General features: G+C 63.1%; 36 protein-coding genes (1 of these 36 cut by a window edge). 17 read left to right on the forward strand and 19 right to left on the reverse strand.

Annotated features, from left to right (window positions below; translation table 11 throughout):
• On the forward strand, window positions 1-541 hold the 3' portion of the coding sequence (locus GBB18_RS07785) for an RDD family protein (protein ID WP_151641294.1). The gene continues 365 nt to the left of window position 1, outside the view; 541 of the gene's 906 nt are visible here — the last part of the coding sequence; its start codon lies beyond the left edge, outside the window; its stop codon occupies window positions 539-541.
• Here GBB18_RS07785 and GBB18_RS07790 read toward each other — a convergent pair.
• Window positions 538-1848: a serine hydrolase gene (locus tag GBB18_RS07790; protein ID WP_151641295.1), complete on the reverse strand. Its 1311-nt coding sequence runs from the start codon at window positions 1846-1848 to the stop codon at window positions 538-540. The two genes, GBB18_RS07785 and GBB18_RS07790, sit on opposite strands and share 4 nt — an antisense overlap.
• A 78-nt stretch (window positions 1849-1926) precedes the next feature.
• Between GBB18_RS07790 and GBB18_RS07795 the strand changes: the two genes are divergently transcribed.
• Window positions 1927-3717, forward strand: coding sequence for an adenosine deaminase (locus tag GBB18_RS07795; RefSeq protein WP_151641296.1), 1791 nt, complete (start codon window positions 1927-1929; stop codon window positions 3715-3717).
• 33 nt (window positions 3718-3750) lie between these two features.
• Here GBB18_RS07795 and GBB18_RS07800 read toward each other — a convergent pair whose 3' ends face one another.
• Genes GBB18_RS07800 through GBB18_RS07810 form a run of 3 tightly spaced genes read right to left on the reverse strand, consistent with a single transcriptional unit; the run spans window position 3751 to window position 6146 of the window.
• Window positions 3751-4992, reverse strand: a complete 1242-nt coding sequence (locus tag GBB18_RS07800) for a hypothetical protein (protein WP_151641297.1) — start codon at window positions 4990-4992, stop codon at window positions 3751-3753.
• Window positions 4993-5013: 21 nt separating this feature from the next.
• Window positions 5014-5859, reverse strand: coding sequence for a C40 family peptidase (locus tag GBB18_RS07805; RefSeq protein WP_151641298.1), 846 nt, complete (start codon window positions 5857-5859; stop codon window positions 5014-5016).
• 5 nt (window positions 5860-5864) lie between these two features.
• Window positions 5865-6146 carry a hypothetical protein gene (locus GBB18_RS07810; RefSeq protein ID WP_151641299.1) on the reverse strand — a complete coding sequence of 94 codons (282 nt, stop codon included), beginning with the start codon at window positions 6144-6146 and terminating at the stop codon, window positions 5865-5867.
• Window positions 6147-6222: 76 nt separating this feature from the next.
• On the opposite strand from GBB18_RS07810, the gene upp reads away from it, so the two are divergent.
• Window positions 6223-6858, forward strand: coding sequence for a uracil phosphoribosyltransferase (gene upp / locus GBB18_RS07815; RefSeq protein WP_151641300.1), 636 nt, complete (start codon window positions 6223-6225; stop codon window positions 6856-6858).
• Between the two features lie 96 nt (window positions 6859-6954).
• On the forward strand, window positions 6955-7512 hold the full coding sequence (locus GBB18_RS07820) for a helix-turn-helix domain-containing protein (RefSeq protein ID WP_151641301.1): 558 nt from the start codon (window positions 6955-6957) through the stop codon (window positions 7510-7512).
• Here the strand turns inward: GBB18_RS07820 and GBB18_RS07825 are convergent.
• On the reverse strand, window positions 7495-9030 hold the full coding sequence (locus GBB18_RS07825) for a phospho-sugar mutase (protein ID WP_151641325.1): 1536 nt from the start codon (window positions 9028-9030) through the stop codon (window positions 7495-7497). The genes GBB18_RS07820 and GBB18_RS07825 overlap by 18 nt on opposite strands.
• A gap of 239 nt (window positions 9031-9269) precedes the next feature.
• Here GBB18_RS07825 and GBB18_RS07830 point away from each other — a divergent pair, with 239 nt between their 5' ends.
• Both GBB18_RS07830 and GBB18_RS07835 read left to right on the forward strand, forming a co-directional pair.
• The gene (locus GBB18_RS07830) at window positions 9270-10466 is read left to right on the forward strand and encodes an amidohydrolase (protein WP_151641302.1); all 1197 of its coding nucleotides are present in this window, start codon (window positions 9270-9272) and stop codon (window positions 10464-10466) included.
• Window positions 10467-10521: 55 nt separating this feature from the next.
• Window positions 10522-11928, forward strand: a complete 1407-nt coding sequence (locus GBB18_RS07835; RefSeq protein ID WP_151641303.1) for an NAD(P)H-quinone dehydrogenase — start codon at window positions 10522-10524, stop codon at window positions 11926-11928.
• An 80-nt stretch (window positions 11929-12008) separates the two neighbouring features.
• Here GBB18_RS07835 and GBB18_RS07840 read toward each other — a convergent pair whose 3' ends face one another.
• Window positions 12009-13331 (reverse strand): short-chain fatty acyl-CoA regulator family protein, encoded by a 1323-nt coding sequence (locus GBB18_RS07840; RefSeq protein ID WP_151641304.1) that lies wholly within the window; start codon window positions 13329-13331, stop codon window positions 12009-12011.
• A gap of 167 nt (window positions 13332-13498) precedes the next feature.
• On the opposite strand from GBB18_RS07840, the gene prpD reads away from it, so the two are divergent.
• From prpD to GBB18_RS07860, 4 genes are all read left to right on the forward strand, one after another.
• Window positions 13499-15004 carry a 2-methylcitrate dehydratase PrpD gene (gene prpD, locus GBB18_RS07845; protein WP_151641305.1) on the forward strand — a complete coding sequence of 502 codons (1506 nt, stop codon included), beginning with the start codon at window positions 13499-13501 and terminating at the stop codon, window positions 15002-15004.
• The gene (gene prpB / locus GBB18_RS07850; protein WP_151641306.1) at window positions 15005-15931 is read left to right on the forward strand and encodes a methylisocitrate lyase; all 927 of its coding nucleotides are present in this window, start codon (window positions 15005-15007) and stop codon (window positions 15929-15931) included.
• Window positions 15928-17073 (forward strand): bifunctional 2-methylcitrate synthase/citrate synthase, encoded by a 1146-nt coding sequence (locus GBB18_RS07855; protein ID WP_151641307.1) that lies wholly within the window; start codon window positions 15928-15930, stop codon window positions 17071-17073. The genes prpB and GBB18_RS07855 overlap by 4 nt, the downstream gene beginning before the upstream one ends.
• Window positions 17074-17531: 458 nt before the next feature.
• Window positions 17532-20942 (forward strand): pyruvate carboxylase, encoded by a 3411-nt coding sequence (locus GBB18_RS07860; protein WP_151641308.1) that lies wholly within the window; start codon window positions 17532-17534, stop codon window positions 20940-20942.
• Window positions 20943-21140: 198 nt separating this feature from the next.
• On the opposite strand, the gene GBB18_RS07865 is transcribed toward GBB18_RS07860, so the two are convergent.
• Complete coding sequence (locus GBB18_RS07865) at window positions 21141-22919, reverse strand: acetyl/propionyl/methylcrotonyl-CoA carboxylase subunit alpha (protein WP_151641309.1); 1779 nt, start codon at window positions 22917-22919, stop codon at window positions 21141-21143.
• A gap of 463 nt (window positions 22920-23382) precedes the next feature.
• Window positions 23383-24270, reverse strand: a complete 888-nt coding sequence (locus GBB18_RS07870) for a sulfurtransferase (RefSeq protein ID WP_151641310.1) — start codon at window positions 24268-24270, stop codon at window positions 23383-23385.
• Between the two features lie 558 nt (window positions 24271-24828).
• Here GBB18_RS07870 and GBB18_RS07875 point away from each other — a divergent pair.
• Together GBB18_RS07875 and GBB18_RS07880 are read left to right on the forward strand one after the other, a co-directional pair.
• On the forward strand, window positions 24829-25890 hold the full coding sequence (locus tag GBB18_RS07875; RefSeq protein ID WP_151641311.1) for a Cj0069 family protein: 1062 nt from the start codon (window positions 24829-24831) through the stop codon (window positions 25888-25890).
• 151 nt (window positions 25891-26041) lie between these two features.
• Window positions 26042-26458, forward strand: a complete 417-nt coding sequence (locus GBB18_RS07880) for a hypothetical protein (protein ID WP_151641312.1) — start codon at window positions 26042-26044, stop codon at window positions 26456-26458.
• On the opposite strand, the gene GBB18_RS07885 is transcribed toward GBB18_RS07880, so the two are convergent.
• The 6 genes from GBB18_RS07885 to GBB18_RS07910 all read right to left on the reverse strand — a co-directional run bounded on the left by GBB18_RS07885 (window position 26455) and on the right by GBB18_RS07910 (window position 33541).
• Window positions 26455-26868: a DUF3151 domain-containing protein gene (locus tag GBB18_RS07885; protein ID WP_151641313.1), complete on the reverse strand. Its 414-nt coding sequence runs from the start codon at window positions 26866-26868 to the stop codon at window positions 26455-26457. The two genes, GBB18_RS07880 and GBB18_RS07885, sit on opposite strands and share 4 nt — an antisense overlap.
• Before the next feature lie 29 nt (window positions 26869-26897).
• A complete protein-coding gene (locus tag GBB18_RS07890; RefSeq protein ID WP_151641314.1) occupies window positions 26898-27488 on the reverse strand; it encodes a nucleoside triphosphate pyrophosphatase in 591 nt (196 codons plus the stop codon).
• 11 nt (window positions 27489-27499) lie between these two features.
• On the reverse strand, window positions 27500-29479 hold the full coding sequence (locus tag GBB18_RS07895) for an OPT family oligopeptide transporter (RefSeq protein WP_151641315.1): 1980 nt from the start codon (window positions 29477-29479) through the stop codon (window positions 27500-27502).
• Window positions 29480-29772: 293 nt separating this feature from the next.
• Entirely contained in the window at window positions 29773-30042 is a 270-nt protein-coding gene (locus GBB18_RS07900; RefSeq protein ID WP_151529523.1) for an acyl-CoA carboxylase subunit epsilon, read from the reverse strand.
• 45 nt (window positions 30043-30087) lie between these two features.
• On the reverse strand, window positions 30088-31713 hold the full coding sequence (locus GBB18_RS07905; RefSeq protein ID WP_151529521.1) for an acyl-CoA carboxylase subunit beta: 1626 nt from the start codon (window positions 31711-31713) through the stop codon (window positions 30088-30090).
• 202 nt (window positions 31714-31915) lie between these two features.
• Window positions 31916-33541 carry an acyl-CoA carboxylase subunit beta gene (locus tag GBB18_RS07910; protein ID WP_151641316.1) on the reverse strand — a complete coding sequence of 542 codons (1626 nt, stop codon included), beginning with the start codon at window positions 33539-33541 and terminating at the stop codon, window positions 31916-31918.
• A 159-nt stretch (window positions 33542-33700) separates the two neighbouring features.
• Here GBB18_RS07910 and GBB18_RS07915 point away from each other — a divergent pair, with 159 nt between their 5' ends.
• The 5 genes from GBB18_RS07915 to GBB18_RS07935 all read left to right on the forward strand — a co-directional run bounded on the left by GBB18_RS07915 (window position 33701) and on the right by GBB18_RS07935 (window position 37337).
• Entirely contained in the window at window positions 33701-34495 is a 795-nt protein-coding gene (locus GBB18_RS07915; RefSeq protein ID WP_151641317.1) for a biotin--[acetyl-CoA-carboxylase] ligase, read from the forward strand.
• Between the two features lie 14 nt (window positions 34496-34509).
• On the forward strand, window positions 34510-34989 hold the full coding sequence (locus GBB18_RS07920; RefSeq protein ID WP_151641318.1) for a hypothetical protein: 480 nt from the start codon (window positions 34510-34512) through the stop codon (window positions 34987-34989).
• A 95-nt stretch (window positions 34990-35084) separates the two neighbouring features.
• Entirely contained in the window at window positions 35085-36269 is a 1185-nt protein-coding gene (locus tag GBB18_RS07925; RefSeq protein ID WP_151641326.1) for a 5-(carboxyamino)imidazole ribonucleotide synthase, read from the forward strand.
• Between the two features lie 34 nt (window positions 36270-36303).
• Complete coding sequence (gene purE / locus GBB18_RS07930; protein ID WP_151550079.1) at window positions 36304-36801, forward strand: 5-(carboxyamino)imidazole ribonucleotide mutase; 498 nt, start codon at window positions 36304-36306, stop codon at window positions 36799-36801.
• Window positions 36798-37337 (forward strand): YdcF family protein, encoded by a 540-nt coding sequence (locus tag GBB18_RS07935; protein WP_151641319.1) that lies wholly within the window; start codon window positions 36798-36800, stop codon window positions 37335-37337. The genes purE and GBB18_RS07935 overlap by 4 nt, the downstream gene beginning before the upstream one ends.
• Here the strand turns inward: GBB18_RS07935 and GBB18_RS10780 are convergent.
• The 5 genes from GBB18_RS10780 to GBB18_RS07960 all read right to left on the reverse strand — a co-directional run bounded on the left by GBB18_RS10780 (window position 37245) and on the right by GBB18_RS07960 (window position 41974).
• Window positions 37245-37457: a hypothetical protein gene (locus tag GBB18_RS10780; RefSeq protein ID WP_151641327.1), complete on the reverse strand. Its 213-nt coding sequence runs from the start codon at window positions 37455-37457 to the stop codon at window positions 37245-37247. The genes GBB18_RS07935 and GBB18_RS10780 overlap by 93 nt on opposite strands.
• A gap of 84 nt (window positions 37458-37541) precedes the next feature.
• Window positions 37542-38363, reverse strand: a complete 822-nt coding sequence (locus GBB18_RS07945) for a carbohydrate ABC transporter permease (protein WP_151641320.1) — start codon at window positions 38361-38363, stop codon at window positions 37542-37544.
• The gene (locus GBB18_RS07950) at window positions 38360-39394 is read right to left on the reverse strand and encodes a carbohydrate ABC transporter permease (RefSeq protein WP_151641321.1); all 1035 of its coding nucleotides are present in this window, start codon (window positions 39392-39394) and stop codon (window positions 38360-38362) included. The genes GBB18_RS07945 and GBB18_RS07950 overlap by 4 nt, the downstream gene beginning before the upstream one ends.
• A 200-nt stretch (window positions 39395-39594) precedes the next feature.
• Window positions 39595-40845 (reverse strand): ABC transporter substrate-binding protein, encoded by a 1251-nt coding sequence (locus GBB18_RS07955; RefSeq protein WP_151641322.1) that lies wholly within the window; start codon window positions 40843-40845, stop codon window positions 39595-39597.
• Between the two features lie 97 nt (window positions 40846-40942).
• Window positions 40943-41974: an ABC transporter ATP-binding protein gene (locus GBB18_RS07960; RefSeq protein WP_151641323.1), complete on the reverse strand. Its 1032-nt coding sequence runs from the start codon at window positions 41972-41974 to the stop codon at window positions 40943-40945.
• Between the last annotated feature and the right edge of the window lie 62 nt (window positions 41975-42036).

Below are 42036 nucleotides of genomic sequence, written 5' to 3' on the forward strand. Positions count from 1 at the left end.
TTGGGTGCCGGGAATGCCGGATATGTCTTCCCCCACCTATGGGGTCGCGCCACAGAACCTGCAGCAGCCTGTCGCCGCGCAGGGATATAGCACCGGCGCCCCCAGTGAGCGCCGGCCAGGAGAGGGAACACGCTTTATCTTAGGCGTCGGCGACTGGTTTGTAGCCCAGTTGTGTGCGCAGGCGATACAAGGAGTCTTTGGCTATTCCGACTCGGAAGTCCTGGTGAGTGTCCTCGTTGCCCTCGTGGTCATGCTGGTCTATGTGTGCGGCTCTGAAACTCTCTTCGGAGGTACCCCGATGAAACTCGCCGCCGGATACCGCACGAAGGATGTGCGCACCGGCGAGAACCTCTCGCTTGAGCAGTCGTTGAAGCGCTCCTGGTGGAAGTTCTTCGCCGCCGCCCCAGGCGGCGAGGTGGTATCGATCGTCGCTGGCGCCTACTACAAACACACCATCTCCGAGCAGCGGGGATATGTGGGTAAGCACGACGAGCTCGTTCACGGCGAGGTCGTGCGCAAGCGCTTTGTCGAGGAAAATTAGCGCCGCTGGCGCAGGCGCACACGCCCGCGGCGCCGCCGAGAACGCACCCCAGCCACGCCGACGACCCCGGCGAGAACCAAGCCGAGGATAAACGCCGCCACCAAGGCCACATCCGCACCCCGCGATGGGGAAGCAGGTTCCGGCTCCACCGCGGTGACGTCTTCGCTAGCAGCGCGGGTGGCTGAGGGGGTGTTTGCCTCTGCCGAGCTCACCTCGGCCAGCGCGGCCACCGTACCGGCCGCTTCCGCAGAGGGTGGGGTAGCGGCGGCGGCGTCGATGAGATCATCCGCCATTTGCCAAGCGCGCTTTGTCGGGGTGGTGGTGGCATCCAAGATCACCGCGGCGATGCGGCGTCCATTGACCTCGCGCGCGCCCACGAAGGTGTGGTTGGCATCATCGGTATAGCCGGTCTTGCCGCCGAGGGAGTCCTCATGCTTGGACAGCAGCTGATTATCGTTCCACACCTCGAATCCTTCGTAGTCGCCCCAGCCGGGAAAGCCTATAGAGCGAGTGCGCACGATCTCCGCGAATACTGGATTGGCCCACGCCTGCTTATAAATGAGCGCCAAATCAAAGGCGGTGGTGGACATGCCTGGGCCATCCAGACCGCTGTAGGTGGCGACGCGCGTATTGCGTGCCCCCAACTGCTGGGCGAGGGCATTGACCTTCTCGAGTGCCACGCGATCGCCGCCGAGCTCCTGGGCAAGGGCGTGGGCGGCATCGTTGCCGCTGGCCATGAGGAGGCCGCTGATGAGCTGCCGGTTGGTGTACACCCCATCGGGGCCGATACCCACCGCCGAGCCCTCGATACCGGCCGATTCCGCCGAGACGGTCACCGTCTTATCCAGATCGAGATTCGTGATGCTCACCAGCGCCAGCAAGGCTTTAATCACCGAGGCCGGGCGGTAGCGTCCGTGCGGGTCCTTCGCGGCACTCACCTCGCCGGAATCAAGATCGAACACGATCCAGCTCGAGGCGGTATTGCCCTGGGGCACGGTGAAGCCCTCGGCGGTGATGACACCGCACTCGTTGAGCTTCGGCCCGCCGGCATTGATGGCGGGCACCGGCAGCGGCGCTGGGGAGCCCTGCCCCGGTTTCGGTTCCTCCGAGGTATCCACCGGGGGCGGTGGGGTAGTGGCGTGCGGGCAATGATCCGTATTCGGCGAGGTGGTCCGCTGCATCGTCTCTGAAGTGGAGGGGGTGGTTTCCTCCTGTGCCCAGGACACGGGCACGCCGGTGGTGCATAAAGAGAGCGCTAGAAGACAGGCGGGGAGGCGTCGATAAGCGCGGGAAAAATGTTCAGCCATGATAGGCCGATAGTCTATTGCACTAGGCCACCCACGAGGTAGGAGGCGGCGACGCTGGTGTCACTTTAGAATGTGACCATGATCAACCCCACGTCCTCTCCTCTTCCTCCGCCGCCGCGCGAGATCGTGCAGCAGCTGCCGAAAGTATCCCTTCACGATCACCTCGATGGCGGTTTAAGCCCCGACCTCATGGTGAGTCTCGCTGCAGAGCAGGGCTATGATCTGCCGGAACCCACACCGGAGGCGCTCGCGCAATGGTTTGAACAGAAGGCCAATGCGGGCAGTCTCGCGGGCTATCTCGAGTGTTTTGAACACACCGTGGCCCTGATGCAAGACGCTTCCTCCATCACCGCTGTGGCCAAGGACGCCGTGTTTCAGCTGGCCGCAGACAATTGCGTGTACGCGGAGCTGCGCTTCGCGCCTGAGCTGCACACACATAGGGGCCTGAGTATGCAGGAGGTGGTGGACGCCGCCATCACCGGAATCAAGACGGCCACCGTCATGCTCGATGAATGCGGAGTGAGCATTGTGGTGCGGCTGATCCTCTGCGGTATGCGCCAGCAAAACAACGTGCTGGAGGTGGCGCAGCTGGCCGTGGATAACTACCGTCCGGGCTCGGTCGAAGGCATGGTGGTGGGCTTCGATCTTGCCGGCCCAGAGGAGGGTTTTCCGGCGTCGCGCTTCCGCGAGGCCTTCAAGCTGCTGCGTCGTCACTTTGTGCCTGTGACCATTCACGCCGGCGAGGCCGCGGGGGTGGATTCCATCCGCGAGGCCTTGGAGCTCGGAGCGCGTCGTATCGGCCACGGAGTGCGGCTGATGGATGTGCTGCCGGGGGATGAGGAACTCACCACCGATCCCGTCGCGCGCTATATCTACGACAACGAGATTTGCCTAGAGCTATGCCCCCACTCGAACTACCAGACGGGCGCGGTCGCCCACGGCCACGTGCATCCCTTCGCCGAACTATTCAGCCGAGGCTTCGCCTGCGCCATCAATACCGATAACCGGCTGGTCTCGGGTGTCACCCAGACCGATGAGATGATGTATCTGGTCGAGGAGTGTGGTCTGAGCTTCGAGGATTTGCGCGATATCACCCTTATCTCCATGGAGGCGGCCTTCATACAGCGGGAGGTACGCGATGTGATCCTCGCGGACTATATCGATCCGCGCATGAACGAGGCGCGGGAGGCCTATGCCGCATTTCTCGCCACCGCTGGCGCCTCAGTTGATGCGGAGCTGTCCAGTGCTGCGGATCTATTGGACTACGACACCGCCCGCGTTGTGCATGGCGAGGCCGGCGAGTCAAGCGAGGAGGGCGTCTTGCCCGTGGCCACGGTGGATCCTGAGGAGGGGCGCTGCTACGGCGAGGGCGAGACCATGCCGCTGTTGGTGGTGGAACAGCTCAGGGTCACTCCCTTCTGGGGTGATATGAATCAGGAGCTGGACGGGCTATCCCCAGAACGGGTCGAGGATATTGAGAAACGCGTCGATATGCTGGCGCGCACCTATCTTGTGACGCACCACGTGGCGCTGGACGGGGCGCACCGCGCGCGGCTGTGGCTGCTGCTACGCGATAGCCTCACCATGCTCGATGAGCTCTCCCACGTGGCGGGCCGCCCCATCAAAGCCGTGCACGATATCCTGCCGATCTTTCGCCCCGAGGCCGAGGATGAGCGCAGCCGCTATGGCGGCTACCAGGTGGATGCCAGCGAACTCGCCGCGCTCATCGGGGAGGACGAGGAAGGCGGAGCCGCCGCCAGCGATGAAGCGGACATGGATGAGCCCACCGTGTCGGAGCCGCCGCAAGGTGTGCATTCCTGGGCGAGTCATGTCGATCACGATGGGCAGATTGGGTGGCGCCGCGTCTAGGGCACGAGGGACGCGAGCGCTGGTGTCACGGGGCTAGAACTTGCTGAAGCGCTGGGTGAGGGTCTCGGTGAGGGCCTTCCAGCCTTCGGCTTCCTTGCTAAAGGGCGCATCCGGCACATAGTTCGAGGCGCCGCCGAGCATATAGGAGATGTAGTCCTGCAGGCTGGGACGGGCCAGCAGGATGGAGTTGAGCGAGTCATCGGCGGCCCAGTCGGCGGCATCCGCCAGCAGCTCGTAGGCGCGGCGCATCTGCTCGGTATCCACTTCCTTGGGGCCCTTACGGATATCATCCTCAAGCCCGGTGAAGGAATAGGAGTTGTCCTCGTGCACGGTGACATCGAGGGTGCCGCCATTGACCTCCGTCATCACGGTCTCCCAAGTGGAGAGCTTGGCAAGGTCGTGATCGCCGTGTTCAGCCAGCCAGCGGGGCATGGTTTTGCGGTTATTGAAGGTGAAGATCTCGCCGTACTTACCCAAGAACACGGGCCGGCCTTCCACATAGGTGCGCAACGTATACAGGGTGCGGCCTTCAATGCTGATCTTCACCGGATCGATACCGGCGGCAGCCCACACGGTGCTGTCATAGGGATCAGCGGCCTCGGCCTCTTCCTTGCGCTTGGCCTCAGCGGCGGCCTTTTCTTCCGCAATGCGCTCCTGGGAGGCGGCGATGGCGGTCTCAGCCTCGGACACGGCGGCGTCATCGACCTCGGGGGTGAACACGTGGCCGTCGAGGGCGTCCACCACATCATTCCAGCTGTTGAGCACCACGCGGCCCACGCCGGTCCATTCCTCTGCGCCCTGTTCGCCGATGTAATGATCCGAGCCGCGCTCCAGATTGTCCAGCACAGAATGGCCGGAGAAGAAGGACGTCACCGTCACATCGGCGAGGACCTCGCCCAGCGAGCGCGCCACCCGCAGGGCGCGGGCAGTGCCCGATACGGCGTTGTGGCTGGGGCGCTCGGCGAGTAGCGCGGGCACACCCACCACATCGGCGTAGCCGGAATCCTCCGGCACCACGCGGGCCTCCGGCTTGGATTGGAAATTCGACCAGCGCGGGTGATTCGACAGATCGTGGTGGGGATGGGCCGAGATATAGGCGAGGAGCTCGGCGGGGGAGTGGAAGAAGAAGACATTGTCATCATCACCCAAAAACGCCTGCCAGACGCTGCCGTGTTCGCGGTAAGCCGGCGCCCACAGGGTGTAGAAGTCCCCTTCTGTGAGCGCAATCTTTATAGGAATAATCGTCTGTTGTGCCTCGGAGGAGGAAGAAGTCATGCGCTAAAGCCTAGTCGAGCCTTAGGAGGTGGGGCGATAGAACCCTAGAAACCCCATCCCCATGTTGGTGGTGCGCACCGGATTCTTCTGCACCGGGTCGCCGGCCTCGATCATCATGCCCTCACCGGCATACATGGCCACATGCCCATCCCACACCACGAGATCGCCCGGCTGCAGCTCATCGGCTCCCACCTGTCGGCCTACCGCCTGCTCGTGTGCCATCCGCGGCAGCTCCACGCCGGCCTGGGCATAGGACCACTGCACCAGCCCGGAGCAGTCAAAACCATTCGGGGTGGTGCCGCCCCACACGTAGGGTGTGCCCAGCTGGGATTCGGCGGCCGCCACAGCACGCGCTCCCGCGGTGCTTGTCGACGCCGTCCTGCTGCCCGCACCACCCGCCGCAGAGTCGGGCGCTTGGTCCAGATTGAGCGGGCCGCGCTGCCCGATGTGATCCAGCTGGGCGGTGGGTTCCTCCAGTTCGGCTTCGAGCTGCTGCGTGCGCTGCCCCGCCGCCGCGAGGGTGGCCGGTGAGAGAGCGGCGAGGGCCTGAACGGCAGCGAATTGCTGTGCCGGGTGGGGGCTGAGCGTCTGGGGTGCAAGCCGTGTGATTTCTGAGAGATAGTGCTGGGCTAGCTGCACGAGATCGGTGCTGGCGCGGGCAATGATCGGCCGCGCGATAGCCATGATCTGCTGCAGCTCCCCTTTTTCCGCCTCTAGGGCGCTGGCGGCGTGAGTGAGGCGGTGGGCCTCGGCGCCGAACATGGGAGCAAGACGCTGGGCGGCGGAGACGTCCGTCACCCCGCCGAACTCGCGGGGCAGAGCAGGACTGGGCAGTAGAGCGGCGAGCTGATTGAGTACCTGAAACATCAGCCTTAGACCTGCCTGTTCAGTGTTGCGGCGAGCTCGGCGTCGACAAGCTCAATAGACCGAAGATGGCCGGCTGTGTCCTGGGCGCGCTGTTCGCAGCAGCGGGCGAGCTGCTGGCTGCGCTGCCCAGTGGCGGCCGTGGCGCGGGCGAGGGCGGCGGCGAAGCGCTCCATCCCGGGTGTCGGGGCCAGCGCCGGTGGTGCTGCTGGGGTGGTGGTGGCTGCCGCGGCGAGGAGATCGCGCAGCAATGAGCGGGCATAGCTGGGGATGCACATGAGGTCAGTCATGCTCATCTAGACGTTGCGTGCACCCGTGATGGTTCCCCTCGTCGGAGACAAGGGGCACTGTTCTATTCTGGAACGTATGGAGACCAAGGTTATTGACCACCCGCTCGTCGCAGCCCGACTGACCATCATGCGGGATAAGCGCAGCAACAACGCCACCTTCCGCGCCGCGCTCCGCGATCTCGGAGCAATGCTCATCTACGAAGCCTGCCGCGACGTGCCGGTAGAAACCTTCGACTGCCACACCCCGGTGGCCGTGGCCGAGGGGGTGCGCCTAGAAAACCCGCCGATCATCGTGCCCGTCATCCGCGCCGGGCTGGGCATGATTGACCCCGCCCTGTCCATGATCCCCGACGCCCAGGTGGGCTTCATCGGCTTGGCCCGCGATGAACAGACCCACGAGCCGGTGCCCTATCTGGAGGCGCTGCCCGAGGATCTCACCGACCAGCCGGTGTTCGTGGTGGATCCCATGCTCGCCACCGGTGGTTCGCTGCTGCACGCCATCCGGCTGCTGCACGCCCGCGGCGCCACCGACATCACCGCCGTGTGCATGGTATCGGCGCAGCCTGGGGTGCAGGCGCTCGCTGATTCTGGCCTGCCCGTGCGGCTCGTCACTGCCACCATCGATCCCGAGCTGAACGAGGACGCCTATATCGTGCCTGGTTTGGGTGATGCCGGCGATCGCCTCTACGGTCCGCGCAATATCGACCTGTAAATACCCGCCCACCCCATGGTGGTGCTCCTCACTCTCGAGGGGTTTGCACACCATGGTGTGCAGACTCTGCCCGCTTGCGTAGGCAGAGTCTTTTTGATGGCTGATGACGATAACGTGATTTACTGGCCGAGCTATGCTGTGGCGCTCGGCCAGCGGGTGCGCACGTTGCGCGCCATGCGCGATATCAGCCAAGAACGCCTCGCCGAGCTCGCCGGGGTGCACCGCAACGCGGTGGTCGGGCTCGAACGTGGAGTCTCCTCCCGAAATAGCAGCGCCAATCCGCAGCTCGCCACCGTTTATCGCATCGCGCGTGCCCTCCACGTGCCTATCGCGGTGCTGCTTCCCGACGCCACCACTCCGCCCCGCCGGCTCTGCCGAGCCGCGGAGGCCCTACCCAGCGAGGTGGATGTGGTGTGGCCTCGCGAACCCGAGGACGTGCTGCCTTTCGATGGCTCGCACGTGATCATTGACGGCGATGATCCCCGCTTCGTCGATGAATTCCATCCGCTTTATGTCCTTCGGCAGCAGGCGCGGCGAAAGATCAAGACGCGAGAGGATGCCGAGCAGGCGCAGTCAGCGGCGCTGGGCGTGGGAGAGACCGCCGCAGAGACTGCGGATACCGCGGATACCGTCGAGCTAGAGACGTCCGAGTAACTCCCGCAGCTCGCCGACGATGCGGGTGAGCAGCGCCTCCGAGTGCTCCGCCGAGTCGGTCCCAGAGACGTGGATATAGATCTTGGCTTTGCTCTCCGTTCCGGAGGTACGAGCCAGAATGCGCACACGCCCGGCCTCGCCGCTACCGCTCCAGCCAATGATTTGATCGTCGAGTAGCGGCAGTGGGCCAAGGGGAATGCCGGCCAGTTCCTGCGGCGGCGCGGCGGCGGCCTCCTCCAGCAGGGTCTGCGGATCGGAGGTGCGGATGATTACTTTGCGGCTGGCATAGTAGCCATGGCGCTTGTGCAGCGTCATCAGCTCCTGCTCGAGGGAGGAGCCGTGCATGTTCAGCTCGGCCGCCCAGGCGCAGGTAATCAGCGCCGTGGCCAGTCCATCCTTGTCCGGCACGCGCGCCGGATCGACACAAAAACCTTGGGCTTCCTCATAGGCAAAGGCGAGCTGGCCGGGGCGATCATCCGCGGTTTGGGTCATGTTCTTAAAACCGGTTGCGGATTCCTGATAGTCCCAGCCCCGCGCGGCCGCTAGGGACTTCAAGAGGTGCGAGGACACTCTGGTGGTGGCCACGACTGGGGCCGGCGCATCCGCATGCGCGTCGGAGACCAACCGGGTAGCCAGCAGCGGCCCCAGCTCGTCCGCGCTGAGCATGCGGTGGGTGCCGGCGGCGGTTTTGATACCGATGCCGCAGCGATCCCCGTCCGGGTCGAGGGCAATGATGAGGTCGGCGTTGTGGTGGGCAGCGAGCTCCAGCACCTGCTCGACCGCGCTGGGTTCCTCCGGATCGGGGAAGGCGAGGGTGGGGAAGGTGGGATCTGGATGCTGCTGGCTCAGCACCGGATAGCACAGTGCGAACCCTGCGGCTTGCAGGCATTGGTGTAGAACGCGGCCGGTCACCCCATGCATCGCGGTGTAGACCACCGTCAGCCCGGCGCGCTCGGTGGCCACACGCAGCCGATCATCCGCGCCGGGATCCACCAGATCTACCACATAGTCCACATAGCGGCGCAGTTGATCGTGGGTGGGGCGCACATGTACCCGCGGGATCTCGGGTGCTGGCGGCATATCCTCCATCAGGGCGGTGATCTCTGCCGCCCTATCGGTGGAGAGTAGCCTCCCGTCGCGGGTGTAGAGCTTGCAGCCATTGTCCACCGCCGGATTGTGGGAGGCGGTGATCTGGATGCCGCCATCGAAGCAACGAGTGTGTATTAAGAACGGGATCAGCGGCGTGGGGGTGGGCTGGGGTAGCAGTGTCACTTCGAAGCCGGCCCCAGCGCATACTTCGGCGGCGGCCTGGGCGAAGGCGGATGAGCCATAGCGGGTGTCCCAGCCGACCACCACGCGAATGGGAGCGTCGGTGGCGTGGAGCAGCCGGCCGATCCCGGGTTCTTCGGAGGGGGAGTCGCCCGCGAAACGGCTGGGCGGGGTGGTGCGCTGCGTGGTGTGGCTGGGCAGCCACGCGGCGAAGGCTGCGGCCAAGCGGGTGATGAGAGTGATGTTCATCTGCCGTGGTCCTGGCCCGACGGGAGCGCGGAAGCCGGTGGTGCCATAGACCAAAGGGGCAGCGGGGTGTGGTTCGGAGGGGCGGGATTCCACGACTGACTATCCTTTAGCTGCTTGCGGGAGGGGTCCTGTGTTGAGCCTAGCGTTATTACCCCACGTTCTGGTACGGCAAAGCCGCTAGTGTGTAATGGAAGAAGAGTTCAAGGATTGTTTGTTGCCGCGAGGAGGGACGGAGTCGCGTGAGCGATGTGTGGAGTCATGTACAGGGCTGGATCGAGGAGCACCATGATGTGGTGCTTAGCTGGCGCCGTCATCTCCACAGCCACCCGGAGTTATCGCACCGCGAGTACGAGACCACCGACTTCCTCGAGCAGGTGCTGCGCTCCTATGGATTAGAGCCGGTGCGTTTTCCCGATACGGGGCTGCGGGTGGATCTCGGCCCCGATACCGGGGAGAAGCTGGCCTTCCGCGCCGATATCGATGCCCTGCCCATTACCGAGATCACGGGCCTTGATTTCGCCTCCGAGAAGCAGGGCTATATGCACGCCTGCGGCCACGATGTGCACACCACCATCGCCTTGGCCACAGCCTGCGCATTAAGCAGCTTCGATCTCGACCTCGGGGTGCGCTTCATTTTCCAGCCCGCCGAGGAGGTACTGGAAGGCGGCGCCCCAGAGGTGATCTCCTATGGTGCCCTCGAGGGAGTGGGCAGTATCTACGCGCTGCACGTGGAACCGAAACTAAAGGTGGGCAAGGTGGGGGTGCGCACTGGAGCGATCACCTCAGCGGCAGATAGCCTCACCATCACGGTCTCCGGCCACGGCGGGCACTCGGCGCGCCCGCACCTGACCGAGGATGTGGTCTACGCCTTGGGCGCGCTCGTCACCCAGCTGCCGGGACTATTGTCTCGCCGCGTGGATCCGCGCTCCGGTACGGTGCTGGCCTTCGGTTCGGTCAAGGCGGGTTTTGCCGCTAATGCTCTGCCCCAGCACGGGGTGCTCTTGGGCACGGTGCGCACCGCTGATATTCGGGTCTGGCGCATGATGCAGCCGCTCATGGAGGAGCTTATTCAGCAGGTGGTTGCGCCCACCGGCTGCGAGGCGCAGGTGCGCTATGTGCGCGGGGTGCCGCCCGTGGTTAACGATGATGTGGCTACGGCGATGCTTGCCGACGCCGCCACGAGCGTCGATCCGCACGCCGTGGTGGAAGCTCCCCAATCCTCCGGTGGCGAGGATTTCTCGTGGTATCTCGAGCACGTGCCTGGCTCCATGGCGCGGTTGGGCTGCTGGAGTGGCACCGGCGCCCCCGGGGATTTGCACCAAGGCGACCTAGTGGTGGACGAGCGCGCCATCTCGGTGGGCATTCGTCTCTTCGCCGCGATCCTGAACCGCTACCTCGCCACCGATACTGGGGCCGGTAACCCTGAGATTCCTTAAGGTTTCGTTAGACTGAAGCCACCCATAGTTTCACAATCGTCTGCACGGAGGAATCTTGTCTAAGCGCATTGTCATTATCGGCGGCGGCCCCGCCGGCTACGAAGCCGCTCTCGCCGGCACCAAATACGGTGCCGAGATCACGCTCATCGAGGATCAAGGAGCCGGCGGCTCCGCGGTGCTCTTCGACTGTGTGCCATCGAAGTCCTTTATCTCCACCACCAGCGTCAAAACGGACCTGCGCCGTGCCGATGACATGAAGCTGGTGGATACCGGCGATACCGTGCTCTTTTCTCTCGGCGCCGCCAATAAGCGTGTGCTGGACCTTGCGAAGGCACAGTCCCATGACATCCGCACCCAGCTCGAGCGCGCTGGGGTGCGCGTGATCAACGGTCGCGCCGAGTTTGACGATAGCACCCTCAAGCAGGCCACCCACTTTGTGAAGGTGCACACTGCCGAGGGGGAGAACGAGGTGATCGAGAGCGACCTCGTGCTCATCGCTACCGGCGCCTCACCGCGCGTGCTGCCCGGTGCCGTGCCGGATGGAGAACGCATCCTGGACTGGCGCCAAATCTATGATCTGAAAGAACTCCCGGAGCATCTCATCGTGGTCGGTTCCGGTGTGACTGGCGCTGAGTTCGTCTCCGCCTTCGCCGAGATGGGCGTGCAGGTGACGATGGTGGCCTCCCGCGATCGCATCCTGCCCCACGATGATGCCGATGCCGCCGATACCCTCGAGGACGTGCTCGCGGAGCGTGGCGTGGCGCTGGAAAAGCATGCCCGCGTGGATAGCGTGACCAACACCGGCGAGGGCGTCATCGTGCGTACCTCTGATGGACGTGAAATCGAGGGATCGCACGCCTTGATGACCGTCGGCTCCGTACCCAATACCAAAGACCTCGGCTTGGACCGCATCGGGGTTGAGGTGGCTCGCTCCGGCCACATCATGGTCGATCGCGTCTCCCGTACCTCCGTCACGGGCATTTATGCCGCTGGCGACTGCACCGACCTCTTCCCGCTGGCCTCTGTGGCGGCCATGCAGGGGCGCATCGCCATGTACCACGCCCTTGGCGAGGGCGTGAACCCGATTCGCTTGAAGACGGTCGCCAGCGCGGTGTTCACCCGGCCTGAGATTGCCGCGGTGGGCATCACCCAAGCGCAGCTCGAGTCCGGCGAGGTGGCCGCCCGCCAAATCAAGCTGCCGCTCTCGACCAACCCGCGTGCCAAGATGCGCGCCCTGCGCTACGGCTTTGTCAAGATTTTCTGCCGTAAGAACTCCGGCCTCGTCATCGGTGGCGTGGTGGTGGCCCCCACCGCCTCCGAGTTGATCTTGCCCATCGCGCTCGCCGTGAATCACAACCTCACGGTGTCCGATCTGGCCGATACCTTCTCCGTGTATCCGACGCTGTCTGGCTCTATCACCGAGGCTGCCCGCCAGTTGGTGCAGCACGACGATCTGGAGTAACGCACACGCACGCCTTCTTCAGCCCCGAGATACGCAGCGTATCTCGGGGCTCGATGCATTCTGGGATAGCTGCGGCGGCCTTAGGCGTAAGGGAAACGGGCGGACTGGGAGAGGTCAATCTCCACGGTTGAGCGGGCATAGGGAAAGGCCCGCTGAGTGCATTCGGGCCGTGAGCAGCTGCGGCAGCCAGGGCCGATAGGGGTGGCCGCGTCAGGGGAGAGATTCAACCCGTGGGAGTACACCAAGCGATCCGCGTGGGTGATATCGCAGCCTAGGCCGATGGCGAACTGGGCGGGGTGGTGGCTAAAGCTCGTCGACCGGCGCGTAATTGTGCGTGCCACCCACAGGTAGGTGCGGCCATCCGGCATGGCCGCTACTTGGCGCACGATGGTCTCGGGGGTATCGAAGGCGCGATGGATGATCCAGAGCGGGCAACTGCCGCCACTGTGGGAAAAGTGGAAAGACGTGGCGGATTGCCGCTTCGAAATATTGCCTGCTCTATCCGTGCGAATGAAGAAGAAGGGCACCCCGTGCGCACCAGGGCGTTGCAGGGTAGATAAGCGGTGGCAGGTGGCCTCGAAGGAAGTGCCAAAACGGACCCCGAGGGCCTCGATGTCATAGTTCAACTGCTCGGCCTGCGCGAGGAACTCTCCATAGGGCAGGGTCACGGCAGAGGCGAAATACTGGGCCAAGCCAAGTCGCGCCACGTCGCGGGTGCTGTCCGGCAGTGTGTCAGCGATGCGGTCAAAGAGTGGGGCCATCACGATCAGCCCATATTGCAGGGCCATTTCGAAACAGAGCTGCGCATCGGAGAGATCACTGCGAAGGCGTAATTCCCGATGGGCGCTGAGCTGCCGCTTGGGGCCCACGTGATGATGATTGAAACGGACGCTGATCCCTGTATCTTCGGCGAGGCGTTTGGCCAAGTTCATGCTCCGAAGCGAGCCAGATCCGAGACCCGCAGCGAGAGATTCGGCCTCCTCCTCGATAGCGGGGAAGTGATTGTGGTGGGCATAAAAGAGATCACGGACAGTTTCGTACGGGTTAGAGCCGCTGCCTTTCTCATCTCTCGGGGTGCGCAGCAGCGCAGCTGTGAACTCCGGATGGTGGGTGGCGATCTCGTAGAGCTCATCATCGCTCACCGCGATGTCTGGGGCATGCGCGATCCGCTCTTTGAGCCCGTCGATATGGCGATAGGCGCTGTCCGTGGAGAAGTAGTCCACACCAACCGAGAAGTGCTGTGCCAAGGAGATCAGCAGCGGCGCCGTGAGGGGGCGTTTGTCGTTTTCTATTTGGTTGAGATAGCTGGTGGAGATGCCGAGCAGCCGCGCCATCTGCGCCTGGGTGAGATGGCGGGCGGATCGGAGCGCCCGAATTCGTACCCCCGCAAAAAGTTTATCCATGACTACCTGCCTTGCTATGTGTGCACCTAGCAGTGGATTTTACAGAGTTTACAAAAGCTTCGAGGTAAGTCTGCAAAAGTATTCACTATTTACTGTGACCTGAAAAACATTTTTAGCTCTAGCGTTAGCGGTACCCCATACGGCACGACCCCTCAGGGAGAAGTGACATGAAGATCCATGATGTGCGGACCTACCGCTCCGCTGAAGAGTTTCCGCGAAAAGAGCATCTCGCGGCCAAGATCGCGGCACTCGCCACGGACCCCGTGGCTGTTGATGCAGATGTTGAGGAGATGATCATCAACCGCATCATCGACAATGCAGCCGTGAGCGCAGCCTCTGTGGCCCGCCGCCCGGTGACCGTGGCTCGCCGCCAAGCCGAGGCGCATGCCGTCACCACCGGCGGCGCCCAAGTATTCGGCATCCCCGGCTCCTATAGCGCCGAGTGGGCCGCGTGGGCCAATGGCGTGGCGGTGCGCGAGCTCGATTTCCACGACACCTTCCTTGCCGCCGAGTATTCCCATCCTGGCGATAATATTCCCGCCCTCGTTGCTGTAGCCCAGCACACGGGCCGCTCGGGCGCGGAGCTCATTGCTGGTATTGCCACCGCCTATGAGGTGCAGGTGGACCTCGTCAAAGGCATCTGCCTGCATGAGCACAAGATCGATCACGTTGCCCACCTTGGCCCTTCTGTTGCTGCTGGCCTCGGCACGCTGCTCGGCTTGGACGAGGACACCATCTACCAGGCGATCGGGCAGGCCCTGCACACCACCACGGCCACCCGCCAATCGCGCAAGGGGCTCATCTCCTCCTGGAAGGCCTTCGCACCGGCCTTCGCCGGCAAGATGGCCGTCGAAGCGGTGGATCGGGCGATGCGCGGCGAGGGTGCCCCGGCCCCCATTTGGGAGGGCGAAGATGGCGTTATCGCTTGGCTGCTCTCCGGGCCGAAGCACACCTACCACGTGCCGCTGCCGGAGAAGGGCGAGCCGAAGCGGGCCATCCTCGATACCTTCACCAAGGAGCACTCCGCGGAGTATCAGTCCCAGGCGCCCATTGATCTTGCGCGCCGGATGCGCGAGCGCATCGCTGACCTCTCCCAGATCGAGTCCATTGTGCTGCACACCAGCCATCACACCCACTACGTGATCGGCTCTGGCGCGAATGACCCGCAAAAGTTCGACCCCGATGCCTCTCGAGAAACCCTCGATCATTCGATCATGTACATCTTCGCCGTGGCCTTGGAGGACGGCGATTGGCACCACGAGCGCTCCTATGCGCCCGAGCGCGCCCACCGCCCAGAAACCATCGAGCTGTGGCACAAGATCTCCACGGTGGAAGACCCCGAGTGGACCCGCCGCTATCACTCCACCGATCCCACGGAGAAGGCCTTCGGCGCCCGCGCCGTGATCACGCTGCAAAACGGCGAGGTGATCGAGGATGAGATCGCCGTTGCGGATGCACACCCCCTTGGTGCACGTCCCTTCGCTCGAGAGAACTACATTCAGAAATTCACCACTCTGGCAGAGGGCGTCGTCGATAAGCAGGAGCAGGAGCGCTTCCTTGACGCTGTGCAGAACTGTGCCGATCTGTCGGGCGCGGAGTTGAATCAGCTCAATCTCCAGGTTCGCGAGGACGTGTTGGCAGAGGCGCCGCACACCGGGAAGGGGCTGTTCTAGATGAACGAGCGACTGTTCGCCCCTGCGGCCACTGCCCGCGATATACGCGCCAGCTTCGCGCGCTCCTTGCGCAGCGGCGAATTGCAGCGACTGCCCGGCGCATTCTCGCCACTGGTCGCTCGGGCTATCGAGGACGCCGGGTTCGATGGCGTCTACGTCTCCGGCGCCGTCGTCGCCGCCGATCTCGCGCTACCCGATATCGGCCTGACCACCCTCAGCGAGGTGGCTGCCCGCTCGCGGCAGATTGCTCGGAGCACATCCTTGCCGGTGCTTGTCGACGCCGACACCGGTTTCGGTGAACCCATGTCCGCGGCCCGCACCATCGCTGAGCTGGAAAGCGCCGGAGTCGCCGGCTGCCACCTCGAAGATCAGGTCAATCCCAAGCGCTGTGGCCATCTCGATGGCAAAGAGGTGGTGCCCACCGAGCTCATGGTTCGCCGCATCACGGCGGCGGTGAATGAACGCGCCGATCCGAACTTCATCATCTGTGCCCGCACCGATGCAGCAGGCGTGGAAGGAATCGACGCCGCCATCGACCGAGCGCGCGCCTATGCGGATGCGGGAGCCGACATGATCTTCAGTGAGGCCCTCACCACGCCACAGGACTTTGAGGCCTTCCGTGCCGCCGTCGATATCCCGCTGTTGGCGAATATGACAGAGTTCGGCAAAACCCAGCTGCTCACCGCCCAGCAGCTGCAGGACATCGGCTATAACGCTGTGATCTATCCCGTGACCACGCTGCGTATCGCCATGGGTCAGGTAGAAGACGCCCTCCAGGAGCTCGCAGTGACTGGCACCCAAGAGGGGTGGCTGGAGCGAATGCAGCATCGTTCCCGGCTCTATGAGCTCCTGCGCTACGCCGAGTACAACGCCTTCGATCAAGAAATCTTCACCTACACGAACCCAGAAAGTGGGGCAAAACAATGACTCAGGACACAACAATTCGCAAGGGCCTCGCTGGGGTGGTGGTGGACTACACCGCCGTGTCCAAGGTGGTGCCGGAGACGAACTCTCTGACCTACCGCGGCTACCCCGTCCAGGAACTCGCTCGTTACTGCACCTTCGAGGAGGTGGCCTACCTGCTGTGGAATGGTGAGCTGCCCACCCCTGATGAGCTGCGTCGCTTCTCCATCCGCGAAAAAGCCCTGCGGCATATCGATCGCGGGCTGATCGAATTGGTGAATAAGATGCCCACCACCTGTCACCCCATGGACGTGCTGCGCAGCGCTGTCAGCTATATCGGCTCCCAAGATCCTGAGGCCTATACCAAGGACTCCGATCACATCCGCCGGACCTCGCTGGAGCTCATGGCCAAGCTGCCTACCGTGATTGCCCTGGATATTCGCCGCCGCCGCGGCGAAGGCTATATTGAGCCCTCCACGCGCAAGGGCTTCGCGGAGAATTTCCTGCACATGGTGTTCGGTGATGCTGAGGGATCCCCAGCCAATGATCGCGCCGATATTGAGGCCTTTGATAAGTCGCTCATTCTCTACGCGGAGCACTCCTTCAACGCCTCGACCTTCACGGCACGCGTGATCACCTCCACCATGTCTGATACCTACTCGGCCGTCACTGGCGCCATCGGTGCCCTCAAGGGGCCGCTGCACGGCGGCGCTAATGAAGCCGTCATGCACACCATGTTGCAGATCGGCGACCCCGCTCGAGCGGAGCAGTGGGTGAAGGATGCCCTGGCCAACAAGGAACTGATCATGGGCTTCGGCCATCGCGTGTACAAGCGCGGCGATTCCCGCGTTCCCACCATGGAGGCGGCGTTTCGGGAGCTCGCCGAGAACCACGATGGCGATACGTGGGTGGAGATGTACGACATCATGGCGCGGACCATGGACGAGGCCACGGGCATCAAACCGAACCTAGACTTTCCCTCTGGGCCGGCCTATCACTTGCTCGGATTCGATGTGGAGTTCTTTACTCCCATCTTCGTGATGGCGCGGATCACCGGGTGGACAGCGCACATCATTGAACAGAATGAGTCCAACTCGCTCATCCGCCCGCTCTCCGCCTACAACGGCGAAGAGCAGCGCAAGGTTCCGGCCCATACGGTCGAATAACACGACTTCCGCACCTCCCTATCGGGGATGCCCCCGAGGAGGGGCGGTAGCGTCTCTCACTCACTCCCAAATCCACAGGCATGGTGGGCGCATCACGCAGCCGCGTCGACACGGTGGTTCCTGCACGCACGGGAGATGAAGAAAAAAGCGGCACTCAGGTCTTTAGCGGCAGTCATAACCGAGTTAAAGGCAGGGGTCGCCTAGACTTCACTCTCGCTGATGTGGGCGATGCACCATCGCAGCACACCAGTCGGTGCGGAGGCGTTCGGGCTCTTAGGGTGCGTTCCACATTAGGATGTGGGATGTGTGAGGGAGACGATCATGGCTCCGGTGCATGTTCCTCCTTACATGCGCCGGAGCCATCTGCTCTTCCACGGCGCATACACAGCGCGGCGTTCAACGTCACTACTCTGTGTGATATGCCCGACACAACGGGCACACGACCAAGAAAGAGATATATGAATCAGGATCAGTCCCTGCCCAGTTTTGACAAGGTGCTCGTGGCCAACCGCGGTGAGATCGCGGTACGTGCCTTCCGCGCCGCCTATGAGATCGACGCCAGCACGGTGGCGGTCTATCCCATCGAGGATCGCAACTCCTTCCACCGCTCGCATGCCACCGAGGCCGTGCGCATCGGGGAAGAAGGCGCGCCCGTCAAGGCCTACTTAGATCCGAATGAGATTATCCGCGCCGCCCAAAAAACTGGGGCGGATGCCATCTATCCCGGCTATGGTTTCCTCTCGGAAAACGCCGCTCTCGCCCGCAAGTGTGCCGATGCCGGCATCACCTTCGTGGGGCCGCCGGCTGAGATCCTCGATCTCACTGGCGACAAGGCTGCGGCCGTCACCGCCGCCCGCAAGGCGGGACTGCCCACCCTGGAGGAGTCCACTCCGAGTGACAATATCGATGACATCGTGGCTGCCGCCGAGGGGCAGGAGTACCCGATCTTCGTGAAGGCCGTGGCCGGCGGTGGCGGACGCGGCATGCGTTTTATCCCCAGCCCCGATAAGCTGCGCGCCCTCGCCGAAGAAGCCTCCCGTGAGGCGCTCTCGGCCTTTGGCGATGCGAGCGTGTATATCGAGCGCGCGGTGATTAACCCACAGCACATCGAGGTGCAGATCCTCGCCGATACCACCGGTGATGTCATCCACCTCTACGAGCGCGACTGCTCTTTGCAGCGCCGCCACCAGAAGGTGGTGGAGATCGCCCCCGCCCAGCAACTCAGCGCCGAGCTCCGCGAGAAGATCTGTGCCGATGCGGTGAAATTCTGTCAGTCCATCGGCTATGTGGGCGCCGGTACCGTGGAGTTCCTCGTGGACGAAAACGGCAAGCACGTGTTCATCGAGATGAACCCGCGAGTCCAGGTGGAGCACACCGTGACCGAGGAGGTCACCCAGGTAGATATCGTGCAGACTCAGCTGCGCATCGCCGCGGGTGCGACCCTGAAGCAGCTGGGACTCACCCAAGACGCCATTCACACCGAGGGCGTGGCGTTGCAGTGCCGTATCACCACCGAGGACCCCAATAACGGTTTCCGCCCCGATACTGGCGTGATCACCGCCTACCGCTCCCCGGGCGGCGCAGGCGTGCGCTTGGACGGCGCCGCCATGCTGGGCGGCGAGATTACCGCGCACTTCGACTCGCTATTGGTGAAGATGACCTGCCGTGGCCCGAACTTTGCCACCGCGGTATCGCGCGCCCAGCGCGCCTTGGCCGAGTTCACCGTCTCCGGTGTGGCTACCAATATTGGATTCCTGCGCGCCCTGCTGCGCGAGGAGGACTTCCTGCACGCGCGGATTTCCACCTCCTTCATCGAGGACCACCCGTGGCTCTTACAGGCCCCGCCCGCCGACGATGAGCCCAGCCGCATCCTCGAGTACCTCGCCGATGTCACCGTCAATCAACCCAATGGTTCCGCGCCCCAGGTGGGCAGCGCCAAGGCGAAGCTGCCGGTGGTGCCCAAGGGAGAGCGCCCCCGTGGTTCCCGTGATGTGCTCCAGGAGCTCGGCCCGCAGAAGTTCGCCGAGCAGCTGCGCGCGACCACCACGCTCGCGGTCACCGACACCACCTTCCGCGATGCCCACCAATCTCTGCTCGCCACTCGGGTGCGCCAGTCCGCGCTGGTGCACGCTGCGCGGGCACAGTCTTATCTCACCCCAGAGTTGTTCTCTGTGGAAGCCTGGGGCGGCGCCACCTACGATGTGGCACTGCGCTTCCTCCACGAGGATCCGTGGGAGCGGCTGGATCAGCTCCGCGAGGCTATTCCGAATGTGAATATCCAGATGCTGTTGCGCGGCCGCAATACCGTGGGCTATACCCCCTACCCAGATACGGTGTGCCACTCCTTCGTGCAGGAAGCGGCCCGCTCTGGGGTGGATATCTTCCGTATCTTCGATGCACTCAATGATGTTTCGCAGATGCGTCCCGCCATCGAGGCAGTGCTGGAGACCAACACCGCCGTGGCCGAGGTGGCCATGGCCTACTCCGGCAATCTGGCCGACCCGAATGAGACGCTCTACACCTTGGACTACTACTTGAAGCTCGCTGAGCAGATCGTGGAGTCCGGCGCCCACATCTTGGCCATCAAGGACATGGCTGGGCTCATGCGCCCGCAGGCCGCCCGCACCTTGGTGTCGGCCTTGCGCAAGGAATTCGACCTGCCGGTGCACGTGCACACCCACGACACCGCTGGCGGCCAGCTGGCCACCTATATGGCGGCTGCAGAGGCCGGCGCCGATGCCGTCGATGGTGCGTCCGCGCCACTGGCGGGCACCACCTCGCAGCCCTCGCTCTCCGCGATCGTGGCGGCGTTTGCCAATACCGAGCGCGACACTGGGCTATCACTCAAGGCGATCTCCGATATGGAGCCCTACTGGGAGGCCGTGCGTCAAATGTACGCCCCCTTCGAAACTGGGCTGGCCGGCCCCACTGGTCGCGTCTACCGGCATGAGATCCCAGGCGGGCAGCTATCGAATCTCAAGGCCCAAGCCACCGCGTTGGGATTGGCGGATCGCTTCGAGCTGATCGAGGACTACTACGCGGCCGTGAGTGATATGCTTGGCCGCCCCACCAAGGTGACCCCCTCCTCGAAGGTGGTGGGCGATCTCGCCCTGCACCTGGTCGGCGCGGGTGTGGACCCGGCGGACTTCGCCAAGGATCCGCAGAAATACGATATCCCGGATTCTGTGATCGCCTTCCTCCGCGGCGAGCTGGGCACCCCTCCGGGGGGCTGGCCGGAGCCGCTGCGGAGCCGGGCCCTCGACGGCCGAGCCCAGGGAAAGAACCCGCTGGAGGCGCTGTCCTCCGAGTCGGAGGAGGCACTGCGTAGCGAGGATGTGGATACCCGCCGCCAAATGCTGAACCACCTGCTCTTCCCGCAGCCCACCAAGGAGTTCGCGGAGCACCGTCGCCTCTTCGGCGATACCTCGGTGCTGACGGACCGCGAGTTCTTCTACGGTCTGAAATCCGCAGAGGAATCTATGATTCGTATGGAGAACCAGTCCAGTCTCGTGGTGCGCCTCGACGCTATCTCCGAGCCGGACGATAAGGGTATGCGCACCGTGGTGTGCAATGTCAATGGCCAGATCCGCCCCATCAAGGTGCGCGATCGGTCCGTGGAATCCATTACCGCCGCCGCCGAGCAGGCCGACCCGAACAACCCAGGCCATGTGGCTGCCCCCTTCGCCGGTGCGGTCACCGTGAACGCCTCCGTGGGCGATGAAGTCTCCGCTGGCGACGCCGTGGCCGTGATCGAGGCCATGAAGATGGAGGCCTCCATCACCGCCCCCGTGGATGGCACCATCACTCGAGTGGCGTTGCAACAACCCACCAAGGTTGAGGGCGGCGACCTGCTCCTCGTCATCGAGTAGCCGCCGCGCCCGCTGCGCATAAGCGAACTGGCCCCTGTCCGGTAAGGACAGGGGCCAGTTTTTGTCGCGAACCGTCTTGGTCGCCGAGCGTGTCGTCGCTAGATGAGCTAAGCACCTCGGACAGCACGAGCAACGCCTCAGATAGCACATAGCCGCGTGTGCACGAGGCAGCACGCGGCTATGAGGGAGGGTATCTGACTACTTGATCTCCATGAGCGGCTCGCCCTTGGACACGCCGGAGCCGTTCTCGGCGCTGAGGCCTTCCACGGTGCCGGACTTGTGAGCCTTCACGGGGTTCTCCATCTTCATGGCCTCGAGGACCACAACGGTGTCGCCTTCGTTGACTTCCTGGCCCTCTTCAACATTCACCTTGATCACGGTGCCCTGCATCGGGGCGACCACGGCGTCACCGGAGACAGCCTTCTTGCCGCCGCCAGCGCGACGCTTCTTGGCCTTCTTCTTGGCGCCGCCAGCGCCACCGCCCAGAGCCAGGTCGCCCGGCAGGGCCACCTCGACGCGACGGCCATCGATCTCCACGACAACCTTCTGGGAAGGAACCTTCTCCTCTTCCTCATCGGCGTCTGCGGGATCCACGTAGGGCTCGATCGGATTGTCCCACTCCTCTTCGATCCACTTGGTGTAGACGTCGAAGCTCTCACCATCGCCCACGAAGGCGGGGTTCTCCACGATGTGTGCGTGGAAGGGGATCACGGTGGGAAGGCCCTCAACAACGTACTCGGCGAGAGCACGGCGGGAGCGCTGCAGCGCCTCCTCGCGGGTCTCTCCGTAGACGATGAGCTTAGCCAGCATAGAGTCGAACTGGCCACCGATCACGGAACCCTGGACGATACCGGCGTCCATGCGCACGCCCGGGCCGGAGGGCTCGTGGTACTTCACCACGGTGCCGGGGGCCGGCATGAAGTTCGAGCCAGCGTCCTCGCCGTTGATACGGAACTCGATGGCGTGACCGCGCGGCTTGGGATCTTCCTTGATGTGCAGTTCGCGGCCCTCGGCGATGCGGAACTGCTCGCGCACGAGATCTAGCCCGGTGGTCATCTCGGTTACGGGATGCTCCACCTGCAGACGGGTGTTCACCTCGAGGAAGGAGATGAGTCCATCCGAGCCCACCAGATACTCGACGGTGCCAGCACCGTAGTAGCCGGCCTCCTTACAAATACGCTTAGCGGACTCGTGCAGCTGGGTACGCTGCTCATCGGTGAGGAACGGGGCTGGGGCTTCCTCAACGAGCTTCTGGAAGCGGCGCTGCAGGGAGCAGTCGCGGGTGCCGGCAACCACAACGTTGCCGTGCATATCGGCTACCACTTGGCACTCCACGTGGCGGGCCTTGTCTAGATAGCGCTCCACGAAGCACTCGCCGCGACCGAAGGCGGCAGTGGCCTCACGGGTAGCGGAATCGTAGAGGTCGGCGACCTCTTCCATCTTGTAGGCCACCTTCATGCCGCGGCCGCCGCCGCCGAAAGCTGCCTTAATGGCGATGGGCAGGCCATGCTCCTCAGCGAAGGCCACCACCTCATCGGCGTCCTTGACCGGCTCTTTGGTGCCGGGGGCCATCGGGGCTTCGGCGCGCAGCGCGATGTGGCGAGCGGTGACCTTATCGCCGAGATCGTTGATGGACTGCGGGGAGGGGCCAATCCAAATCAGGCCGGCATCGATGACGGCCTGGGCGAAGTCGCCGTTCTCCGACAGGAAGCCGTAGCCAGGGTGAATGGCGTCGGCGCCGGACTTCTTGGCGGCATCGAGGATCTTGTCGAAGACCAAGTAGGACTCTGCAGAAGTGGAGCCGCCGAGGGCGAATGCCTCATCGGCCAAGGCGACAAAGGGCGCCTCGGCATCAGGCTCGGCGTAGACCGCAACGCTGGCGATTCCTGCATCGCGAGCGGCACGAATAACGCGGACGGCGATCTCACCACGGTTGGCAACCAGCACCTTGGTGATCTTCTTTTGTTCGACGGTCACTAAAACCCCTCCTGAGTTTTGAAAACCTTTAAGTTTTTGCTGTGCGATCCTCGCTATGCACAGGCATGCGCAGTGAGGATAGCGTCGGGCTACCTGTCATTGTTACACACCTAACAACAAAGCAAAGGCGGCTTGGATCAGTTATTTCGTAATTACCCCCACCGTCCACACCTAAATTTGGGTAAGGCGCTGAGGTGTTGCGGGGTGCGGCGGGCGCCCGCGCACCCCGGATATTCCTGTGCGTTTGGTCCTATTCTCCCTGCATAGCGTCCGCGGGCTCGAATGCTGCGTGAGAGGCACGGGCATAAGTGAAGGCACACCGGTCGAGGCGAGGCCTGAAGTTAGAGGCGTCCTCGGGGTGTGCCTAGTGATGCTAGTCGGAATGTCTTGTGAGCAAAAGTAGAGGTGGCTGAGCTGTCGCTGACGGTACCACTCCCCGCGCCACCGCGTGAGCGGTGGCGCGCTAATCGAGCGTGCCCGGGTCCTCGCCGTGCACGATGGGCATACCGATCATGTTTCCCCACTCGATCCATGAGCCGTCATAGTTGCGGACATTGCTGAAGCCGAGCAGGTACTTGAGCACAAACCAGCTGTGCGCGGAGCGGTCGCCGAGACGACAGTAGACGATGGTGTCGGCGTCCTTGTCGTAGTCGGCATAGAGTTCGTCGAGTTCTTCGCGGGAGCGGAAGCGCGAATTGGCGTAGACGGCCTTATTCCACGGCACGTTGATGGCGGTGGGGATGTGGCCGGTACGGGAGACGGTGTCAGCGGGGTAGCCCTCCGCATTGGAGGCGGCGCCGGTGTACTCATCGGGTTCGCGGACATCGAGCAGCGTGGTTTCTCCGAGCTTCCCCCGTACCTCGGCCACGAGGCTGCGGTGCTCGGAGTCGTCGCGGACGGGTACCTCGTAGTCGGTGCGGGGATACTCCGGCACCACGAAGCTGGTGTCGCGCTCCTCGGCCATCCAGGCATCGCGGCCGCCATTGAGCAGGCGCACGTCCTTGTGTCCGAAGAGGGTGAATACCCAGAAGGTATAGGCGGCCCACCAATTGGATTTATCGCCGTAGATCACCACGGTGTCATCATTGGCGATGCCCTTCGAGCGCATAAGCTCGGCGAATTGCTCGGCGGTGATGTAATCGCGGATCAGCGGATCATTGAGCTCGCTGCGCCAATCGATGCGCACCGCCCCAGGCACGTGGCCGATGTCATAGAGGAGGGTGTCCTCGTCGGATTCCACCACGCGGAGCCCAGGGGTGCCCAGACGTGCGGACAACCAGGATGCAGACACGATCTTTTCCGGATGGGCATAGTCCGCGAGCACGGGGTTGGGGTCAAAAGGGATCGGCATGGACAATCACATTCCTCATACAGTGGGCGTTAGGTGTGCGAGGCCGTGGCCTAGCGCGTGACGATGCTAGGAGCCAGCATCGTTCGCCATCCTGCTGGGCGGTGGCCTGCAGTGGTGGCAGCGGGTACGAACCCGCACACTCGAGAAGCTTCCACTCTACTTTTATCACCAGTTGGAGCATCACTCTCATTCGCGCAGTGTGTCGTTCATTACGCTTTAGGTGCATGTAGAGCGAAAGTAACAGTGCTGCCTTAGAATTATCTGAGTAATGGTTGTCGAGGCATTTTCCTCTATTAAGCACTCACTCTGTGAGAGTTTCACGACGTAAACAGTGCTCAGTTGCACTCGATCCCGGAAGTAATTCTCCAAGCGCCTCCGCGTCGAGCGCACATCTACGTATCGTTGTGCGGCTGAGCAGCGTCGTTAGCGGGCCTGCTGACTATTACGCATCGGCTTAGGTGTGGTGCGCCGAGCGCGCCCTACAGCCAGCGCAGTTTATGTGATCTTCACATCTGCATGCACGACTCACAATCGCTCTACAAGGAGAGTTTAAAGCTTATGAAGAAGGGTATCGTCGTTTTCGAGGTTGAAGGCGGCAATGACAAGCAGTTCAACGGTCACCGTAAGGACACCCTGCCAATCGTTAACGCCATTAAGGACAAGGGCTGGAAGTCTGAGGTGGTGTATTACCGCCCCGAGTGGTCCGAGCAGCTTTTTGAGTACGTGTCCGAGAACTTCGACGCCTATATTTCCCGCGTCAACCCCGGCAATATCCCCGGCGGTGAGAAGGGCTACTTCACCCTCCTCACCAAGCTCTCCGAAGAGGCCGGCCTGGTGGGCATGTCCACCCCGGAGGAGATGATGGCCTATGGCGCCAAGGACGCCCTAGTCAAGCTCGCCTCCACCGACTTGGTGCCGGATGATACCTACGCCTACTACGACGTGGAGAAGTTCCACTCCACCTTCCCGTCCTCCCTGTCCTATGGCGAGCGCGTACTCAAGCAGAACCGTGGCTCCACCGGCTCCGGCATCTGGCGCGTGCAGCTAGAGGATAAGGAATTGGCCGCCTCTGTCGAGCCCGGCACCGAGCTGCCCCTCGACACCAAGATCAAGTGCACCGAGGCCGTGGACAACCACACCGAGGTCCGTGAGCTCGGTGAGTTCATTGATTTCTGTGAGCAGTACATCATTGGCGACAACGGCATGCTGGTAGACATGCGCTTCATGCCGCGCATCGTCGAGGGCGAGATTCGTATCCTGCTGGTGGGCCCCCACCCGGTGTTCGTGGTGCACAAGAAGCCGGCCGCGGGCGGCGACAACTTCTCCGCCACCCTCTTCTCCGGTGCAAAGTACTCCTATGACAAGCCGGAAGAGTGGCAGGAGCTCATCGACATGTTCGCCGATGTGCGCCCGGTCATTGCGGAGAAGCTTGGCGGCGACAACATCCCGCTGATCTGGACCGCTGACTTCATGCTGGACGACGCCGAGGATGGCGGCGACACCTACGTGCTCGGTGAGATCAACTGCTCCTGCGTGGGCTTCACCTCCGAGCTGGACATGGGTATCCAGGAAATGGTGGCCGAGGAGGCCATCAAGCGCGTGGAGGCCAAGCACGCTTAAGAGCGCGACCCTGTGAGGCATAGCTCGAGCGCCGCGTGAGCGCAGGGCCCGGACTCGGTGAATCTCATCGGGGCCGGGCCTTCGTCATGGTCTGGGCCGGTTTTATAATCAGCCCATAGAGTCACGATGCCTCGTATAAAGGAGATCCACCATGACTGATGTGCAGTCCCTAGAACGGCGCGTCGCCGCCCTCGAGTTGAACCAGCGGCGACTGATGGTGCTGCTGCGGCCCGGCAGCGATGATGAAAAGGCTTTTGTGCGCGCGGTACTCGCCGCCGGTCTCGACGCCACCCAAGAGGTGGACGCGCTGAATACTATTCGTGCTTTCGTGGTGGATGATGCCCAGCGGGAGAACGCCTTGGGGCGAATTCGCACCGAGGCGGTGAAGCAGGCTGCATCCACCAAGCCGCGCACCCTCACTGGGCTAGTGGAAAGCGTCATGCTGATCGTTGGCGATGTGTGGGTGGCGGAGTCGCTGGTAGCGGCGGTGCGCACCCAAGAGCCGCAGCATGCGCGCTGGGAGAAGCTCGATCACGAGGACGTGATGAAGGAGTGGCCGCGCGTTTAGTGCAGGAGGGTGGCGGCGGCCTCGGGGTCGGCGTCCTTAAGCATCTGCTCGCATCGCTCGTATTCCGCTGTGTCGTCGATCATCGCCGATACCCGTGCGAGGGCGGCGATAGCGCGCAGCACTCCGCGGTTCGGCTCATGGGAGTAGGGCAGTGGCCCCCAGCCCTTCCAGCCGTGTGCGCGCAGCCGGTCGAGGCCGCGGTGATAGCCGGTACGGGCATAGGCATAGGCCTGCGCGCGATCGCTATCGCTTTCTGCGGTGGCTAGGACCTCTTCTGCGAGCTGGGCCCACAGCAGCGGTGATTCGGGGTGGTTGAGCACCGCAGACACCAGCGGGCCGGCGGCATCGGCGGCCGGATCCTCCGGCAGGTGCAGCGGCGGTGGGGCGAGCATATCCTTAAATTGCGTCATGGCTCTAGAGGATAGTCGCCGTAGCAGCCTCAGCGCAGAAATTCATGGACCTCATAGCCCAGCTGATACAGCGCTGAGCGAAGCACCGGCAGCGACAGCCCGATCACACTCGAGGGATCGCCCTCGATGCGGTCAATAAACCAGCCGCCGATGGCTTCGAGAGTAAAAGCCCCAGCACATTCCAGCGCTTCGCCGGTGCGGGCATAGGCCTCGATATCGCGGTCACTGGCCTCGGCAAAACGCAGCCGGGTCTGTGCAGACTTCTCGACGCAGCCTCGTGGCGAGATAATGCAGTGGCCCGTAATGAGCGTGGCGGTGCGTCCCCGCTGCGCCCGCCAGCGCTCGATGGTTGCCTCCACGGTGTGGGGCTTGCCCTGGAGGTGACCGTCGATAAGCAACATGGAATCGCAGCCCACCACGATATCTGCGGCGAAGTGCTCGGCCACCGCCTCGGCCTTGGCGCGAGCGAGAGCACTGACGATCTCATGGGGTTCTCGCCCCGTCAGCGAGGCCTCGATGGCGCGCTCATCCACCTCTGCGGGCTGGCACAGCGGCTCAACGCCGGCGGCGCGCAGGATGGAGCGGCGGGACGGGGATGCGGAGGCGAGAACGAGACGCATGTGCACAGATCCTAGCTGGTGGCCTTCTTACCCACCCAGCGGTACATAGCTGCGATGGCGCCGGCGAAGACGAGAACGCCCAGCCATTGCGCGATCGGGGCGAAGTCCTCGCCGAATAGCGCGAGCGGATCCGAGGTGCCCGCGGCAGCGATGATGCCGGCGTTGAGCACGCCGAAGAGGGACTCACCCACGATGAGGCCGGTGGCCAGCAGCACGCCGAGGCGCTTAATCGGCTCCGGCTCATCGTGCTTATCGGCCCAGCGGTTGTAGAAGAAACCGATGAAGGCGCCAATCGGCACGATCAGGGTGAGGGCCACCGGCAAGTACATGCCCATGCCCACCGCCAGCGGCGGCAGGGAGAAGCGGGTGGTGCGGCGGAGGATCTCGTCTACCACAATGATGCCGGCACCGATGAGCGCGCCCAAACCGATGCGACTCCAGTCCAAGGAATTGCCAAAGATGCCCTCAGCCACGCTGGACAGCAGCGCCGCCTGGGGTGCGGCCAAAGCGTCCGGGCCGGCGCCCTCCATGCCCACGAAACCGAAACCGGTGAGCATCAGCTGCAACACCGGCGGAATGATGGCGGAGCCGAAGAGCACACCGATGATCAGCGCGAACTGCTGGCGCCACGGGGTTGCGCCCACCAGCTGACCGGTCTTGAGATCCTGCAGGTTATCGTTCGAGATGGTGGCAATACCGAATACCACCGCCGAGGTGAACAGCGTATAAGCCACCAAGGCGGTGGCGTTGGTTTCGTGCTCATTGCCGGTGACCAGCTTGATCAGCAGCGCCGCGGTGATGACCACGATAATGCCCACACCCGAGATCGGGGAGTTGGAGGCGCCAATGAGACCGGCCATATAGCCGCAGATACCGGCCACCACGAGGCCCACCAGCAGAACGTAGATGATGCTTAGCAGCACTAGGCCGGTGGTGTGGTGGGTGATGGAGGAATCCTTCACAAACAGCCACAGCAGCAGCCCCACCGGCAGCATGGAGATCAGGGTGGTGGTGACCACAATGCTGAAGGGGATATCGCGCTCCGTGAGGGGCACGGACTGGCCATCGTGGCGAGCACGGGAGGAGGCCAGAGCATCCTTCATGCCAGAGATGATGGGGCCAATGATCTTCAGCAGGGTCCAGATGGCGGCTACAGCCATGGCGCCGGCACCCACGAAACGCACATCCGAGGAGAACATGGCGGGCACGACCTCGTCGAGGACCCCGCCAGCGGCAATATCGCTGGAGGTGAAGACGGGCAGTAGCACACCATAGGAGATTGCGAGGCCCACGAGCATGGCAATACCCACGGCCACACCCACCAAGTGGCCGACACCGATCAGCGCCAGGGAGAGGCTGCCGCCGATCATGGTACCGCCGGCACCGAACTTAAAGGTGGAGGTGACTGAACCCGCCACGGCACGCACTGCGGCCAGCAGGCCATAGCCGGCAGAGACCAACGCGCCGCCGACGATGACGGCGAGTCCACGCTTATTCTCCTCGGCCGATCCCTGCTCATCGCCCACCTTGAGCACCTCGGCAGCGGCGACACCCTCGGGGTAGGGCAGATCCGAGCCGGTGACGAGGGCGCGGCGCAGTGGGATGGAATACATCACGCCCAGGATGCCGCCGATGGCGCACACAAAGGCCGTTTCCCAGTAGCTGAAGCCGCTCCACCAGCCGATCATGACGAGTCCGGGGAGGACGAAGATAATGGCAGATAGGGTGCCGGCGGCAGAAGCGATGGTCTGCACAATATTGTTTTCTTGGATGGTGTGGCCTGCGAACTTACGCAGGATCGCCATCGAGATCACCGCAGCTGGGATGGAGGTGGCAAAGGTGAGACCGACCTTCAGACCCAAGTACACATTGGCGGCGGTGAATACTAGGGTAATGAGACCACCGATGATGACCGCTCTAAGCGTTAACTCACTGATCGGGCCGCGCGTCTGCGCCGCGGGCGAGCCCGTGTCGGAGGTTGTCGCGTTCATGTTCCTCTTTTCCATCGTGAAGAAGACAAACTGGACGAGTCGGTGGCCGTGCGGACGCCCCAAGCCAGTCGATGCTGGCTGGGAGGACGCTCGACGCCACGGACCGCCACAGTGAAAGCGTTGTGCTAACGGCAGCAATTATCCTCTTCTTGCCTGCGCGGAGTTTCCTCGGGGCAGGTTAAGGCCATGACACGGCGCGTATGTGGTGGCTGTGCACGCGACAGCGCCGCCGCGTTCTACCACACTGGGTACAACGGGGCGGCGCTGGATACGCGAGGCTGCTTCTGCGAAAGCTAGTAGAAGCTGACGTTGCGGAATGCGTTGGGGTTATAGGTGGTCGGGCGGTTGAGCCGCTCGGCGTAATTGCCCCACTTGTTGCGGTCGACTTCTTTCTTCTCGGCTGCCGCGGCCGCAGAAGCAAGCCCAGCGAACACGGTGGTCAACGCGGCCACCTGAGCGTCGCTCGGATTGCCCTTGACGATGCTCAAGAAGGGCTTCTTTGCAGCCTCTGCTGCCTCAGTGGTCTCTGGGGAATCCGTGTTCTCCGGACGGGAGTCTGACATGCTTTCTTCCTCTTTAACTTCTCGTGGCTCGCGCGTGGTACCGGCTTAGAGCGGGATATTTCCGTGCTTCTTGGCGGGAACGCTGACAACCTTGCGGTCGAGCAGGCGCAGGCCCTCGATGATCTGGCCGCGGGTCTCGGACGGCGGGATCACGGCGTCGACGAAGCCGCGCTCGGCAGCCATGTAGGGATTAACGAGTTCGCGATCGTACTCGGCCTCGTATTCCTTCATCAACTCCTGAACGTCCTTGCCCTCCTTGGCGGCGGCCTTGAGCTCCTTGCGGTAGATGAAGCCCACAGCGCCGGAGGCGCCCATCACGGCGATCTGTGCGGTGGGCCATGCGAGCACAATGTCTGCGCCCATTTCCTTGCCGCCCATCACGCAGTAGGCGCCGCCATAGGACTTGCGTGTGATCACAGTGATCTTGCCGACTGTGGCCTCGCAGTAGGCGTAGAGCAGCTTCGCACCGCGGCGAATGATGCCCTCGTACTCCTGGTTGGTGCCGGGCAGGAAGCCGGGCACATCGACGAATTCGAGGATCGGGATATTGAAGGCATCGCAGGTGCGCACGAAGCGGGCGGCCTTCTCGGAGGCCTTGATGTCCAAGCAGCCGGCGAACTGCATCGGCTGGTTGGCCACAATACCCACGGAGCGTCCCTCGACGCGGCCGAAACCGATGATGATGTTTTCGGCGTAGTTTTCCTGAATCTCCAAGAAGTCGCCATCATCGATGATGCGGGTAATGACGTCCTTCATGTCATAAGGCTGGTTCGGGGAATCCGGAATGAGGGTGTCCAGCTCCAAATCAGCTTCGTTGATGTTGTCCTGGATGGAACCTTCCATGATCTCCGCCTCAACACGCGGGGCCTCGTCGCGGTTGTTCTGCGGGAGGAAGCCGATGAGCTCGCGCACCCAGTCGAGGGCGTCGGCGTCATCTGCACCGGTGTAGTGGGAGGTGCCGGAGGTAGCCATGTGGGTGGAGGCGCCACCCAGCTCTTCCTGGGTCACTTCCTCGCCGGTGACGGTCTTGATCACCGAGGGGCCGGTGATGAACATCTTGGAGGTCTTGTCCACCATCACGATGAAGTCTGTGAGGGCGGGCGAGTAGACGTGGCCGCCAGCGCAGGCGCCCATGATCAGCGAGATCTGCGGGATCACGCCGGAGGCTTGGGTGTTGCGGAAGAAGATCTTGGAGTAGAGGCCGAGGGACACCACGCCCTCCTGAATGCGGGCACCCGCACCCTCGTTGATACCGATGATCGGCACGCCGGTCTTAATCGCCATATCCATGATCTTGACGATCTTTTCGCCGTAGACCTCGCCGAGGGCGCCACCGAAGACGGCGCCATCCTGGGAGAATACACACACCTTGCGGCCGTCGATGGTGCCATAACCAGTCACGACACCGTCGGTGACGGGGCGCTTGGCATCGAGACCGAAGTTCTTGGAGCGGTGCCGGGCGAGGGCGTCGATCTCCACGAAGGAGCCATCATCGAGCAGGTACTCAATGCGCTCACGAGCGGTCTTCTTACCCGCCTCGTGGACCTTCTCCACAGAAGCAGGGCCCATTGGGGCGTGGGTTTCGGTCAGGCGTGCTCGCAGATCGGCGAGCTTGCCTGCGGTCGTGTTTACGTCGGGCATGGTATCGCCCGGAGTCTGTGCGGCAGTCATAGTTCCTAAGTTTAGGTGTTGAAGGCCACAATGTTGCCCAAAGCAGCCTGCATTTCAATTTTCACCGCAAAAATCCACGTATACGGGGGTAGCGTTCGGAGGGAAAAGCCCCACCTCGCCTCGGGATGAGGTGGGTATTGCCCCGAGATGAGGTGAGGGTATGGGGTGATGGGACGGCGCCTCGCTGCCCTAGCCGCAGGTCCTAGAGCGGCATATTTCCGTGCTTGCGGGCGTGGCGGTGTTCCACCTTGGAACGCAGCAGGCGCAGATTGCGAATGATGGACTCGCGCGTCTCCGAGGGCAGAATGACGGCGTCGATAAGCCCGCGCTCGGCAGCCTGATAGGGAGTGAGGAAGTGGTCGTTGTACTCCCGCTCATAGGATTCGATGAGTGCGGCCACGTCCTTGCCTTCGGCGGCGGCTGCGGACAGCTCCTTGCGGTAAATGAATCCCACTGCGCCTGCCGCACCCATCACCGCGATCTCCGCGGTTGGCCACGCCAGATTCACATCGGCGCCGAGGCCCTTGGAGCCCATCACGCAGTAGGCGCCGCCATAGGCCTTGCGCATGGTCACGGTGATCTTCGGTACGGTGGCCTCGCCATAGGCGTAGAGCAGCTTGGCGCCACGACGCAGAATGCCGCCATATTCTTGGGCTGCACCAGGCAGGAAGCCGGGCACATCCACCAGCATCACGATCGGGATGTTGAAGCTATCGCAGGTGCGTACGAAGCGGGCGGCCTTCTCGGAGGAATCGATATCGAGGCAGCCGGCGAAATGCAGCGGCTGATTCGCCACAAAACCCACCGGTTGCCCATCGACATGGCCGAAGGCGGTGACGACGCTCTCGGCGCGGTCGGCCTGGATCTCGAAGTAATCGGCGTCATCGGTGAGTGCGGAGATCACATCGCGCACATCATAAGGAACGCTGGGGGAGTCCGGAATGATGGAATCGAGGGCCAATTCCTCCACGCTTGGCAGCTCTGCAAGATCCACTGGTTCCTCCGGCGGGGCCTGGTCGCGGTTGTTATTCGGCAGATAGCGAAGCAGGTCCTGCACCCACTCGAGCGCATCCTCGTCCGAACTGGCGGTGTAGTGGGTGTTGCCGGCAGTGGCCATGTGGGTGGAGGCCCCGCCCAGCTCCTCTTGGGTAATGAGCTCACCGGTGACGGTCTTGATCACGTCTGGGCCGGTCACGAACATCTTGGAGGTTTCGTCTACCATCACCACAAAGTCGGTGAGGGCAGGGGAGTAGGCGTTGCCGCCGGCACAGGCGCCCATGATCACCGAAATCTGCGGCACTACGCCGGATGCCTGCACGTTCTGGTAGAAGGTCTGCGCGATGAGATCCAGCGAGACGGCGCCTTCTTGGATGCGGGCGCCCGCACCCTCGTACAGGCCGATGAGGGGGCGGCCGGTGGTGGTGGCGAGTTCCATGATCTTGATCATCTTTTCGCCATAGACCTCTCCGAGGGCGCCGCCAAAGACCGCAGCATCCTGGGAGAAGACACAGACTTCCCGACCGTCGATGGTGCCCCAGCCGGTGACAATGCCATCGGTGAGCGGCCGGCGTGCGTGCATGCCGAACTCGTGGGTGCGGTGGCGTGCCAGCTGATCGGTTTCCACGAAAGAGTTCTCATCCAGCAGGAAATCGAGGCGTTCCCGTGCGGTGAGTCGGCCTTGGTCGTGCCGCTTCTCAATGGGGCGGGTGCCCATGGGGGTGGCAGCTTCGGAACGCAGCTGCTTGAGGGCAGCGATCTTTTCGGCGGTGGTGGGGCGTCGATTCGGATCGGGGAGGGTGTCGGCGCGCAAAGGTGAGGAAATTGTCATGTTTGGGGATAGTAGAGCATTCTTTGTTTTGTGTCTAGAAATTTCGGGCATGTCGCCCAACTTTTTCCGTGTTCTCCCACACAGCCGCCGCGGTGAGCACAGTGCTGCGGCGGCCACAATCCGGTGCATAGGGCGAATAAACGACTAGTCTTGGAGGGCATGAACGAGCGCAGACCAATTGATACGGCCCGACTCCACCAGCGTGTCGTGGGTCATGGTCCTTTCACGCACCTCTACTACACCGAAGAAACGGGTTCGACGAACACGGATCTCGCTAAGGCGGCCACCGAGGGCGCCCCCACCTGGTCCGCGGCGGTGACCGAATCCCAAACCGCCGGCAAGGGGCGCAAGAACCGAGTGTGGGTCACCCCGCCGTATTCTCAGGTCACCCTGTCTGTGTTGTTTCGCCCGCACGGCTCTGCCCTCGCGCGGCTGGGAACAATGCCGCTGATGACAGGGCTGGCGCTTATCGACGCCTTGCACGAGCACTCCATCAACGCCCAATTGAAGTGGCCCAATGATGTGCTGCTGAATGGCAAGAAGCTCTGCGGCATCCTCGGCGAAGCCGTTTCCTTAGGTGAGGAACCAGCGCTGGTGATGGGCCTAGGCCTCAATGTCTCGCTCACCCAAGACGAGCTGCCGGTGCCGCACGCCACCTCGCTTGAGCTGGAAGGCTACGAGGTGGACCGCACTGACCTCGTCGGCGATATTCTCCTAGCGCTGCATCACCGCCTTGGCCAGTGGGCGGCGGGGGTGATAAGCCCTATGGAGGCCTATCGCCAGGTATGCAGTTCCATTGGGCAGCAGGTACGGGTGCATCTCTCCGAAACGCAGGTACTGGAGGGGGAGTGCGTGGGGGTGGGCGATGATGGCCGCATCCACGTGTGCGATACGGCTGGCGAGCTCCACCAGCTCTCCGCTGGCGATGTGGAGCACCTGCGGCTGAAGCGCTAGGCTCTGAGGCCACTATGACCATTGTGGACAACCGCGAGCGCTGCATCTTTGACGCCACCACCCCGGTGACGGGATTGACCTTCCCGGCGCTCGAACTCGTGCTGTGGACAGGGCTGGCGTGGATCGCCATCGGCTTTTTCGATCGCCTGCCCGGCAGCCCCGGCTATGAGCAGGTGGGCTATTTTCCCGCAGAGACCCGCGGGCTGGTGCTGCTGCTGTGGGTACTGCTGGTGCTGTGGCGCTTCGTGCTGCCCGTGGTGCGCGCCCGTCGCCGCCGCTTCACGGTGACCACTCAGCGCGTGGTGGTGCGCGGGCCCGCTCTGCGCGCTCGTTCCCAGTCGATTGGGATGCGCTATATCTACCGGGCTAGCAAGCAGCGCGGCGCCGTGGTTCTCGAGGTGGCCGGCCAACCCCGCCCCATGGTCTTTCGTGGGGTGCCCAAGCCCAAGCAAGCGGTCAAGGCCATTAATTCCGTGCTGGCGCAGCGGCGCTAGGCGGGCGGTGGCTGGAGTGGCCTCAAATACCCAGCGGGGTCTTTGACCTCCTACACTGTGTATCTGTGACTACAGAGCAGCCAGCTAGCGACCACATGTCCGCCCACGCGCCCGGCTTTCCGATCGTCGCCGTGATCGGCGACGGTCAGCTTGCCCGCATGATGCAGACGGCGGCCATCGAATTGGGGCAATCCTTGCGCGTGCTTGCCTCCCGCCCAGACTCCTCGGCCGCCCAAGTGGCCCACGATGTGTATATCGGCGACTACACCGATCTGGATGATCTCCGCGCGGTCTGCGCCGGAGCGGACGTGGTGACTTTCGATCACGAGCATGTGCCCAATGAGCACCAACACACCCTCATCGGCGAGGGCGTCAATATCCAGCCCCGTCCCGAGGCGCTTGTCTACGCCCAAGACAAGCTGCTGCAGCGGCGCCACCTCAGCGAGCTGGGTGCGCCCGTACCGGACTTTGCCGCCATCACCAGTGTCGCCGACGCCCGAGAGTTCTTCGCCCGCGTCAACGGCGCAGTATGCCTCAAGGCGCGCCGCGGCGGCTATGACGGCAAAGGCGTGTGGTTTATCGATAGCGAAGAGGAGCTGTGCGAACGCGTGGAGACACTCCTCGCGCAGGGCATTGACCTGATGGCCGAGACCAAGGTGGAGCTACGCCGTGAGCTCTCGGCGATGGTGGCGCGCAGGCCCTCTGGCGAATGCGTGAGCTGGCCGGTGGTGGAGTCGGTGCAAGAAAACGGGGTGTGTGCGTTGGCGGTCGCCCCGGCCCCTGGCCTCGATGAGAGCGTAGAGGCGCGCACTGCCGCGATGGCGCGCCGGGTGGCGGACACTCTCGGGGTGACAGGTGTGCTGGCGGTGGAGCTCTTTGAAACCAGCGCGGGTGAGATTTTTGTCAACGAGTTGGCCATGCGCCCCCACAACACCGGACACTGGACCCAGGACGGATGTGTGACCAGCCAATTCGAACAGCACCTTCGCGCGGTGCTGGATATGCCGCTGGGGGCAACAACCCCCACCGCCAGCTACACGGTGATGGCCAATATCCTCGGCGGCGAGGAGGATCCAGAGCTCAGCTGGGCCGAGCGCCAGGCCGAGGTGTGGAAGCGCTATCCCCAGGCCAAGATTCACCTTTATGGCAAGGGCTATCGCCCAGGGCGCAAGATCGGGCACGTCAATCTCAGTGGCGAAGGCGATGTGGACGCCCTGCGCGCCGATGCGCGCGCCGCCGCCTATTTCATGGTTCATGCACACTGGCCCTCACAGTCGTGAGCGCCCGCGAGCGGATGATCGAAGGAGAAAAAGAATGCAGCCAGTAGTTGGAATTATCATGGGCTCGGACTCGGACTGGCCCACCGTGGAGCCTGCCGCGGAGATCCTCGCAGAGTTCGGGGTGCCTTTCGAGGTCGGCGTGGTCTCGGCGCACCGTACCCCAGAGCGGATGCTGGACTATGCCCGCGAGGCCCACACCCGCGGCCTGAAGTGCATCATCGCCTGCGCCGGCGGGGCCGCGCACCTGCCCGGCATGGTGGCTGCGGCCACTCCTTTGCCGGTGATCGGCATTCCGCGGGCACTGAAGGATCTCGATGGCATGGATTCGCTGCTGTCGATCGTGCAGATGCCGGGCGGCGTGCCGGTGGCCACCGTCTCTATCGGCGGGGCGAAAAACGCCGGCCTGCTCGCCGTGCGGGTGCTCTCCGCTGGCGATTCCTCCCTGCTGGAGAAGATGGTGGACTACCAGGAGAATATGAAAAACGAGGTCTTGGAAAAAGACCGCGCCCTGCAGAAGAAGCTGCTCGGGTGAGCCCCCAGCCGCGGCCTGTGGTGGTGCTGGGCGCCAGTGTGGAGCATGCCCAGCCGCGCCGCCCCCTAGAGCGGCGGCTGCGTGCGGCCCTCGTTCCCGGCCGTGCAGCAATCGCCCGCGGGGACGTGGTGGTGGTTACTGGCCGCGATGAGGCGCCGGTGATGGCACAGTGGCTGGCGGAGCACGGCATCGACCGAGCCTCGATCGTGCTGGAAGACCGTGCGGAATCCACCAATGAGAATCTAGAGCACGTACGCGAGCTGCTACGGGAGCACTATGGGCGAGAGGACATCCGCTATGTGGTGGTTTCGAATCGCTTCCATCTGCCCCGCATCCGGCTGTGGGCGTGGCATCACGGCTACGCGCTAGAGACGATCGGGGCGCCCACTCCCTTCCCCGAAGTACTGTGGTTATGCCTGCGGGAAGCGGGGGCGCTGGCGCATTCAGCGTTGCGTATCGTCTGGCGGAAGCTGAAACCTATTCTGGCCGCTGCGCCACAGGGTCACCGTGGCGATCACCAGCACGAGGGCCAGTAGCGCCGGCCATACCTCCGGCTCGGGGCGGAGAATATTAGCCACCGCCTGCGCCACGGCGATTGCGGCGAACGTGCCGCAGAACCCCACGAGCGCCTCCCACACCAATTTCTTTCGTCTCATCTCACTCGACTGCGACACAGCGGCGATCCTTCCTCGAGCATTGGACGTGTGTATTCTCCGCGGCCCATCCTATCGGCCGGCGGTTTATCCCTTCACGCCGCCGGCGGTGAGACCGGCGACGATGCGGCGCTGGAATACCAGCACCATGATCACCAGCGGCACGGTCACCAGAGCGCCGGCGGCCATGATGGCCGCGTAAGGGTACTCGAACGCCGAGGGGCCAGAGAAGCGGGCGATGGCGACCGTCACCGGCTCGGTGCTGGTGGTGGAGAGCTGCTTGGACAGCATGAACTCGTTCCAGGTGGCGATGAAGGCGAGAATAGCGGTGGTAAACAGCGCCGGCGCGGCCAGCGGCAAGAGCACCGTGCGGAAGGCCTGGCCGCGGCTGGCGCCGTCGACGCGGGCCGCCTCCTCGAGCTCCCAGGGCAACTGCTGGAAGAAGGACACGAGGGTGTAGATGGTTAGCGGCAGCGCAAAGGAGATATTCGGGATGATCAGCGCCCGGTAGGTGCCGATCCACCCGAGATCGCCGAAGAGCTGGAATAGCGGGGTCACCAACGCAATACCGGGAAACATTGAGGCGGCCAGCACGATACCGGTGACGAAGCCCTTGGCGGGAAAGTCGAGCCGCGCCAAGGCATAGGCAGTGAACACGCCCACCATCACGGCCAGCACTGTGGTGACCAATCCAATGATCAAGGAATTGCCGATGGCGGCGAGAAAGTCATTGCCCTTATCGGTGGCCAAGGCGTCACGGAAGTTATCCAAGGTGACGTGGGTGGGCCACGGGGTGGTGTCGAAGGTGTGGGCGCTATCGCGCAGCGCGGTCACGAGCATCCAGTAGAAGGGGGCCAGCCCCCACACCAGAATCAGGATCACACCGAGGTAGTTGCGGAGTGCTTTCATCGGTTGGCCTCCTTGAGCTGCAGCGGGGCACTCACCGCGGGCAGGGCCACGGTAGACGAGGGGAGAGCATCGTCGTCATCGGTCCTGCGTTCGTCCTGGGTGGCACTGCGGTTGACGTCAGCACCGAGGAAACGAATCATGATGAACGCGACGGCGAAGATGAGCAGGAAGATCAGCGTGGACAGCGCCGAAGCGGAGTTGAAGTTATTCTGCCGCAGGTCCTCCACCACCAGCTGCGAGATCGTCGCGGTGGGGGAGTTGGAGGATGCCGAGATCATAATGACCGGCAAATCGTACATGCGCAGGGTGTCCAAGGTGCGGAAAAGCACCGCCACCATGAGCGCCGGTCGGACCAAGGGTAGGGTGATGCGGCGGAAAATCTGCCACGAGTTCGCGCCATCGACCTTGGCAGCCTCGTAGACATCCTTCGGGATCATCTGCAGCCCAGCCAGGATCAGCAACGCCATAAAGGGGGTGGTTTTCCACACATCGGCGACGATCACCGCGAAACGCGCCGCCCAAGGATCAGTGGTCCACGCGACGTCGTGGCCCAGCAGGGAGTTAATCACCCCGTGCGGGGCGAAGATGAACTGCCACAGCTTCGCGGTGACCGCCGTGGGAATCGCCCACGGGATCAGGACCGCGGCGCGCAGTAGGGCGCGGCCCTTGAACTCGCGGTTCATTACGATCGCCATCCACATGCCCAGTACCACCTCGATGCTCACAGCCACCACGGTGAAAAAGAGCGTCACCCACACTGCCGGCCAGAAGTCGGAGGAGATCACGCCGGAAGGGCAGGTACTGATGGTGCCATCAGGCTGCATGCAGCGCTGGGTGAGCCAGTACAGGTAGTGATCGAAACCGGCGAAGCCGCCATCAACGAACACGCCCGTGGTGGGATCGAGCTTTTTATCCTGCTGGAACGACAACCAGATGGCGCGCACGATCGGATAGCCGATCACGATCGCCAGCACGGTCATGGCCGGCGCGATGAGAAACGCGGCCTGCCGCCGTTGCTTCAACCTTTCCATCAGCTGCTACTCGCTTCCTTGGTATCGGGTGCAGTGGAGCATTCTTCTGTCTCTTCTCTCAATGTAGCGCCAGCGGTCTCTCAGTGAGGCTCGCCCGCCCCCGCTGTCAGGGAGGTGGCGGCGATAAGCGCAGAAAACCCACTGCCCCGAGAAACAGGACAGTGGGTCGATGAGCTTGCGCGATGGCGCAGTGCCAAGGATTAACGCGAGGCGTTAGTGATGGCGGCGGACATCGACTCGGTGGCCTCGTCCACAGTGACGTCGCCCTTGAGAGCGGCGGTGGCGTTGTTCTGGATGGCCTTAGATACGGCGGTGTAGAAGGGGGTCACCGGGCGCGGTTTGGCGCTTTCCAACGACTCCTTCAGCGCGGGCAGGTAGGGGAACTCCTCAACCAGGGCCTCGTCATCGTAGATAGAGGCCAGCACCGGCGGGAAGGAATTCTCGGCGAAGCTCTTCTGATTCTCCTCGGAGACGATGAACTCCATGAAGTCCTTCGCGGTGGCCTTGTGCTCAGAATTGATGTTGATGGCGTTGTTGTAGCCGCCCAGCGCGGACACGCCCACGCCGTCCTTGCCCACCAGGGGCTGGACCTCGAACTTGCCGGCGGTGGCCTCCGAGTCCTCGGCGTTGCGGTACATGTACGGCCAGTTCACCGCGTAGGCGGTGGTGCCCTCGGTGAAAGCCAAGTTGGTCTCCTCCTCGGTGGTGGCTAGGGCGTTCTTGGCAATCACGCCATTCTTGTAGGCGTCCACCATGGCTTGCAGGCCGGCGCGGGACTCTTCGGACTCCACTGCCGAGGTGCCGTCATCGTTGAGCACCTCGCCGCCCCAGCCGTGAATGAACGCGGAGGTATTGACGGTCAGGCCCTCATACTCCTTGAGCTGGATAGTCAGACAGTCCTTGTCTGAGACTTCCTCGCAGGAATTGCTCAGATCTTCCCAGGTTTCTGGGGCGTCCTTGACCAGCTCGGTATTGCGGTAGAGCAGCTGGGCGTTGGTGTTCTGCGGCAAGGCGTAGAGAGTGCCGCCATAGGTGGCGGACTCCACGGTGGCCTGCAAGAGGCCGTCGGTGTCTACCTCGAGGTCATCGGTGAGCGGGGCCAGCCACTGATTGGCGGCGAAGTCCGCGGTCCACACCACATCGAGGGCCATCACATCGAAATCCGAGTTGCCGGCTTGCAGCGACTGTACCAAGGTGTCACGCTGCGCATCAGCCTCGCCGGCCAGCTCAGAGAGAGTGACCTGCTCGTCCGGGTGCTCGGCATTCCACGCCTCGATAATGGGCGTGATCTTATCGGTGTCGTTTTTGCCCATCGCGAAGGTGATGGGGCCACGGCCATCGGCGTTGTCCACCTCGGGGGCTTCGGCGCTACCACCGTCAGAGGAACACGCGGTGAAGGCCAGCGCGGTTGCCGCGAGTACCGCGGCGGTGGACATGCGGGAAGTCGACATATAAAACTCCTTGCGTACTATGAACAACTTCCCTCAAATGTAGTGACCCGCAGACATCCTGCGGGGAGCTTGTGCATTTAATCACCCCTAAAGAGGGTTATGTGATGCGGCTCCCAGTCTTCGTATCGAAGTAGTGGGCCTTGGTGAGGTCTAGCTCCACGGTGATCTGCGCGCCACGACCTATGGGCTCACCATCGTGGCGCACCGCGAGCCGCACCTCGGGACTGGAAGTCATATGCCCGTAGAGATAGGTACTCGAGCCGAGGGCCTCCACCAGATCCACCACGATCTCCACTGGGGCCCAGCGGCCCGGACGCTGCTCACCCGGTACAGCGACGTGCACATTCTCGGGGCGAATACCTAACATGGCCCGCCCGCGCTGCGCATCGGAGATCTCGATGAGGTTCATCGCGGGCGAGCCAATAAACCCGGCCACAAAAGCATTAGCCGGCTCGCTGTATAACTCCTGCGGGGTAGCGACCTGCTGCAAGGTGCCTTCATTGAGCACGGCCACCCGATCGGCCATGGTCATGGCCTCCACCTGGTCATGAGTGACATACACAGTGGTGGTGCCGAGTGTGCGTTGCAGGGAAGAAAGCTGACTGCGGGTCTGCACGCGCAGCTTGGCGTCGAGGTTCGACAAAGGCTCATCCATGAGAAATACCTGGGGCTCGCGCACGATGGCGCGACCCATTGCCACCCGCTGGCGCTGGCCGCCGGAGAGATCCTTAGGACGGCGATCCAATAGCCCATCCAGATCCAAAAGTTGCGCCGCGTGTTCCACCCTCTCGTTGATCTCCGCCTTGGTGTGCTTGGCGAGCTTCAGCGAAAAGCCCATATTCTCCCGCACGCTCATGGTGGGGTAAAGCGCATAGTTTTGGAACACCATGGCGATATCGCGTTCCGCTGGATCCATGCAGCTCACATCCTGATCCCCAATGAGGATGGAGCCGGAGCTAATCGCCTCCAATCCGGCCAAGGCTCGTAGGGTTGTGGACTTTCCGCAGCCCGAAGGGCCCACGAGCACCAAGAACTCGCCGTCGACGATCTCGAGGTCGAGATGACTCACCGAGGGCCGAGGCGCGCTGGGGTAGGTGATGGAGACATCATTGAAAAGCACAGAAGCCATGGCTTATATCCTAGGGCCTGCACGCCCCGAAAAGGCAGGGCCCAACAAAACGGCCCAACAAG

This window comes from Corynebacterium sp. 11A (assembly GCF_008930935.1).
Taxonomy (GTDB): Bacteria; Actinomycetota; Actinomycetes; order Mycobacteriales; family Mycobacteriaceae; genus Corynebacterium; species Corynebacterium megadyptis.

What these genes read in the sequence shown, in the direction of transcription:
- GBB18_RS07840 (WP_151641304.1), bottom strand. Translation starts at nt 13,331, where the DNA reads ATGGATAAACTTTTTGCGGGGGTACGAATTCGGGCGCTCCGATCCGCC.
- GBB18_RS07945 (WP_151641320.1), bottom strand. Translation starts at nt 38,363, where the DNA reads ATGAAAGCACTCCGCAACTACCTCGGTGTGATCCTGATTCTGGTGTGG.
- upp (WP_151641300.1), top strand. Translation starts at nt 6,223, where the DNA reads ATGGAGACCAAGGTTATTGACCACCCGCTCGTCGCAGCCCGACTGACC.
- GBB18_RS07895 (WP_151641315.1), bottom strand. Translation starts at nt 29,479, where the DNA reads ATGAACGCGACAACCTCCGACACGGGCTCGCCCGCGGCGCAGACGCGC.
- GBB18_RS07820 (WP_151641301.1), top strand. Translation starts at nt 6,955, where the DNA reads ATGGCTGATGACGATAACGTGATTTACTGGCCGAGCTATGCTGTGGCG.
- GBB18_RS07950 (WP_151641321.1), bottom strand. Translation starts at nt 39,394, where the DNA reads ATGGAAAGGTTGAAGCAACGGCGGCAGGCCGCGTTTCTCATCGCGCCG.
- GBB18_RS07960 (WP_151641323.1), bottom strand. Translation starts at nt 41,974, where the DNA reads ATGGCTTCTGTGCTTTTCAATGATGTCTCCATCACCTACCCCAGCGCG.
- GBB18_RS07900 (WP_151529523.1), bottom strand. Translation starts at nt 30,042, where the DNA reads ATGTCAGACTCCCGTCCGGAGAACACGGATTCCCCAGAGACCACTGAG.
- prpD (WP_151641305.1), top strand. Translation starts at nt 13,499, where the DNA reads ATGAAGATCCATGATGTGCGGACCTACCGCTCCGCTGAAGAGTTTCCG.
- prpB (WP_151641306.1), top strand. Translation starts at nt 15,005, where the DNA reads ATGAACGAGCGACTGTTCGCCCCTGCGGCCACTGCCCGCGATATACGC.
- GBB18_RS07880 (WP_151641312.1), top strand. Translation starts at nt 26,042, where the DNA reads ATGACTGATGTGCAGTCCCTAGAACGGCGCGTCGCCGCCCTCGAGTTG.
- GBB18_RS07910 (WP_151641316.1), bottom strand. Translation starts at nt 33,541, where the DNA reads ATGACAATTTCCTCACCTTTGCGCGCCGACACCCTCCCCGATCCGAAT.
- GBB18_RS07915 (WP_151641317.1), top strand. Translation starts at nt 33,701, where the DNA reads ATGAACGAGCGCAGACCAATTGATACGGCCCGACTCCACCAGCGTGTC.
- GBB18_RS07870 (WP_151641310.1), bottom strand. Translation starts at nt 24,270, where the DNA reads ATGCCGATCCCTTTTGACCCCAACCCCGTGCTCGCGGACTATGCCCAT.
- GBB18_RS07885 (WP_151641313.1), bottom strand. Translation starts at nt 26,868, where the DNA reads ATGACGCAATTTAAGGATATGCTCGCCCCACCGCCGCTGCACCTGCCG.
- GBB18_RS07955 (WP_151641322.1), bottom strand. Translation starts at nt 40,845, where the DNA reads ATGTCGACTTCCCGCATGTCCACCGCCGCGGTACTCGCGGCAACCGCG.
- GBB18_RS07890 (WP_151641314.1), bottom strand. Translation starts at nt 27,488, where the DNA reads ATGCGTCTCGTTCTCGCCTCCGCATCCCCGTCCCGCCGCTCCATCCTG.
- purE (WP_151550079.1), top strand. Translation starts at nt 36,304, where the DNA reads ATGCAGCCAGTAGTTGGAATTATCATGGGCTCGGACTCGGACTGGCCC.
- GBB18_RS07810 (WP_151641299.1), bottom strand. Translation starts at nt 6,146, where the DNA reads ATGACTGACCTCATGTGCATCCCCAGCTATGCCCGCTCATTGCTGCGC.
- GBB18_RS07905 (WP_151529521.1), bottom strand. Translation starts at nt 31,713, where the DNA reads ATGACTGCCGCACAGACTCCGGGCGATACCATGCCCGACGTAAACACG.
- GBB18_RS10780 (WP_151641327.1), bottom strand. Translation starts at nt 37,457, where the DNA reads ATGAGACGAAAGAAATTGGTGTGGGAGGCGCTCGTGGGGTTCTGCGGC.
- GBB18_RS07925 (WP_151641326.1), top strand. Translation starts at nt 35,085, where the DNA reads ATGTCCGCCCACGCGCCCGGCTTTCCGATCGTCGCCGTGATCGGCGAC.
- GBB18_RS07825 (WP_151641325.1), bottom strand. Translation starts at nt 9,030, where the DNA reads ATGAACATCACTCTCATCACCCGCTTGGCCGCAGCCTTCGCCGCGTGG.
- GBB18_RS07795 (WP_151641296.1), top strand. Translation starts at nt 1,927, where the DNA reads ATGATCAACCCCACGTCCTCTCCTCTTCCTCCGCCGCCGCGCGAGATC.
- GBB18_RS07920 (WP_151641318.1), top strand. Translation starts at nt 34,510, where the DNA reads ATGACCATTGTGGACAACCGCGAGCGCTGCATCTTTGACGCCACCACC.
- GBB18_RS07875 (WP_151641311.1), top strand. Translation starts at nt 24,829, where the DNA reads ATGAAGAAGGGTATCGTCGTTTTCGAGGTTGAAGGCGGCAATGACAAG.
- GBB18_RS07800 (WP_151641297.1), bottom strand. Translation starts at nt 4,992, where the DNA reads ATGACTTCTTCCTCCTCCGAGGCACAACAGACGATTATTCCTATAAAG.
- GBB18_RS07805 (WP_151641298.1), bottom strand. Translation starts at nt 5,859, where the DNA reads ATGTTTCAGGTACTCAATCAGCTCGCCGCTCTACTGCCCAGTCCTGCT.
- GBB18_RS07855 (WP_151641307.1), top strand. Translation starts at nt 15,928, where the DNA reads ATGACTCAGGACACAACAATTCGCAAGGGCCTCGCTGGGGTGGTGGTG.
- GBB18_RS07790 (WP_151641295.1), bottom strand. Translation starts at nt 1,848, where the DNA reads ATGGCTGAACATTTTTCCCGCGCTTATCGACGCCTCCCCGCCTGTCTT.
- GBB18_RS07860 (WP_151641308.1), top strand. Translation starts at nt 17,532, where the DNA reads ATGAATCAGGATCAGTCCCTGCCCAGTTTTGACAAGGTGCTCGTGGCC.